Source organism: Sphingomonas trueperi (genome assembly GCF_040545965.1).
Lineage (GTDB): Bacteria > Pseudomonadota > Alphaproteobacteria > Sphingomonadales > Sphingomonadaceae > Sphingomonas > Sphingomonas trueperi_C.
The window spans coordinates 1-57671 of sequence record NZ_JBEPMV010000010.1 but is presented as its reverse complement, the minus strand read 5'-3'; the positions used below and the strand labels follow the sequence as shown (position 1 = coordinate 57671).

Annotated in this window: 42 protein-coding genes (1 of these 42 running past the window's edge); 29 read left to right on the top strand and 13 right to left on the bottom strand. The window is 67.4% G+C overall.

Annotated elements, in window-relative coordinates; genetic code table 11:
* Together ABIC35_RS20935 and ABIC35_RS20930 are read left to right on the top strand one after the other, a co-directional pair.
* A protein-coding gene (locus tag ABIC35_RS20935) for a DUF1800 domain-containing protein (protein ID WP_220667413.1) crosses the window boundary here: on the top strand, nucleotides 1–578 show its 3' end. It extends 1090 nt beyond the left edge of the window; 578 of the gene's 1668 nt are visible here — the last part of the coding sequence; its start codon lies beyond the left edge, outside the window; it ends in the stop codon at nucleotides 576–578.
* Nucleotides 579–589: 11 nt separating this feature from the next.
* Nucleotides 590–1960, top strand: coding sequence for a DUF1501 domain-containing protein (locus ABIC35_RS20930; RefSeq protein WP_121080236.1), 1371 nt, complete (start codon nucleotides 590–592; stop codon nucleotides 1958–1960).
* A 164-nt stretch (nucleotides 1961–2124) separates the two neighbouring features.
* On the opposite strand, the gene ABIC35_RS20925 is transcribed toward ABIC35_RS20930, so the two are convergent.
* Genes ABIC35_RS20925 through ABIC35_RS20915 form a run of 3 tightly spaced genes read right to left on the bottom strand, consistent with a single transcriptional unit; the run spans nucleotide 2125 to nucleotide 7261 of the window.
* Complete coding sequence (locus ABIC35_RS20925) at nucleotides 2125–3870, bottom strand: DUF885 domain-containing protein (RefSeq protein WP_121080234.1); 1746 nt, start codon at nucleotides 3868–3870, stop codon at nucleotides 2125–2127.
* On the bottom strand, nucleotides 3867–4892 hold the full coding sequence (locus ABIC35_RS20920; RefSeq protein ID WP_121080232.1) for an Ldh family oxidoreductase: 1026 nt from the start codon (nucleotides 4890–4892) through the stop codon (nucleotides 3867–3869). The genes ABIC35_RS20925 and ABIC35_RS20920 overlap by 4 nt, the downstream gene beginning before the upstream one ends.
* Nucleotides 4889–7261, bottom strand: coding sequence for a beta-L-arabinofuranosidase domain-containing protein (locus ABIC35_RS20915; protein ID WP_121080230.1), 2373 nt, complete (start codon nucleotides 7259–7261; stop codon nucleotides 4889–4891). Before ABIC35_RS20915 ends, ABIC35_RS20920 begins: the two co-directional genes overlap by 4 nt.
* Nucleotides 7262–7405: 144 nt before the next feature.
* On the opposite strand from ABIC35_RS20915, the gene ABIC35_RS20910 reads away from it, so the two are divergent.
* Both ABIC35_RS20910 and ABIC35_RS20905 read left to right on the top strand, forming a co-directional pair.
* Nucleotides 7406–9748, top strand: coding sequence for a S9 family peptidase (locus ABIC35_RS20910; RefSeq protein WP_121080228.1), 2343 nt, complete (start codon nucleotides 7406–7408; stop codon nucleotides 9746–9748).
* An 8-nt stretch (nucleotides 9749–9756) separates the two neighbouring features.
* Complete coding sequence (locus tag ABIC35_RS20905) at nucleotides 9757–12501, top strand: DUF5695 domain-containing protein (RefSeq protein WP_121080226.1); 2745 nt, start codon at nucleotides 9757–9759, stop codon at nucleotides 12499–12501.
* Between the two features lie 6 nt (nucleotides 12502–12507).
* On the opposite strand, the gene ABIC35_RS20900 is transcribed toward ABIC35_RS20905, so the two are convergent.
* The 3 genes from ABIC35_RS20900 to ABIC35_RS20890 all read right to left on the bottom strand — a co-directional run bounded on the left by ABIC35_RS20900 (nucleotide 12508) and on the right by ABIC35_RS20890 (nucleotide 16413).
* Complete coding sequence (locus ABIC35_RS20900; protein WP_121080224.1) at nucleotides 12508–13131, bottom strand: DUF1826 domain-containing protein; 624 nt, start codon at nucleotides 13129–13131, stop codon at nucleotides 12508–12510.
* Between the two features lie 94 nt (nucleotides 13132–13225).
* On the bottom strand, nucleotides 13226–14770 hold the full coding sequence (locus tag ABIC35_RS20895; RefSeq protein ID WP_121080223.1) for a glycoside hydrolase family 43 protein: 1545 nt from the start codon (nucleotides 14768–14770) through the stop codon (nucleotides 13226–13228).
* Nucleotides 14770–16413, bottom strand: a complete 1644-nt coding sequence (locus ABIC35_RS20890; RefSeq protein WP_121080221.1) for a glycoside hydrolase family 43 protein — start codon at nucleotides 16411–16413, stop codon at nucleotides 14770–14772. Before ABIC35_RS20890 ends, ABIC35_RS20895 begins: the two co-directional genes overlap by 1 nt.
* 173 nt (nucleotides 16414–16586) lie before the next feature.
* On the opposite strand from ABIC35_RS20890, the gene rpiA reads away from it, so the two are divergent.
* From rpiA to ABIC35_RS20860, 6 genes are read left to right on the top strand one after another with little or no spacing between them, the layout of a single operon-like run.
* The gene (gene rpiA, locus ABIC35_RS20885) at nucleotides 16587–17285 is read left to right on the top strand and encodes a ribose-5-phosphate isomerase RpiA (RefSeq protein WP_121080219.1); all 699 of its coding nucleotides are present in this window, start codon (nucleotides 16587–16589) and stop codon (nucleotides 17283–17285) included.
* A gap of 58 nt (nucleotides 17286–17343) precedes the next feature.
* Nucleotides 17344–19419, top strand: coding sequence for a transketolase (tkt, locus tag ABIC35_RS20880; protein ID WP_121080217.1), 2076 nt, complete (start codon nucleotides 17344–17346; stop codon nucleotides 19417–19419).
* Nucleotides 19416–22220, top strand: coding sequence for a bifunctional transaldolase/phosoglucose isomerase (locus tag ABIC35_RS20875; protein WP_121080215.1), 2805 nt, complete (start codon nucleotides 19416–19418; stop codon nucleotides 22218–22220). The genes tkt and ABIC35_RS20875 overlap by 4 nt, the downstream gene beginning before the upstream one ends.
* Nucleotides 22221–22243: 23 nt before the next feature.
* On the top strand, nucleotides 22244–23230 hold the full coding sequence (gene gnd, locus ABIC35_RS20870) for a phosphogluconate dehydrogenase (NAD(+)-dependent, decarboxylating) (protein ID WP_121080214.1): 987 nt from the start codon (nucleotides 22244–22246) through the stop codon (nucleotides 23228–23230).
* Complete coding sequence (zwf, locus tag ABIC35_RS20865; RefSeq protein WP_121080212.1) at nucleotides 23227–24660, top strand: glucose-6-phosphate dehydrogenase; 1434 nt, start codon at nucleotides 23227–23229, stop codon at nucleotides 24658–24660. The genes gnd and zwf overlap by 4 nt, the downstream gene beginning before the upstream one ends.
* Nucleotides 24657–25466: a Cof-type HAD-IIB family hydrolase gene (locus tag ABIC35_RS20860; RefSeq protein ID WP_121080211.1), complete on the top strand. Its 810-nt coding sequence runs from the start codon at nucleotides 24657–24659 to the stop codon at nucleotides 25464–25466. The genes zwf and ABIC35_RS20860 overlap by 4 nt, the downstream gene beginning before the upstream one ends.
* Here ABIC35_RS20860 and ABIC35_RS20855 read toward each other — a convergent pair.
* Nucleotides 25463–25894: a DUF1810 domain-containing protein gene (locus ABIC35_RS20855; RefSeq protein ID WP_121080209.1), complete on the bottom strand. Its 432-nt coding sequence runs from the start codon at nucleotides 25892–25894 to the stop codon at nucleotides 25463–25465. The genes ABIC35_RS20860 and ABIC35_RS20855 overlap by 4 nt on opposite strands.
* Nucleotides 25895–25904: 10 nt before the next feature.
* Nucleotides 25905–26543 (bottom strand): TetR family transcriptional regulator, encoded by a 639-nt coding sequence (locus ABIC35_RS20850; protein WP_121080207.1) that lies wholly within the window; start codon nucleotides 26541–26543, stop codon nucleotides 25905–25907.
* Between the two features lie 92 nt (nucleotides 26544–26635).
* On the opposite strand from ABIC35_RS20850, the gene ABIC35_RS20845 reads away from it, so the two are divergent.
* Genes ABIC35_RS20845 through ABIC35_RS20835 form a run of 3 tightly spaced genes read left to right on the top strand, consistent with a single transcriptional unit; the run spans nucleotide 26636 to nucleotide 28859 of the window.
* Nucleotides 26636–27304, top strand: a complete 669-nt coding sequence (locus ABIC35_RS20845) for an O-methyltransferase (RefSeq protein ID WP_121080205.1) — start codon at nucleotides 26636–26638, stop codon at nucleotides 27302–27304.
* A 50-nt stretch (nucleotides 27305–27354) separates the two neighbouring features.
* Nucleotides 27355–27909: a 3'-5' exonuclease gene (locus ABIC35_RS20840; protein WP_121080203.1), complete on the top strand. Its 555-nt coding sequence runs from the start codon at nucleotides 27355–27357 to the stop codon at nucleotides 27907–27909.
* Nucleotides 27906–28859, top strand: a complete 954-nt coding sequence (locus ABIC35_RS20835; protein WP_121080201.1) for an alpha/beta hydrolase — start codon at nucleotides 27906–27908, stop codon at nucleotides 28857–28859. The genes ABIC35_RS20840 and ABIC35_RS20835 overlap by 4 nt, the downstream gene beginning before the upstream one ends.
* A 44-nt stretch (nucleotides 28860–28903) precedes the next feature.
* Here ABIC35_RS20835 and ABIC35_RS20830 read toward each other — a convergent pair whose 3' ends face one another.
* The gene (locus ABIC35_RS20830) at nucleotides 28904–32170 is read right to left on the bottom strand and encodes a TonB-dependent receptor (protein WP_121080199.1); all 3267 of its coding nucleotides are present in this window, start codon (nucleotides 32168–32170) and stop codon (nucleotides 28904–28906) included.
* A gap of 328 nt (nucleotides 32171–32498) precedes the next feature.
* Here ABIC35_RS20830 and ABIC35_RS20825 point away from each other — a divergent pair, with 328 nt between their 5' ends.
* From ABIC35_RS20825 to ABIC35_RS20775, 11 genes are all read left to right on the top strand, one after another.
* Entirely contained in the window at nucleotides 32499–34013 is a 1515-nt protein-coding gene (locus tag ABIC35_RS20825; protein ID WP_121080197.1) for a tryptophan halogenase family protein, read from the top strand.
* Nucleotides 34010–35440 (top strand): tryptophan 7-halogenase, encoded by a 1431-nt coding sequence (locus ABIC35_RS20820; RefSeq protein ID WP_121080267.1) that lies wholly within the window; start codon nucleotides 34010–34012, stop codon nucleotides 35438–35440. The genes ABIC35_RS20825 and ABIC35_RS20820 overlap by 4 nt, the downstream gene beginning before the upstream one ends.
* Nucleotides 35427–37019, top strand: a complete 1593-nt coding sequence (locus ABIC35_RS20815; RefSeq protein ID WP_121080195.1) for a tryptophan halogenase family protein — start codon at nucleotides 35427–35429, stop codon at nucleotides 37017–37019. Before ABIC35_RS20820 ends, ABIC35_RS20815 begins: the two co-directional genes overlap by 14 nt.
* Nucleotides 37016–38548 carry a tryptophan halogenase family protein gene (locus ABIC35_RS20810; RefSeq protein ID WP_121080192.1) on the top strand — a complete coding sequence of 511 codons (1533 nt, stop codon included), beginning with the start codon at nucleotides 37016–37018 and terminating at the stop codon, nucleotides 38546–38548. The genes ABIC35_RS20815 and ABIC35_RS20810 overlap by 4 nt, the downstream gene beginning before the upstream one ends.
* Nucleotides 38545–39570: a cupin-like domain-containing protein gene (locus ABIC35_RS20805; RefSeq protein WP_354278587.1), complete on the top strand. Its 1026-nt coding sequence runs from the start codon at nucleotides 38545–38547 to the stop codon at nucleotides 39568–39570. The genes ABIC35_RS20810 and ABIC35_RS20805 overlap by 4 nt, the downstream gene beginning before the upstream one ends.
* Before the next feature lie 217 nt (nucleotides 39571–39787).
* Nucleotides 39788–40297 (top strand): MucR family transcriptional regulator, encoded by a 510-nt coding sequence (locus tag ABIC35_RS20800; protein ID WP_121080190.1) that lies wholly within the window; start codon nucleotides 39788–39790, stop codon nucleotides 40295–40297.
* A 201-nt stretch (nucleotides 40298–40498) separates the two neighbouring features.
* Nucleotides 40499–41041: an RNA polymerase sigma factor gene (locus ABIC35_RS20795; RefSeq protein WP_121080188.1), complete on the top strand. Its 543-nt coding sequence runs from the start codon at nucleotides 40499–40501 to the stop codon at nucleotides 41039–41041.
* Nucleotides 41031–42020, top strand: a complete 990-nt coding sequence (locus tag ABIC35_RS20790) for a FecR family protein (RefSeq protein WP_121080186.1) — start codon at nucleotides 41031–41033, stop codon at nucleotides 42018–42020. Before ABIC35_RS20795 ends, ABIC35_RS20790 begins: the two co-directional genes overlap by 11 nt.
* A 103-nt stretch (nucleotides 42021–42123) precedes the next feature.
* On the top strand, nucleotides 42124–44811 hold the full coding sequence (locus ABIC35_RS20785; RefSeq protein ID WP_121080184.1) for a TonB-dependent receptor domain-containing protein: 2688 nt from the start codon (nucleotides 42124–42126) through the stop codon (nucleotides 44809–44811).
* Nucleotides 44812–44884: 73 nt separating this feature from the next.
* The gene (treF, locus tag ABIC35_RS20780) at nucleotides 44885–46462 is read left to right on the top strand and encodes an alpha,alpha-trehalase TreF (protein ID WP_121080182.1); all 1578 of its coding nucleotides are present in this window, start codon (nucleotides 44885–44887) and stop codon (nucleotides 46460–46462) included.
* Nucleotides 46463–46651: 189 nt separating this feature from the next.
* On the top strand, nucleotides 46652–47017 hold the full coding sequence (locus ABIC35_RS20775) for a response regulator transcription factor (RefSeq protein ID WP_121080180.1): 366 nt from the start codon (nucleotides 46652–46654) through the stop codon (nucleotides 47015–47017).
* A 47-nt stretch (nucleotides 47018–47064) separates the two neighbouring features.
* Here the strand turns inward: ABIC35_RS20775 and ABIC35_RS20770 are convergent, their stop codons facing one another.
* A complete protein-coding gene (locus ABIC35_RS20770; RefSeq protein WP_354278586.1) occupies nucleotides 47065–47322 on the bottom strand; it encodes a TonB-dependent receptor in 258 nt (85 codons plus the stop codon).
* A 207-nt stretch (nucleotides 47323–47529) separates the two neighbouring features.
* On the opposite strand from ABIC35_RS20770, the gene ABIC35_RS20765 reads away from it, so the two are divergent.
* The 3 genes from ABIC35_RS20765 to ABIC35_RS20755 are packed head-to-tail and all read left to right on the top strand — an operon-like array spanning nucleotide 47530 to nucleotide 50095.
* Nucleotides 47530–48609 carry a catalase family peroxidase gene (locus ABIC35_RS20765; protein ID WP_354278585.1) on the top strand — a complete coding sequence of 360 codons (1080 nt, stop codon included), beginning with the start codon at nucleotides 47530–47532 and terminating at the stop codon, nucleotides 48607–48609.
* Nucleotides 48606–49208 carry a cytochrome b gene (locus tag ABIC35_RS20760; RefSeq protein ID WP_121080176.1) on the top strand — a complete coding sequence of 201 codons (603 nt, stop codon included), beginning with the start codon at nucleotides 48606–48608 and terminating at the stop codon, nucleotides 49206–49208. The genes ABIC35_RS20765 and ABIC35_RS20760 overlap by 4 nt, the downstream gene beginning before the upstream one ends.
* Entirely contained in the window at nucleotides 49205–50095 is an 891-nt protein-coding gene (locus ABIC35_RS20755) for a LysR substrate-binding domain-containing protein (RefSeq protein ID WP_121080174.1), read from the top strand. The genes ABIC35_RS20760 and ABIC35_RS20755 overlap by 4 nt, the downstream gene beginning before the upstream one ends.
* A gap of 106 nt (nucleotides 50096–50201) precedes the next feature.
* On the opposite strand, the gene ABIC35_RS20750 is transcribed toward ABIC35_RS20755, so the two are convergent.
* Complete coding sequence (locus tag ABIC35_RS20750; RefSeq protein ID WP_121080172.1) at nucleotides 50202–52622, bottom strand: ATP-binding protein; 2421 nt, start codon at nucleotides 52620–52622, stop codon at nucleotides 50202–50204.
* 396 nt (nucleotides 52623–53018) lie between these two features.
* Between ABIC35_RS20750 and ABIC35_RS20745 the strand changes: the two genes are divergently transcribed.
* Both ABIC35_RS20745 and ABIC35_RS20740 read left to right on the top strand, forming a co-directional pair.
* A complete protein-coding gene (locus ABIC35_RS20745; protein ID WP_121080170.1) occupies nucleotides 53019–55334 on the top strand; it encodes a putative bifunctional diguanylate cyclase/phosphodiesterase in 2316 nt (771 codons plus the stop codon).
* Nucleotides 55335–55651: 317 nt separating this feature from the next.
* Complete coding sequence (locus ABIC35_RS20740; protein WP_147426012.1) at nucleotides 55652–56437, top strand: hypothetical protein; 786 nt, start codon at nucleotides 55652–55654, stop codon at nucleotides 56435–56437.
* Nucleotides 56438–56723: 286 nt separating this feature from the next.
* Here ABIC35_RS20740 and ABIC35_RS20735 read toward each other — a convergent pair whose 3' ends face one another.
* Nucleotides 56724–57182: a hypothetical protein gene (locus tag ABIC35_RS20735; protein WP_121078054.1), complete on the bottom strand. Its 459-nt coding sequence runs from the start codon at nucleotides 57180–57182 to the stop codon at nucleotides 56724–56726.
* Between the two features lie 114 nt (nucleotides 57183–57296).
* On the bottom strand, nucleotides 57297–57671 hold a 375-nt coding region (locus tag ABIC35_RS20730; RefSeq protein WP_354278584.1), incomplete at its 5' end, for a hypothetical protein.

Genomic DNA, 57671 nt, shown 5'->3' with positions numbered 1-57671 from the left:
ATGCCGAGGCACGCGGGCCGCAGCTCTCCACGCCGGGCAAGCTCAAGGAGCCGGTGCTGGCGATGACCAGCCTGGCCCGCGCGATCGGCTTCACCACCGACGGCTATGTCTTCCAGGCCCGCGACGGCACGTTCGGCCAGCCGGTGATGCGCGCACCCTCGGTGTTCAACTTCTACCCGGACGACTTCCCGCTGCCCGGCAGCGCGACGCTGCGCAGCCCCGCCTCCAAGCTGCTGACCAGCGCCAACCAGCTGCGGCTGCACAATCTGGTCTATGACTGGACGGTGAGCGGCGACGCCGGCCGCAGCGAATATGCCGCGGTGGCGACGCTGGCCGGCACGTCGGGCACCGCGCCGGTCTGGGCCGATTGGGAAGCGATCGGCGACAATGTCGACGCGATGGTCGATCGCATTGATCTGCTGCTGTTCGCCAAGGGGCTGAGCAAGACCCAGCGCGACGCGCTCAAGGCGGCAGGCACGGCGATCACCAATGCCGATCCCAAGCTGCAGGCCCGCAAACGGGCACAGATGATGCTCTATGTCGCGGCCACCAGCCCGATGTTCCTGGTCGATCGCTGAGGACTTTCCCCATGACGCTTTCCCGTCGCGATTTCGTTCGCCTCACCGCCGGCACCGGCGCGCTCGCAGCGCTGGGCCAGTTCGGCCGTACCGCCGCCATCGCCGCACCCACCGGCAGCTACCGCGCCATGGTCGGCATCTTCCTGTTCGGCGGCAATGACGGCTGGAACATGGTGATCCCCACCGATGCCCGGCACAGCACCTATCTGGCCTCGCGCGGCAGCGTCGGCATCCAGCGGTCGGCGCTGACGCCGCTGACCAACAGTGCCTATGCGCTCCACCCCGCCATGGCGGCACTGCGGCCGATCTGGGACGAAGGATCGCTGGGGCTGGTGCTCAATGCCGGCACGCTGTTCGCGCCGCTGACCAAGGCGACCTACCAGTCGCGTACCGATCTGCGCCCAGCCAACCTGATGAGCCATGCCGACGAGCAGGATCACTGGCAAGGCCTGCGCGCTCGCGAGGCCAGTCGCGACGGCTTCCTCGGCCGCATCGCCGACAAGATGTCGGGGGGCTCGCTGCCGCCGGTGATGTCGGTGGCGGGCGCGACCGTCGCGGTGCTCGGCCGCCAGACTACCCCGCTGATCCTGCCGAGCACCGGCGGCCTCCCCGGCCGCAGCGGCTTCACCGCCGGCAGCAGCGCCAAGAACAGCGCAATCACCGCGCTCGGCAGCAACGGCGATGGCAGCGCGGTCCTCGACGGTGTCGCGCAGACGCTGACGCGCAACTACGATCAAGCGGCGACGGCGAATGGCATCCTCGTCGGCACTGCCGCCACGGACGCGTTTTTCGTCAACCCGACGACCGGCGCGGCGCTGACCAGCGATGTCGCCCGGCAGCTGATGGTGGTGGCGCGGATGATCGCCGCGCGCGGCACGCTGGGCCATACGCGGCAGAATTTCCTCGTCAGCCAGGGCGGGTTCGACACCCATGCCGGCCAGGTGCAGACCGGCAATACCGCGGTGGGTCTGCATGCCAGTCTGCTCGGCGACGTCGCCAATGCCATGGCCGGCTTCCACAAGGCAATGGGCTCGCTGGGGCTAGCGGGTAATGTCACCAGCTTCACGATGAGCGACTTCGGCCGGACCTATCTCGGCAACGGCCAGGGCGGCACCGACCATGCCTGGGGCAGCAACCACCTGGTGATGGGCGGCGACGTCGCTCCCGGCGCGGTGCTGGGCAGCTATCCCGATCCGGTGCTGGGCGGCGCGGACGACATCACCAAGGAGGGTCGCTTCGTGCCCGGCGTGGCGCAGGAAGAATATCTCGGCGCGATCGCCCGCTGGCACGGCGTCGCCGATGCAGACATGCCCTATGTCTTCCCCAACTGGTCGACCTGGAGCAGCGCCGGCCGCGGGCCGCTGGCGCTTTTCAAGCCCTGAGGCGAGGGGGACCCACACCGGCATCCAACATCCGTCATCCCGGCGAAAGCCGGGATCCATTCGCCTCTAGGTTTTAGCAAGAGCCTAAACGGCGACCCCAATGGATTCCGGCTTTCGCAGGGATGACGCTGGGGGAGCAACACCGTTTACGCGCGTCGCGGTCGTTACCGCTCCTCGTCGGGATAGGGGCCCTTGCCGCCTTCCTGGATGAACTGGTCGGTGCGCTGGTCGATCACGGTCAGCGGCACCGATCCGAGCTGCAGCATCGCATCATGCCAAGCGCGGATGTTGAACTTCGGCCCAAGCGCTTTTTCGGCGCGGGCGCGGGCATCGAGAAACGCCAGCTCGCCCATATAATAGCTCAGCGCCTGACCGGGCCAGGCAATGTAGCGATCGACCTCAGTCTCGATCTCGTGGTTGCTGAGCGCGGTGTTGTCGCGCAGGAAAGCCTGGGCCTGTTCGCGCGTCCAGCCCATCGAATGGATGCCGGTGTCGACGACCAGCCGCGCCGCCCGCCACATCTGGTAGCTCAGCATGCCGAACTGGTCGTAGGGCGTCTCGTACATCCCCATCTCGACGCCGAGCTTCTCCGAATAGAGCGCCCAGCCCTCGCCGTAGGCCGAGAGATAGGTGTCGCGGCGGAAGGGCGGCAGCGCCTTGTTCTCGTTGGCGAGCGGCATCTGGAAGGCATGGCCCGGCGCGCTTTCGTGCAGGGTCAGCGCGGTGAGCTGGTAGAAGGGCCGCGACTTCAGGTCATAGGTGTTGACCAGATAGACGCCCGGGCCGCCGCGGCCGCCGGTGTAGAAGGGCGCAAGATCGTCCGGCACGGGCACGATCGCGAAGCGCCGGCGCGGCAGATGGCCGAAATACTGCCCCGCCTTGCCGTCGAATTGCTTGGCCGCCCAGGCGGCGTGATAGAGCAGCTCGCGCGGTGTCTTGGCGTAGAATTGCGGATCGGTGCGCAGGAAGTTGAGGAAGGCCGGCAGCTCGCCCTCGAACTTGGCCTCGGCCTTTACCGTCATCATCTCGGCGCGGATCTTTGCCACCTCGCGAAGGCCGACGGCATGGACCTGCTCGGCGGTCATGTCGCGGGTCACATATTCGCGGATCTTCGAGCGGTAATAGGCCTGGCCGTCGGGCAGCGTGGTCGCGGCGAGCTCGGTGCGGGCGCCGGGGATGTATTCGGTGCGCAGGAACGTCAGCAGCTTCTGGTGCGCCGGCACCACCGCCTCGCGGATCGCTGCCTGGCCCTCGCGGCGCAGCTCCGCCTGCACCGCCGCGGGGATCGCTCCGGGGAACTTCTTGAACGGCGTGTAGAACAGATTCTCCTCGAGCGGCGCCTCGACCACCTGCGCCACGCCGATGTCGCGGCCGGTGAGCGTCACCTTGGGCGGCGTGAAGCCGCGCGCGAGACCGGCGCGCATATTGACGATGTTCTGGTCGAAATAGCGCGGCATGTCGCGCAGTGTCTTGATGTACGCGCGGTACTGGTCCTCGCGGACGAAGGCGTCGCGCGCCGATCCGGCGATGTCGCTCCAGAAGCTGCTGTCCGAATTGAGCGGCTTTTCATAATCGCGGAAGCGCTGGGCGGCGAGCAGCGCGTCGATCTGGCCCTTGTAGACCAGATAGTCGATCCGTCCCTTGGGGCTCAGCTTCGCCGGGTCGATCGCAGCGAGTGCCTGCGCGGTCGCGGTCCAGCGCGCCAGCCGCGCCGCCTGTGCGGCCGGGCCGACATCGGGCAGGCCGCCCTTGGCCGCGGGATTGTCCTCGCCGGGGCCTTCTTGCTCGACCCGCCACTTGTATTCGCTGTCGATCAGCGCCTTGAGCCGCGCATCGGCGCCGACCGGCTTGGGCGCGGGCACCGCGGCGGTGGCGAGCAGGGCGGCGGTGAGAAGAAGAATGGGCTTCATCGGGTAAGGCTCGCTTCCAGCGCTAGAATGTCGGCATAGAGCTTGTCGGGGATGCGCACCCCCTCGGCAAGGCTGCGGGTACGGGCGGCATAGCGGCGCGACGAGGGCAACCGCGCGCCCTGCGCCTCGATGCTGTCGAACATCGCCTCGGCGCGGGCGAGATGCTCGAGCACCGCATCGCCGAGGAACCCCGCCGGATCGATCGCGACGATCAGCTCGCCGCCGAGTGGCGAGGCCCCTGCCCCACCGTCTGCTGCGATCGATTCCGCGCTGGTCAGGTCGCCGATCAGCGGTCCGGCGGCCAGCTCGACCATCGCCGCGAGCGCCGAGCCCTTGTGCCCGCCAAAGGTGCGCATTGCCCCGTCTAGGATGGCCGCCGGATCGCTGGTCGGGCGGCCTTCGCCGTCGATGCCCCAGTCCTCGGGCACGGCCTTCCCGGCGCGGCGGTGCAGCTCGATCTCGCCGCGTGCGACCATGCTGGTGGCGAAGTCGAAGACGAAGGGCGGCGCCGGCGCCGGACGTGGCCAGCCAAAGGCGATCGGGTTGGTGCCGAACACCGGTCGCGTACCCCCGGCGGGCGCGACCCAGGCATGGCTGGGGGTGAAGGCCAGCGCGACCAGCCCCGCTTCGGCAAGCGCCTCGACCTCGGGCCAGAGCGCGGCGAAATGGACGACATTGTTGAGTGCCAGCGCGGCAATGCCGCAGGCGCGCGCCTTGGCGACCAGCGCGGGCTTGCCGACCGCGAACGCCAGCTGCGCGAACCCGCCCTTGCCGTCGACCCGCGCGAGCGCCCGTGCGGGCTCGGATAGCAGCGGCACCGCATCGCGCACCACCTTGCCCTTGGCGATGGTGTTGGCCGCGACGAGCAGCCGGTAGATGCCGTGCGACGCGCAACCGTCGCGCTCGCCCGCGACCATCGTCTCGGCGACCGCATCCGCATGATCCTCGGCGAGGCCCGCCGCGCGCAACACCCGGCGGGCGAGTGCGCGCACCTCGTCCAGCGTCAGCGCGACGCCGCTCACGGCTTGGCGGTGAGCAGCACGACGCCGAACACGGGGCCGGCGGTGTTGCGATCGTGCGGCACAAAGCGGACGCGCACGCTCTTCTTGCCCTTGGTGAGCGTCTCGGGGAGTTTGTAGGTCACGTCGAAGAACTTGCCCGGCGCGTCCGTCTCGCTGAGGTGTTGGGTCGCGATCTTCTGGCCATCGACGAGGATGTCGAAGTCGCGGTCGCGCTCGCCGCCCCAATAGGTCGCCTGGAGCAGCAGCGGGCCGTCCTTGACCTTCATCGTGAAGTCGAACCAGCTGCCGGTGCGCGCATCGCGGCCCTGCCGCCCGCGATAGGCGACCGGATAGGACGCGCCTTCGGTGCGCAGGTCATGGTCGCGCTCGGGCTGCATCTCGCCCAGGTGCATCACGTCGACCGAGCGGGCGGCGACATCCTTCAACCGCGCCTGTTCGGCGAGGAAGGCGGCCTCCTCCTGCCGCCACTGCGCTTCGCTGAAGCGCTTGAAATAGACCGCGCTGCGGCGTTCATATTGGCGGTAGAAGGGGACGAAGCGCAGGTCGCCGGGCCGCACCACGCCGTTCGTCTCGAAGATCGCCGGCTCGGCAGTCGGCGCGAAGCTGGCGAGCAGGTCCTGCCCGACCAGCGCGGGATCGGCCCCCGTCCACGGCGTCTCCGCCGCGCCCAGGTCGCCCGCCAGCACCATCGGCCCGCGCAGCACCGCGACGACGCTGTCGTCGCCGGGCGTCGCTTCAAGGCGCAGGTCCATCGGCAGGGTGATCGCCAGCGTGTCGCCCGCCTTCCAGCTGCGTGACACCAGCGCATAGCCGCGCTCGGACCGAGCACCGGCGGTCGCGCCGTTCACGGTCACGATCGCCTTGCCCGCCGCCCAACCCGGCACGCGCAGCGCCACAGTGAAACGGCCTGCCCGCGCCAGCCGCGCAAGCTTCAGCGTCGCGGTCCCCGCGAACGGATAGGCGGTATCGAGCACGAACTGCGCGCCCTTGGCCTTCCAGTCGATCGTCGCGGGAATGTAGAGATTGACCAGGAAGGCGCCCTCGCCCTCCCAGAACGCCGCTTCGCCATGCTTGGCGTGGCTCTCCATCCCCGAGCCGACGCAGCACCAGAATTCCTCCGCCTCCGGCCCGGCGAACTCGCGCCTGGTGCCGCTCATCAGCGGGGTCATGTAGGTGAAGCCGCCGGTCTTCGGGTCCTGCTGCGCCATCACATGGTTGAGGTGCGCGCGCTCGTAGAAATCGAAGAACGCCCCGTCGGGCTGCCAGCTGTAGAGATGGCTGGTCAGCTTGAGCATGTTGTAGGTGTTGCAATGCTCGCAGGTCTGCTCGGTGATGTGCTGGGCGATGCTGTCCGGTGCGGCGAAATACTCGCGATCGGCATTGCCGCCGATGACGTAGCTGTGGTGCTGGGTCACCCGCTCCCAGAAGAAGCGCGCGGCCTTGGCGTCGCCGGCATCGCCGGTCAGCTCGTGGATGCGCGCCAGCCCGATCAGCTTGGGTACCTGGGTATTGGCGTGGAAATTGGCGAGCTTGTCCTCGCCGGCCTTGAGCGGATCGAGCACGCGATCGTCGTAGAGCCGCTTCGCCACCACCATCCAGCGCGCGTCGCGGGTGCGGGCGTAGAGCTCGGCGAAGCTCTCGTTGAGCCCGCCATATTCGCAGCCGAGCATCTGCTGCATCTGCACATCGTTCAGCGCCGCGAACACCCGCTCGAAATAGCCGGCCAGCCCGAGCGTGACCTGCAGCGCTTGTGCATTGTTCCAGCCGGCATGGACGTCGAGCAACCCGGCGAACAGCTTGTGCACCGTATAGAGCGGCGACCAGGAGCCGTTGAGATCGAAACCGCCCGACTTGATCTCGCCGCGCATGATCTCCTGGAAGATCACTTCGCCGTCGCTGATCTTGCCGTCGCGCTTGCGCCCGAGCGCGCCGACATAGCCGGTGCCGCGCTTGGCCTGCGCCTCGGCCAGCTCGGCGACGATATAATCGGCGCGGCGGCGGAGCTCGCCGTCGCCGGTCTGCTGCCAGCTGAGCACCAGTGCGGAGAGATAATGGCCGAGCGTATGGCCGGCGATCGTGTCGCTTTCCCACCCGCCGTAGATCGCGCCCTTGGGCTTCAGCCCGGCATAGAGGCGGAAATTGTGGAGCAGGCGATCGGGATCGAGCCGGAGCAGATAAAGCTGGTTGACCTGGACCGCCGTGGCATAGTCCGATGGTGCGAGCTTGAGCGCGGTGAGCGGCAGCGGGGCCAGTTTGGGCGGGAACGCCGCGACGTCGGCAGCGCGCGCAAAAGAGGGGGCGGCCCCTGCGCCCGCCACGAGCAAAGCGCTTCCGGCGCTTGCCAGCATTTCCCGTCGCGTACGCCGCATCGCTCTTCCCCTCAGTAATCGTATACGATCTACGGAGGCTATGTCGGCGGGTCAAGCGCTTAGCTGTACGTCATAATATACCGTATAACATTCTTGACCCGATTGTCGTGGCATGGTCTACCCACGCGCAAGGGGGAATACCGAATGCTTCTACCAGCTCGGCTCGGCAGGACCAGCGCCTTGGCAGCATGGGTGCTGCTCGCGCCGTGTCTGGCAGCGGCGCAGACAGACGCACCGATCGAAGCCCGCTACGCCGCGGCCGATTGCTATCTGGGTGACGGGCTCGCCAAGCTGATCGTCGATCGCAGCCTGCGCGCGGGCTTCACCACCGACAGCGCCGGGATCGTCTATCGCCATGGTCCCGAGGGCGAGCGGATCGTCGCCTATTACGACCTCGCCACCGGCCAGTCGCGCCCGATCGCGCCGGAAGCGGCGATCGCGGCGGCGCTCACCAAGGCGCTCGACACGCCGATCAAGCCCGCCGCGCTGGCGATCGAGGACGCGAAGATCGAGGGCGGCACGCTGCTGTTCAGCGCGTTCGGCAAGCGCTGGACCTGGGCCGGCGACGGCGCGCTCGCCCCCGCCGCGAAGGGCGCGGCCGACGGCGAGGAGGCGCTGTCGCCCGACGGCCGCTTCCGCATCGTTTCGCGCAATTTCAACCTGTACGCCGTCGAGGTTGCGAGCGGCCGCGAAGTCGCGCTGACCGAAGACGGCACCCGCGACCAGCCCTATGGCCGCGGCATCCCGGTGCTCGCCGACATCCTCGCCCAGGGTACCGAGGATCCGACCATGCCGGTCTCGGTCCGCTGGTCGCCGGACAGCAAGCGCATCCTCACCTGGCGGCTCGATACGCGCGACGTGATCCGGCTTGGGATCGTCCAGGCGACCCCCCCGGGGACAATCTACCCGCGGACCTTCCGCTACATCTATCCGCTCGCCGGCGCCGAGAAGCTGCCCCAGGCGACGCGGCTGGTGATCAATGTCGAGCAGGCGGTGCGGCGTCGCAAGGCGCGGCTGGTGCCCCTCGCCATTCCGAGCGAGTCGCTGCTCTATCCCTATGATCCGGACATGGCCTGGGTGAACGGCCAGGTCCGCGCGCAATGGACCGAGCGCGGCTACAAGCAACTCGTCGTCTACAAGGCCGACCCGGAGACCGGCGTGGCGACGGTGGTCGCGCGCGAGGCGCTGGCGCCCAGCGTCTCGGTCGTCTCCAGCTCGCTCCAGCCCGCGCCCGAGCTGGGCGGCGAGCTCGTCATTTCCGAACGCAGCGGCTGGGCGCAGCTCTATCTGGTGCGTCCCGACGCGCCCGAGGGCGGCATCCCGCTCACCCGCGGCGACTGGGAGGTGATCGGCGTCGACCATGTCGATGCCGCGACGGGCACCATCCTGGTGAAAGGAGTCGGCCGCGAGCACGACCGCAATCCCTATTACACCGCGCTCTACCGGGTCGGCACCCACGGCGAACAGCCGCTGCTGCTCACCCCCGAGCCGGTGCAGCACGACGTGCAGGTCGCCCCCGACGGCAAGACCTTCCTCGATGTGCTGTCGACGCCGCTGCAGCCGAGCCGCACCGTGTTGCGCAGCGCAACCGACGGCCGCATCCTCGCCGAGCTCGGCCATGCCGATCCCGCGGCGCTGCTTGCCAGCGGCTATCGCATGCCCGAGCCGTTCCAGGGCGTCGCAGCGGACGGCAAGACGCCGATCTACGGCATGATCTATCGCCCCGCGCGCTTCGACCCGACACGCCGCTACCCGGTGATCGACAATGTCTATACGGGTCCTACGACCAGCCAGGTGCCGGTCAGCTGGACGGCGACGGTCGGCGCGGCCGGCTCCAGCGTCGCGCAGCTCGGCGCGATCGTGGTGATGATCGACGGGCGCGGCACCTCGCGGCGCGGGCGCGCCTTCCGCATGCACGCCTATCAGAATCTGGGCGAGGTCGGTCTCGACGATCATATCGCGCTGATCCGCCAGATGGCCGAGCGCTATCCCGAGTTCGACCTGTCGCGCGTCGGCGTGTTCGGCGGCTCGGCCGGGGGCTATGACGCCGCGCGCTTCGTGATCCGCCGCCCCGGCTTCTTCAGGGTCGGCGTCGCCTCCTCGGGCAACCACGACCTGCGGCTCGACAAGGCCTGGTGGCCCGAGACCACCATGGGCGCCGCCAGCCCCAATGACTGGGCGCGCAACTCGAACATGGTCGCCGCCCCCAATCTCGGCAGCCACCTGCTGCTGATCCACGGTGATATCGACGACAATGTGCCGGTGACCGAGAGCTTCCAGCTCGCCACCGCGCTGATCTGGGCGGGCCGCGATGTCGACATGGTGGTGCTGCCCAACACCACCCATGCGGTCTACCAGCCCTTCTTCTGGCGCAAGTTCCGCGACTATTTTGTCCGCAACCTGCTCGGTGAGGCGCCGCCCGCCGATATCGGCTTCGACACGCCCGCCTGGCGCGAACAGCTGCCGCTGCTGCGTCCCGAGAAATGAGGTTCCCGATGCGTGCCCCCCGCCTGTTCCTCGCCGCCGCCGCCCTCGCCGGGGTGAGCAGCCTGCCCTTCGCCGCCCCGCTGCTCGCGCAGGAGAAGGAAACGACGAAGCCCGTCTATCCGCCGATCCGCACAACGCCGGTGCGCGTGGGCGCCTTCCTGCTCGAACTGCGCAGCGACACCGGCACACTCGCCCGGCTGTCGCCGGCTGCGGAGCCGGCGTTCGACTTCGTGCCCGGCGGCCGCGAGGCGGAACGCCAGGGCGACGGCTTCAACCATATCGGCGACCTCAACCTTCGCCTGCGCACAGCGGGCGGGGCATGGCAGGACTTCGCCTCGTCGCGCGCCCGCAAGCCGATCCGGCCGCTCCCCCTCACCCCCGGCGTGTTCGCCGCGGCGGACATTACCGCGAGCATGGGAGACGGTATCCCGCTCCGTATCGAGCGGCGCTGGGTGGATGCCGCGGGCGTACCGGTGTTGCGCTTCCGCATCGTCAACACGTCCAGCGCGCCGGTCGAGATCGGCGGGCTCGGCATGCCGATGGTGTTCGACAACATCATCCGCGACCGCACGCTGGAGACCGCGCACGCCCAGGCAAGCTTCGTCGATCCCTATATCGGCCGCGATGCCGGCTATCTCCAGGTCACCAGGCTCAACGGCAAGGGCCCCGCGCTCTTGGTGCTGCCCGACGGCCGTACCCCGCTGGAGAATTACGCCCCGCTCAAGAACCCGAGCGAGCCGGGCGCGATCTTCACCGACAAGAGCCCGCGCAGCCAGGTTTCCGAAGGATTTTACGACTGGACGGTCGCCTCCAAGGGGTTCGTCGAGCAGGAATGGCGCAAGGCGGGCGAGCAGTGGAACCCGCCCACCAGCTTCACCCTCGCGCCGGGGGAAGCCCGCGACACGGGTGTGCGGCTGGTGCAGGCCCCATCGATCCGCGGCATCCAGTCCGCGCTCGTCGCGCTGGGCAGGCCGGTGGTGCTGGGCGTGCCCGGCTATGTCGTGCCCAGCGATCTCGAGGCGTCGCTCTTCCTGAAATATGGCCAGCCGGTCGCCAAGCTCGAGGTCTCCCCCGCCGGAGCAATGACGGTGACCGCGGCGGGCGTGGTGAATGGCTGGCGGCGCTATGCGGTGCGGGGCACCGGCTGGGGCCGGGCGCGCGTCACCATCACCTATGCCGATGGCAGCGTGCAGACGGTCCAGTATTTCGTCACCAAGCCGCTCGAGCAGACTATGGCCGATCTCGGCCGCTTCGCGACGACCCGGCAATGGTATGACGATGCCAAGGACCCGTTCGGCCGCGCGCCCGCGATCCTCAGCTACGACCATGAAGCGGGCAAGATCCTCACCCAGGAACCGCGCGTGTGGATCGCGGGCATGAGCGATGAGGGCGGTGCCGGCGGCTGGATCGCGGCGATCATGAAGCAGCTCGACAATCCCGACCCGGCCGAGGTCGAGAAGCTGGAGACGCTGGTCGACAAGACGATCTTCGGCAAGCTCCAGGTCGCGGCCGGCGAGCATATCGGCGCGGTCAAGAAGAGCCTGTTCTACTACGACCCCGCCGCCTTCCCCGGCTATTACGACTCGGCCGACAATTGGAAGACCTGGACCAGCTGGTCGAAGAAGGATGCCGACGATCTCGGCCGCTCGTTCAACTACCCGCATGTCGCGCTCGGCTATTGGACGCTCTACCGGCTGGCGCGCAACCATCCGGGGCTGGTCACCCATCACGAATGGCGCTGGTATCTTGACCATGCCCGGATGACGATCGTCGCGATGATGCGCGATGCGCCCTATTACACCCAGTTCGGCCAGATGGAGGGCGAGGTCTTCGTCGACATCCTGGAAGACCTCAAGCGCGAGGGGATCGCCGACGGCGCCGCGCAGATCGAGGCGCTGATGAAGTCTCGCGCCGATCACTGGGCGAGCCTCGCCTATCCGTTCGGCAGCGAAATGGCGTGGGACTCGACCGGGCAGCCCGAGGTGTATTCGTGGATGTGCTATTTCCACCATCCGAAACAGGCGGACGAGACGGTGGAGGTGATCCTCGGCTATGATCCGCTGATCCCGCACTGGGGCTATAACGGCAATGCCCGGCGCTATTGGGACTTCCTTTATGGCGGCAAATATCCGCGGATCGAGCGCCAGATCCACCATTATGGCTCGACCAACAACGCGCTGCCGCTGTTCGAAGCCTTCCGCGCCCACCCCGCCGACCTGCACCTGCTGCGCGTCGCTTACGGCGGGCTGATGGGCGGCATCACCAATATCGATCGCGACGGCTTCGGCTCGGCGGCGTTCCACAGTTGGCCGGACCGGATGGCCTGGGACCCGTATAGCGGCGACTATGGCTCGGGTTATTTCGCCCATGCCTATGGTGCGGCGACCTATCTGGTGAAGGACCCGGTGTTCGGCTGGCTCGGCTATGGCGGCAATGTCCGCGTCGCCGCCGATGCGGTGACGATCGCGCCCAAGGACGGCGCCCGCAGCCGACTGTTCGTCGCCCCCGCCGGCCTGTGGATCACGCTGGAGGCGGGCAAGATCGCCCAGGCCCGCTACCTGCCCGCGACCGGCGTGGTGACGCTCACCCTCGGCCCGCGCAGCGCGATGACGCCCGATGCCCTGGTCCGGGTGGAGAAGACCGTCGCCGGTCGCGGCTACCGCGTCGAAGGCGGCACGCCGGAGCGGGGCGCCACCGCGCTGCCGCTCGGCGCCGGGCCGACCGAGGTCCGGCTGGTGCCCCGCGCCGGCTGAGCCGCGTCAGGCGGGGTCGATCGCGAGCAGCAGCCGCGTCTCGCCGGTGCCCAGGATCGGCGGCGAGCGGTGGAGGATCGCCGGTGTGTCGGTCGCGAGGCGCCCCTTGAAGATGGCGACGTCGCCGGTCCGCAACTGGCGGATCGGCGTGTCCGCTACGTCCGGGCCATAGCGCCACTGGGTGCCCTGCCCCACCAGCGTGCAGAGCAGTCGCGCCGCGACATAGTCGGCGTGGAACTTGCGGCAGGCGTCGGTCTCGATCACCTCCAGCCGCACCGTCACGGCGTCCAGCTTCAACGCGCCTGCGAAGTGCCGCGCGAGCCCGACGATCTCGTCGCACAAGGCCGTGCCTCGCGCGCCATAGGGATAGCCTGCCGCTGCCAGCCCGTCGGCGATGGTCACCGGCAGCACCTCGACGCGACTGGTCAGTTCGCAATCGTCGATCGCGCTCCAGTCGAGACTGCCCAGCCAGTCGAGTGCCTCGGGGAAGCGTCGATGCCAGACGGCGAGGTGCACATAGGGTTGCGCGGCGGCTTCCAGCACGGCGGGCTCGCATCGTTCGATGGCGAGCGCCGGGGAAACCGCCCCCCGGTCCGGAACGTCCAACGCCAAGCTTGCCTGCGCCACCATCTTCTCGCCCTTGCATGATACACTGTATCATTCTCTTGCCGCGATCGAGGCGCGGCGCAAGCGGGGGTGCGACGAACAGAGGCGGTGGCGGCGATCAGAAGCGGGACAGGGTGAACCGGTCGACGTCCAGCGCCCCGCCCGCGGCCCCCGGGTTGAAGCAGGACAGCGCGAACTGCACGCCCTGGAAGGTGCCCGTCCGCCAGTCATAGACCAAAGGCACGGTGCCGCCGAGCGGGGTGAAGCTGCGGCCGTCCTCGCTGTACGAGAGCAGTGCGGTCGCCGCGGTGAAGTCCATCTCGGTGCGTAGCCACAGGCGCGGCGCCTTGGTCGGGATCGCGGCGACGCGGATCTCGGTCTTCGGCCCAGAGGTGGTGGACTCGGTCACCCGCATCGACAGCGCGCGGCTGCCGTCGGGCTGGCCGATCACGGCAATCGCCGCGCTATACTTGCCGAAGGTGCCGAAGCCGCAGACGTCGCCCGGCCGGATTCCAGCGGGATCGACGATCACCTCCCCGCGCGAGCGCGGCGCCTGCCCCTTCTGCACCAGCGTGTTACGCGCCCACCAGAGCTGGTCGGCCTGCACCGCGCGCAGCCGCAGCCAGCCGCGCCGCGCGGTGAGCGACCAATAGGGATCGAGCGGATTGTGGTTCCACTGCCATTGCCGGCCGAGCGTCGCGGCGGTGAATTCGTCCGACGTCGGCGGCTCCAGGAAGCGACCGCCCTGGATCGGCTTGCGCGCGCGATCGGGTACGCGGCCGGGCTGTTCGGGCGTGCCCCAGACCGGCCAGCCGTCCTGCCAGAACACCGGGCTGATATTGGTCACGCGGCCGATCGGGCCGGAATCGCGCATGACGAAGCCGACATCCGTGCCGTCCGCCAGATCGACCAGCGCGCCCTGGTGGCCGCCCGTGGTGTCGTCGATCTGCGGCCTGGTTTCCCACGGCCCGTCGAGCTTCCGCGCCCGCGAGACGGTGAGCGCCAGCTTGTTGGGGATGGAATTGAACAGATAATACCAGCCGTTCCGCTTGAGCAGCTTCGACCCTTCCGCGCCCTTGTTGTAGTAGATCACCCGGCTGGCGGTGATCTTCGACGCGGTTTTGTCGAGTGTGTGCAGCGTGATCGTGCCGTTGGTGCCGATCGAGGTGGCGAGATAGACCTGCCCGTCATCGTCGAAGAACAGCGCCGGATCGAAGGCGGCGCGGTCGAGCGTCGCATAGGTCCAGGGCCCGCGCGGATCCCGCGCGCGGTAGATGCGGGTGTTCTGGCGGATCGGGGTGACCGCCAGATAGTAGATCCCGGCATGGTAGCGCAGGCTCGGCGCATAGACGCCGGCGCGATAGCAGCCGCCGTCCTTCAGGTCGAACTCGGCCGCGCCGTTGAGCCGCGGGATGACGTGGCTGAGAATGTCCCAGTTCACCAGGTCGCGCGAGTGGAGGATGGTGAGGCCCGGCACGTTGGCGAAGGTTGTGCTGGCGAAATAGAAGTCCTTGCCGACGCGGATGATGTCCGGATCGGGATAGTCGGCGTTGAGCGGCGGGTTGCGATAGGTCCCGTCGCCCTGGTCCGAGCGCCAGACCTGGGCGGCAGCGGCAGCCGGCAGCAGCGCCGCGGCGACAGTCGCGAGGAGAATACGCCGCATCACTGCGCCATCGGCCCGATGATCGTGCCGACGAACCCGCTGGCTTCGTGGGTGCTGAGGAAGCGCGCGTCGAGGTCGCGCTTGAGCGTGCCCTTGGTCGCACCGCTGGCATAGTCGAACGCCATGGTGCCGCCGGTGATCCGCAGCGTCAGCGTCACCGGTGCGGCGCCGGGCAGCGGGGTCGAGGCGACCAGCTGCTCGTCGACCTTGGCGCGGGTGTAGAGCGCCAGCGTCCGCGTGCCGCCGATATTGGTGAGGCCGTAGAAGAGATAGTGGAGGTCGCTCTGCACCGCCGCCAGTCCTGCACGTTCGCCGGGCTTGGCGGGGGCATAGCGCACCGTGACGCTCACCGTGGCGTTGGCATGTTGCTGGCGGCGTCCGACGAAACCGGGCACCTGGTCGAGATCGCCGAGCGGCGCGGGCTTGGTGATCACCAGTTCGCCGCGCTCGACCTTGTAGAAGGGCGTCTTGGGGGTGCGGATGCCCACCCATTGCATCGACAGCGTGTTGCCGGCGAAGCGGTCGACATAGCTGAAGTCGCCGCTGGTCGGCAGCGCGGGCGCGGGTTGCGCGGGCAGATTGGGTGCCTTCACTACCATCGGCACCGGTTTGCCGTGGGGCAGGATCATCGGCCAGCCGTCCGTCCAGGTGACCGGCAGCAGGAACGTCTCGCGGCCGGTGTTGTAGAAGTCGTCGGCATAGGGGCGCACGCCGAGGAAGGTCGCCCACCAGTCGCCCTTCTGGGTCTGCACCAGCGTCGCATGGCCGGTGGAGGTGACCGGGTTCGGCCGGCCGGGATCGAGGTCGCGCTGGGTCAGGATCGGGTTGCCCGCAAACGGCACATAGGGCCCGAGCAGGTCCTTCGATCGGAACACCACCTGCGAATGGTTGACGCTGGTCCCGCCCTCGGCGGCAGTGAGATAATACCAGCCATCCTTCTTGAACACGTGCGGCCCCTCGATCCACACCGGCTTCTTGGTGATGTCCACCCCACCGTTGATCAGCTGGGTGCTAGAGCCGACCATCTTGCCCGCGCGCCAGTCATATTCCTGGATCCAGATCGCGCGGTGGCCTTCGTAGCGCGGGGTCTCGTCGGGCGCGCGGTTGTTGACGATATAGGCCCTGTCGCCCTCCCAGGTGATCGAGGGATCGATGCCCTCGAACGGCAGCCAGATCGGATCGGACCAGGGCCCGCGCGGGTCCCTGGCGGTGATCACGAAATTGCCTGCGCAGCTCACACAGGTGTTGACGATGTAGAAGGTGCCGGCGTGATATGAGATATCCGGCGCGAACACCGCCTGCGAGGTGCGCATGCCGGTGAAATCGAGCTGGCCGGGCCGGTCGATCGCATTGGCGATCTGGGTCCAGTGGACCAGATCCTTCGAGTGGAAGATCGGCAGCCCAGGATAATGGGCGAAGGACGAGAGGACGAGATAATAGTCCTCGCCGACGCGGGTGACGGAGGGGTCCGGGTAATAGCCCGAGAGGATAGGGTTGCGATATTCGCCGGGGCCGGGCTTGGCCGCTTCCATTGCATGGCCGGCATAGCGGAAGTCGCTGAACCGCGCGGGCGCCTGGGCGAACGCAGGGGCGGTGCTCGCGCCCAGCAGCACCGCGGCAGCGGCGATCGTCGAAATCTTCATAGCATCCCCTCGCATCCGCTTCGGCGGCATCGACTTTCCGACCGACGGGCAGCCCGCGCCGACCTTCGGTAGCGCTACCATATCGCGGCCGGCGCGGATGACCAGCCTCCACGTTGCGCCTAGACGCGTGTATAGCAGCCGGAACGCACGCAGCGCTGTACCGTTCGGCTGTCATGGTCTCCCTCGCCGAAGCCGAGCGCCTCAAGCGCGCCGCTGCCGCTGCCGCGGTGGAAGAAGTGCAGGAGGGCATGGTCGTCGGTCTAGGCACCGGCAGCACCGCGGCGCATGTCGTGCAGCTGCTGGCCCCGCGCGTGGCGGCCGGGCTCGACATCACTGCGGTTGCAACCTCGCGCGTCACCGAAGCAGCAGCCCGCGCCGCCGGCATTCGCCTGGTGGCCCCGGATGCGCTCACCGCGATCGATCTGTGCATCGACGGCGTCGACGAGATCGACCCCCGGCTCCGCGCGATCAAGGGCGGCGGCGGGGCGATGCTGCTCGAGAAGATCGTCGCCACGCTCGCCCGCCGCAACATCGCCATTGCCGATGGCTCGAAACGGGTCGCGCGGCTGGGCGCCCGCGCAGTGCCGATCGAGATTCTCCCGGCCGCGCGGGGGCTCGTCGCCGCGGAGATAATGCGCTTCGGCGGCACGGCAGAGCTGCGCCTGCGCGACGGAGGCCCGTGGGTGACGGACTGGGGTCACCACATCCTCGACGCGCGCTTCCCCGATCTCGCCGATCCAGCGGCGCTCACCCGCACTCTCTCCGCCATCCCCGGCACGCTCGGCCACGGCCTGTTCCTCACCGAGATCGACGCGCTCTACGTCGCCGCGAGCGACGGAGTGAGCCGCCAGGAGCGGCCGATAGATGAATAGGATTGCAGCCATTTGCGAACCCACCCGTTGCACCGCAACGAACGGAGTTGCCTGATCCATGTCCGACCTCGACCAGAAGATTCACGAAGACGGCTCGCCCGATCGCCTGGCGATCGACACCATCCGCACGCTCAGCATGGACGCGGTGCAGAAGGCCAATAGCGGCCACCCCGGCACGCCGATGGCGCTGGCGCCGGTAGTGCACACGCTGTGGAGCCAGTTCCTCCGCTACGACCCCACCGCGCCCGACTGGCCCAACCGCGACCGCTTCGTGCTGTCGGTCGGCCATGCCTCGATGCTGCTCTATTCGGTGCTGCACCTCGCCGGCGTGCGCGAGATCGATGCCGATGGCCAGCCGACCGGCAAACCCGCGGTGAGCCTCGACGACATCAAGCAGTTCCGCCAGCTCTCCTCCAAGACCCCCGGCCATCCCGAATATCGGATGACCACCGGCGTCGAGACCACCACGGGTCCGCTCGGCCAGGGCTGCGGCAATTCGGTGGGCATGGCGATCGCCGAGCGCGCGCTCGCCGCCCGCTACAATCGCGACGGCTTCGACCTGTTCGACCATGACGTCTATGTCCTGTGCGGCGACGGCGACATGATGGAAGGCGTGTCCGGCGAGGCCGCCTCGATCGCCGGACACCTCAAGCTCTCCAATCTCTGCTGGATCTACGACAGCAACCATATCTCGATCGAGGGCAGCACCGATCTCGCCTTCGACGAGGATGTTGGCCAGCGCTTCCAGGCCTATGGCTGGAACGTCCTCCATGTCGACGATGCCAACGACACCGCAGCGATTGCCGAGGCGATCGCCACCTTCCGCGCGACCAGCGATGCGCCGACCTTCATCATCGTCCATTCGGTGATCGGCTGGGGCTCGCCCCGCGCCGGCAGCGAGAAGGCGCATGGCGAGGCGCTGGGCGAGGACAATGTCCGCGCCACCAAAAAGGCCTATGGCTGGCCGGAGGACGCGCAGTTCCTGGTCCCCGACGGCGTCGCCGAGCGCTTCGGCGCGGCGGTCGCGGATCGCGGCAAGCCGGCGCGCGAAGCCTGGGAACAGCTGTTCGCCCGCTACCGCGAAGCCTTCCCGCAGGAGTCCGCCGAGATCGACGAGCTCCGCCGCGGCAAGCTCCACAGCGGCTGGCAGGATGCGCTCCCCAGCTTCGATGCCGACGCCAAGGGCCTCGCCTCGCGCGACAGCAGCGGCAAGGTGATCAACGCGGTTGCTCCGCATCTCCCCGCGCTGCTCGGCGGTGCCGCGGACCTCTCGCCCTCGACCAAGACCGACATCAAGGGCGCGGACTCGTTCGAGGCCAATAATTATGGCGGCAAGAACCTGCATTTCGGCGTGCGCGAACATGCGATGGGCTCGATCGCCAACGGCATGGCGCTGAGCTACCTGCGCCCCTACACCGCGACCTTCCTGGTGTTCGCCGATTACATGCGCGCGCCGATCCGGCTCGCCGCGATCATGGAGCTGCCGGTAGTGTTCGTGTTCACCCACGATTCCATCGGCGTCGGCGAGGACGGGCCGACCCACCAGCCGATCGAGCATCTCGCCACGCTGCGCGCGATTCCCGGCCTCGACACGATCCGCCCTGGCGATGCCAACGAAGTCGCGGTCGCCTGGAAGGTTGCGCTCGAGCACAGCCATGAGCCCACCGCGCTGATCCTGTCGCGCCAGGCGATCCCGACGCTCGACCGCAGCAAATATGCCTCGGCCGAGGGCGTCGCGCGCGGCGGCTATGTGCTTGCCGATGCCGAGGGCGGCGCGCCGGAGGTGATCCTGATCGGTACCGGTTCGGAACTGCCGATGGTCGTCGAGGCGCATGAGCGGCTGACGGCCGAGGGCGTGCGCTCGCGCGTCGTCTCGCTGCCGAGCTGGTATCTGTTCGAGAAGCAGGACCGCGCCTATCGCGAGTCCGTGCTGCCGCCGGAGGTGACCGCGCGCGTCGCGGTCGAGCAGGCCGGGTCGATGGGTTGGGACCGCTATGTCACCAGCCATGGCGCCACGATCACCATGTCGACCTTCGGCGCCTCCGCCCCGCTTGCCAAGCTGCAGGAGAAATACGGCTTCACCGTCGACAATGTGGTGAAGGTCGCGCGCGACGTGCTGGAGCAGAGCAAATGAGTGCGGACAGCAAGCTGAAGCAGCTGCACGCCGCCGGACAGGCCGCGTGGCTCGATTTCGTCGACCGCAGCTTCCTGCGCGACGGCGGCCTGCGCACGCTGATCGAGCAGGACGGCCTCACCGGCGTCACCTCCAACCCGTCGATCTTCGAAAAGGCGATGGGGCATGGCGAGGCCTATGACGAGGGCTTCACGCGCTTCCTCGGCACCGGCGACGCCAGCGTGGCCGATGTGTACGAGAGCCAGGCGATCGCCGACATCAAGGCGGCCGCCGCCGATCTGCGCCCGGTCTACGACCGGCTGGGCGGCCGCGACGGCTATGTCAGCCTCGAAGTCTCGCCCTATCTCGCCAACGGAACCGAGACGACGATCGAAGAGGCGCGGCGCCTCTGGAAGCATGTCGACGAGCCCAATTTGATGGTGAAGGTACCGGGCACCGAGGCCGGCGCCCCCGCGATCCGCCAGCTGATCGAGGACGGGATCAACATCAACGTCACGCTGCTCTTCTCGCAGGAGGGCTATCAGGCGGTCGCCGAGGCCTATCTCGCGGGCCTGGAAGCACGTGTCGCGCGCGGCGAGGCGATCGACCGGATCGCGAGCGTTGCCAGTTTCTTCGTCAGCCGGATCGATATACAGATCGACAAGAAGATCGACGCACGGGTAGCCGAGGGCGATCCCGAAAGCGAGGCGCTCAAGGCGCTGCGCGGCAAGGTCGCGATCGCCAATGCCAAGCGCGCCTATGCCTGGTATCTCGAGATGATCGCCAGCCCGCGCTGGCAGGCACTCGCCGCCAAGGGGGCGATGCCGCAGCGGCTGCTCTGGGCCTCGACCGGGGTGAAGGACCCGGCCTATCCGGACACGCTGTACATCGACACGCTCATCGGGCCCGACACGGTCAACACCATGCCGCCCAAGACGATGGACGCCTTTCGCGACCATGGCACCGTTGCCGAGACGCTGACCGACGGCCTGGAAGAAGCCCGCCACGTGCTGGCCGAGGCAGATCGACTGGGCCTCGGCCTCGACGAGATCACCCGAGCGCTGGTGCTCGACGGCGTGCAGCAGTTCGGCGACGCCGCCGATGCGCTGCTCGGTGCGGTGGCTGCCAAGCGCACCGAGCATCTCGGCAAGCGGCTGAACGGCTTCGCGGCGCAATTGCCCGAAGCGCTGGAAAAGGCCGTCGAGGATCGCCTGGCGACCGCCCGTGCCGACGCCTGGTCGCGCCGGCTCTGGGCGGGGGACGCGACGCTGTGGACCGGCGGCGACGAAGCCAAATGGCTCGGCTGGCTCCCCGCCGCGCGTGGCGAGCAGGTCGACATGGCGGCGCTCCAGCAGCTGGCGGAGCAGGCCAAGCATTTCGCGAACGTGGTGCTGCTCGGCATGGGCGGATCGAGCCTCGGGCCGGAGGTGCTCGCACAGATCCTCGGCAATGCCTCGGGCAGCCCCAGGCTGCACGTGCTCGACACCACCGATCCCGGCCAGATCGCCGCCGTGCAGGCGCAGATCGATCCGGCCGAGACGCTGTTCATCGTCTCCTCCAAGTCCGGCTCCACGCTGGAGCCCGAGCTGCTGCGCGCCTATTTCTTCGAGGCGAGCGGGCGGAAGGGCGACCACTTCGTCGCGGTAACCGATCCCGGCTCGAAGCTCGAAGCCACGGCAAAGACCGACGGCTTCCTCGCCGCCTTCCCCGGCGATCCCGCGATCGGCGGCCGCTATTCGGTGCTGTCGGTGTTCGGCATGGTCCCCGCTGCCGCGATGGGCCTCGACGTACCCGGCTTCTTCGAGGCCACGCAGCCGATGGTCTATTCGTGCGGCGCGGATGTGCCGCCGGCCGCCAACCCCGGTGTCCACCTCGGCGTGCTGCTGGGCGAGGCTGCCAAGGCCGGCCGCGACAAGCTGACCATCCTTGCCGAACCGCCGCTCGCCCCGCTCGGCGCCTGGCTCGAGCAGTTGCTGGCCGAGTCCACGGGGAAACAGGGCAAAGGCATCGTTCCCGTCGATCTCGAACCGCTCGGCGCACCCGAGGCGTACGGCAACGACCGCGTCTTCGTGCAGTTCGCACTGTCTGGCTCGGCCGTCGGGGCGGACTCCGCGAAGCTCGATGCCCTCGCCGCTGCGGGCCATCCGGTGGTGCGGATCACGCTCGATACGCCGCTGCTAATCGGGCAGGAATTCTTCCGCTGGGAAGTCGCGACCGCGGTCGCCGGCGCGGTGATCGGCATCGATCCGTTCGACCAACCCGATGTCGAGGACGCCAAGGTCGCCACGCGCAGGCTGGTCGATGCCTTTGAAGCCTCGGGTGCGCTCGACGCCGAGCAGCCGGTCGCCGAGAATGCCGATTTCGCGCTCTATGCGAGCAAGGGCCAGTCGCTCTCCGGCAGCCCCGCCAGCCTGCTCCGCGACCATTTCGCGGCGCTGGTCACCGGCGACTATGCCGGCTTTCTCGCCTATATCGAGCGGAACGATGCCGACACGGCGGCGCTGACCGCGATGCGGGTGGCGGTGCGCGATACCAAGCGGGTCGCGACGGTCGCCGGCTTCGGCCCGCGCTTCCTCCACTCGACCGGCCAGGCCTATAAGGGCGGCCCCGCCGGCGGCGTGTTTCTCACCATCACGCGCGAACCCGATCCGGACCTTGCCGTGCCCGGCCGCAAGGCAAGCTTTGGCACGGTCCAGATCGCGCAGGCGCGCGGAGATACTGACGTGCTTGCCGAACGCGGACGCCGCGTGCTGCGCGTGCATTTGAAACGCGGCGGCGACGGGCTAGAGGCGCTGACAACGGCCGTGCTTGCGGCCCTCTGAAGATAGCGAAAGGAATACAGCGGATGCGTCTTGCAATGATCGGCCTCGGCCGCATGGGTGCGGGGATCGGACGCCGGCTGATGGAGCACGGCCACGAGATCGTGGCGTTCGACCGCAGCACCGACGCGGTCGACGCGATGGCCAAGGACGGTGCGACCCCCGCCACCTCGCTCGAGGACGTCGTCGCCAAAATGGCCGCGCCGCGCATCTTCTGGGTGATGCTCCCCGCCGGCGAGCCAACCGAATCTACGGTGGAAGCGCTGATGGCGGCCGCCGAGCCCGGCGACATCATCATCGACGGCGGCAACAGCTTCTACAAGGACGATATCCGCCGCGCCAAGGTCGCGGCAGAGCGCCAGCTCCACTATGTCGATGTCGGCACCTCGGGCGGCGTGTGGGGCCTCAGCCGCGGCTTTTGCATGATGATCGGCGGCGAGAAGGACGTGGTCGATCTGCTCGATCCGATCTTCGACGCGCTGGCACCGGGCCTCGGCACCATCCCGCGCACCGCCGAGCGCGCCGACCGTGAAGGCTTCGATCCGCGCGCCGAGAAGGGCTATATCCATTGCGGCCCGGCGGGCGCGGGTCACTTCGTGAAGATGGTGCACAACGGCATCGAATACGGCCTGATGCAGGCCTATGCCGAAGGCTTCGACGTGCTAAAGAGCAAGTCGTCGGAAGCGCTGCCGGAAGACGAGCGCTTCGACCTCAACCTGACCGACATCGCCGAAGTGTGGCGCCGCGGCTCGGTGATCTCGTCCTGGCTGCTCGACCTTTCCGCCCAGGCGCTGGCCAAGGACGGGATGCTCGAAAACTATAGCGGTAAGGTCGCCGATTCCGGCGAAGGCCGCTGGACGATCGACGCGGCGATGGAAGAGGCCGTGCCGGTACATGTCCTCACCGCGGCACTGTTCGCGCGCTATCGCAGCCGCGTCGAGAATACCTTCGGCGACAAGCTGCTCTCGGCGATGCGCTTCGGCTTTGGCGGGCATGTCGAGATGCCGCAGTGAGCGAGGCGCCGCCGGCACCCGCCGCGACGCTGGTGATCTTCGGGGCGATGGGCGATCTCGCCGGTCGCCTGTTGATGCCCGCGCTGGTCCATCTGGAGCGCGACGGGCTGCTCGACGGCGACACCACGCTGCTCGGCATCAGCCACGGCGAAGGCGATGACGACGCGCTGCGCGAGAAGCTCGGCGCGTTCATCGAGGGCGACGAGGAGGCCTGGGGGCGCTGGCGGGAGCGGATCACCTATCTGCGCGGCGACTTCACGGACGACGCGCTGTACGCGACGCTGAAGGAGCGGCTCCACGGCAACGCGGTTTTCTATCTCGCCACCGCGCCCGGCTTCTTCGGGCCGATCGGCGAGAAGCTCGGCACCAGCGGGCTGCTCGACGAGGACGACGGCTTTCGCCGCCTCGTCGTCGAGAAGCCGTTCGGCACGGACCTGGAATCGGCGCAGGCGCTCAACGCCAAGCTGCTCGGCCATGCCGAGGAGACCCAGATCTACCGGATCGATCATTTCCTGGGCAAGGAAACGGTACAGAACATCACCGTCGCCCGCTTCGGCAACGCGCTGACCGAGGCGGTGTGGAACAACCGTTATGTCGACCATGTCGAGATCACCGCCGCCGAGACGGTGTCGGTCGGCACGCGCGGCAAATTCTATGACGAGACCGGCGCGCTACGCGACATGGTGCCCAACCATCTGTTCCAGCTGCTAGCCTTGGTCGCGATGGAGCCGCCCAACAGCTTCGACGCCGAGGCGCTGCGCACCGAAAAGTCCAAGGCGATCGCAGCCGTGCGGCCGATCCGACCCGAGGATGCCGTGCGCGGTCGCTATCTGGCCGGCACCGCCGGCGGCAAGGACGTTCCCGCCTATCGCGACACGCCCGACGTCGCCGCCCATAGCAATACCGAGACCTATGTCGCGCTGAAGGTGGCGGTGGAGACGTGGCGCTGGCACGGCGTCCCCTTCTATCTCCGCACGGGCAAGGCGCTGACCGCGCGCGATACCGAGATCGTCATCCACTTCCGCGCCGTGCCGCCGCTGATGTTTCGCGACACGCCGGCCGAGGCGCTGCCGCCGAACCGGCTGATCCTGCAGATCCAGCCGGGCGAGGCGCTGAAGCTGGAAATGTCGGTCAAGCGGCCCGGCCCGGTGATCGAGACGGTGCCGGCCTGTCTCAGCTTCGCCTATGCCGACGCCTTCGATCTCGGCCACCGCACCGGCTACGAAACCTTGCTCTACGACGTGCTGATCGGCGACCAGAGCCTGTTCCAGCGCGCCGACCAGATCGAGGGCGGCTGGCGCGCGGTGCAGCCGCTGCTTGACGCCTGGCAGAGCGGCGAACCCGAGGACTATCCCGCCGGCAGCGCCGGCCCCGCCTCCGCCGACGCGCTGCTGGCGCGCGACGGCCGCAACTGGCATGAGATCGAATGAACCTGCGCCTCTTCCTCTCCGACGTCGACGGCACGCTGGTGCGGCCCGACAAGACACTTGGCGAACCCGTGGTGGCGGCGGTGCAGCGGCTGGTCGCGGCGGGCGTGTCCGTCTCGATCATCAGCGCGCGGCCGCCGAGCGGGCTGCTGTGGATCGCCGAGCGGCTGGGGCTCACCACTCCGATCGGCGCGTTCAACGGCGGCACGATCGTGCGGCCCGACGGCACGGTGCTGTCGGAGACGCATCTCGATCCGGAGGTCGCCGCCCGCACCCTCGCGCTGGTCGACCGGCCGGACGTGATCCGCTGGGTCTTCGCCAAGGGGCAATGGTATGCCGATCGGCTCGACGACCATTATACCCCGCGCGAGTGCGTCACCTCCGCGCAGGATCCGGTCGTCTGCACCGATTTCGGCCCGCTGCTCGATGCGATCGACAAGATCGTCGCGGTATCGTCCGATCACGACATGCTCGCCGGGCTGGAAGCCGAAGTCGCAGCGGCGCTGGGCGACGGGGCCGAGGTCGCGAGGTCGCAGCCCTATTATCTCGATGTCACCGCCCCCATGGCGAACAAGGGCGACGGCATCGCCGCGCTGGCGGCGACGCTCGACGTGCCGCTCAGCGACGTCGCGGTGATCGGCGACCAGTATAACGATCTGCCGATGTTCCGGCGCGCCGGACTGTCGATCGCGATGGGCCAAGGACCGGAAGAGGTCCGCAAGGCGGCGATGCACGTGACGGGCGGCAACGATGCCGACGGTGTCGCCCAGGCGATCGAGACGATCCTGCTGCCGCTGCTGAAGGCCTAGCCGGGGTCCCGTTCGAGGATCTCCAGCGTCGCCGGGTCACGCGTGCCGCCGAACCAGCGGTCGAGCGCGGCGGCGAATAGCGGGCCCGCGCCGGCAGCTTCGAACAGGGTCAGCGACGAGCGGAGCTTGATCGCGTCGATCTCGCCGAACACGCCCTCGGCGGTGCCGCTGGTCAGGTCCTGCAACGCCGAGACGCTGTCGCGCAGCCGGGGGCCGAGCAGCGGATGCTCGAGATAGGCCCGTGCCTCGGCCAGCGAGGCGATCGCGTAGCGCTGCGCCATCGCGCTCCGGCCCAGCCCGGCGACCTGCGGGAAGATGTACCACATCCAGTGGCTGCGCTTGGCGCCGCGGCGGATCTCGGCGAGCGCCGTGTCGAAGCTCCCCTCCTGCGCGGCGACGAATCGGTCGAGGTCGTGCGGATCGCTCATTCCTGCCACCCTAACCGGTTTTGCCGGGAAGCGCGCTGAGATATGCGAGAAACATGTCGGCCATCGCATCGGACCAGGCGAGGATCTCCGCCTCGCTGCGAGGGCTGGCGGAGAAGCTGGCGCCGACCTGGCTCAGCGTCATCTTGATCAGGTCGCCGGCGCGGTGCCGTTCGGCTTCGGGCACGTCGGGCAAGGCTTCCTCGACGAACGCGCGGTAGATCCGCGCGGCCTCTCCCTTTGCGGCCACCGCCTCGGGCGCATCGCGATAGAGCGGGGCGGCGTCCGCCAGGGCGGTGCGGACCGCCGCCTCCTCGCATTCCGAGCGGACAAAGGCATGGACCAGTTGCCGCATCCGCACCGGCGGCGGCACGTCGTGCTGCTCGAGGATGTCGGAGAGGAGCGTGGTGGTGCGGCGCCATTCGTCCGCCTGCAGCCGGAACAGGATCGCCGCCTTGTTGGGGAAATATTGGTAGAGCGAGCCGACGCTCACCCCCGCCCGCTCGGCGACTCGCGCGGTGGTGAAACGCTGCGCACCCTCGACCATCAAAACCTGAACAGCGGCTTCGAGCACCGCTTCGATCAGCTGGGTCGCGCGCTGCTGTTTCGGGCGTTTCCGCGCGTGAATCGGCGGGGTTCGGGTGGCGGCCATGGGGGTCCTCGGCAATGCGAATAGGCGAAGCTGACGAATTAGTCGTATTTTGGCGGTGCCGGCAAGTTCCTGCCGGTCGCCGGAGCATCCCCATGACGAATACGCTTACCAGCGCCCCCGTGGCGCCCCTGATCGCGCGCCTGTTTGCCGAGGCCGAGGCGAACCCGCCCGCGCTCGCCCCCGCTTTTGCCGGCATCAGCGGCGAAGAGCAGCGCCGCCTGCTGCGCAGCAAGACCGACTATACCACGCTCTACGCCCGGCTCGGCAATTTCGCCCTGCCCGTCTCGCCCGCGGTGGGCACCCTGCTCTACATGCTGGGCCGCGCCACCGAGGCACGGAACATTGTCGAGTTCGGCACCTCGTTCGGCATTTCGACGCTCCACCTCGCAGCAGCCCTGCGCGACAATGGCGGCGGGCAGCTGATCGCGACCGAGTTCGAGCCTTCGAAGATCGCCCGCGCCAGGGCCAACCTCACCGAAGCCGGCCTGTCCGATCTGGTCGACTTCCGCGGAGGCGATGCGTTGCAGACGCTGGCGGCGGACCTGCCCGAGACGATCGACCTCGTGCTGCTCGACGGCGCCAAGGCGCTCTATGCCGACATCCTCGACCTGCTCGAACCGCGGCTGCGCCCCGGCGCGATCCTGATCGCCGACAATGTCGATCATTGCCCGGACTATCTGGAGCGAGTGGGCAATGTCGCGGGCGGCTATATGTCGATGCCGTTCAACGACGAGGTCGAGCTTTCCATCCGCCTGCGCTGAGCTGCGAAAAGGCCTTGCAGTCCAGGCCCTTCGCTGTCGTTATCGCAGACATGCTGGTGTTTATGGACTTCGAGGCCTCGTCACTGGGCAAGCGCAGCTACCCGATCGAGGTGGCGTGGGTGTTCGAGGACGGGCGGAGCGAGGCGCACCTCCTCCGCCCCGCCCCCGACTGGGACGACTGGGATCCCGCCGCCGAGGCGATCCACCACATTCCCCGCGCAACGCTGCTCGCCGAAGGGGAGCCGCACGACGCGGTGGCGCAGCGGATGGTCGAGGTGCTGACCGGCCATGATTTGCTGGCCAGCGCGCCGAGCTGGGACGGCAAGTGGCTGAGCACCCTGCTCCGCGCCGCCGGGCTGCCGCGCCACAGCCTGCGGCTGCGCGATACCGAGGCCGCGTGGCGCGAGGCGGCCCGCGCGGTGCTCGACGGCCACGTGCCGCCAGCGCTGCTCGACGCCACGATCGAGGACCTGCTCGTTCATGCCGACATGCAGGATCGCGCGCCGCCGGCGCACCGTGCACTCGCTGACGCGCACGAAGAACGCGATCGCTGGCTCGCCGTCCGGGCGGCGGCCACGGCGCACGTCGCAGGAGACCAAGGATGATCCGTTCGACTCTCCTACTGGCCTGTGCGCTGGCGGCGGTGGCCGCGCCCGCCTCGGTCCCGAAGCCGCCGCAGGAGGTCGCCGCGGCCCCGCTGCACGGACGCCTTGAGGGACCCTTCGAGCTCCAGTCCCGCGTTTATCCCGGTACGGTGCGGCGCTACTGGGTCTATGTCCCCGCCGGCTATGACCCGGCGCGGCCGCCCAACCTGCTGCTGTTCCAGGATGGCCAGCGTGCGACCAATCCCAACGGTTCGCTCAAGGTGCCCGCGGTGCTCGACGCGCTGATCGCACAGGGCGCCATTCCCCAGACGCTCGGCGTGTTCGTCACCCCCGGCAACCGATCGGCGCACTATCCCAACACGCTCGGCATGCAGAACCCCGACCACCGGGTCGAGGAATATGACGCGCTGTCGGACGCCTATGCCCGGATGACGCTCGACGAACTGCTCCCCGCGGTGGCCCGGCGCTGGCGCTTCTCGGCCGATCCGAAGCGGCGCGCGGTCGGCGGCACCTCCAGCGGGGCCATCGCCTCCTGGACCCTTGCCTGGCGCCACCCCGAGGCGTTCGGCAACGTGATCAGCTGCATCGGCAGCTACACCTCGATCGGCCTTACCCTCGGCGCGGACGGGCAGCCGCGCGCCTATGGCGGCGATATTTATCCGGGGCTGATCCGCAAGAGCCCGATCCGGCCGCTGCGCGTGTTCCTGCAGGATGGGCGCGAGGATCTCGACAACGAGCACGGCAACTGGTTCCTCGCCAACCAGCAGATGCTCAAGAGCCTCGAATGGGCCAACGCGCACGCCGATGCCGAGAAGCGGCCCGGCCCCCGTTACGACGTGCGCCATGCCTGGACCGCGGGCGGCCATTCAGACGCCGAGGGCGGCGCGTTGCTGCCCGAGATAATGCGCTGGATCTGGCGCGATCAGCCGGCGGACACGGCCCGTCGCTGAGCGCCGCGCAAGGGGCTCGGCGGTTGCCGAGCCCCTCTCGCCCCTTAGAAGCTGCCGCGCAGGATGAACGAGAAGCGACGGTCGTTCATGAAGTAGGAGCGCGGCGCCAGGTCCTTCGGATCGCCCGTATAGGCCTGGGTCGTCTTGGTGATCGTGTTGGTCAGGTTCACGCCCTGCACACCGATCTTGACGTCCTTGGTCACGTTGACGAACAGCGAAGCGTCGAGCGTCCCCACCGGCTCGTTGAAGATCGAATAATAAGGGAAGATCACGTCCGATGCGGTCAGCAGGAAGCGCGAGCGCCAGTTATAGGCCGCGCGCACCGAGATGCCGCCCAGTTCATAGAACACCGCCGCGTTGACGTTGTGCTTGGACAGCTGCTCGAGCGGCAGGTTGCCCGACGGCGTTACCGTGGAGACGTTCGAGGGCGAACCGCCGTTCAGGAAGCTGTTGGGCAGGCCCGAGCTGTCGATGAACGTGTAGTTGGCCGAGATGCCGAGCCCCTTCAGCGGGCCGGGCAGGAAGTCATAGGTCTGCTGATAGGCGAGCTCGAAGCCCTTGATCTTGCCGGTGCCCGCATAGTTGGCCGGGCCGCGGACGAACACGTCCTTGGTTACGCCGTTGCTGGTGAGCGAGCGGTTGGTCACCTGCTGGTAGAAGAAGCCGTCGATCGCCTTGTAGAAGCCGTTGAGGGTCAGCGAGCCGACACGCGCGAAATACCATTCGAGGCTGGCATCGAACTGCCAGGCGGTCGCCGGGCGCAGATAGGGGTTGCCCGCGGTCGCCGTCAGCTCGCCGCTGGTGCCCAGCCCGATGCTCAGGAAGTTTCGAATATTGGCGTTGTCCGGACGGGTCAGCACCTTCGATCCGGCCAGACGGATCAGCAGCGTGTCCGACAGGCCGAACTTCAGGTTTAGGCTGGGCAGGAAGTAGCTGTAGCTGGTCTTGGCGGCGTTGAAGGCATCGAACCCGGCACCGGCAAACTGCTGCAGTTGCACATAGCCCGACGGGCCGAGCGTACATACGCCGCCCTGCGGCTGCGGCAACGTGCCCGGCGGCGCATTTGGCGGCACCGTCAGCGCGCAGCGCGTGGCATAGGGTTCGAGGATGTTGAGCTCGGCCTGACTCGGCACGCCGATCCGGCCCTCCGAACGAATATTGCTGCGCACCCATCGCAGGCCGATATTGCCGGAGAAGCGGATATTGCCGAACAGCGTGTCCGATCCGAAGCTCGCCATGCCATAGGCGGCCGTATCCAGCTGGCTGACCGGCTGGATTTCCGACGGCAGATAGGGCGTGCCCGCAACGGCGCGCGTGCGCCCGGAGGCAGGCACCCAGGTCGGCGACGCGCCGAGACCGGTGGCGATCGCCTGCACCGCCTGGAAATCCTTCACCGCCTGGTCATAGCCACGGATCAGGTCGCCACCATAATAGAAGGCGCCCGGCGGGGCCGCGGTCTGACCGCGGAAGAAGTTCGGGAAATTATACCGGGTCATCATGCTCGCCGGCGTGTCCGAGAAATTGACCGGGCGAGATCCCGACCAGGTCTCGCTCAGCATGCCCCAGTTATAGGTGGAGTAACGGACGGTCTGGTCACGATCCTGGTAGCGCGCGCCAAACTTCACGCGGCGCAGGAACGAGTCCTCGTCGAACTTGTACTCCAGGTCCCCCTGGAACGCATATTGCGTGCCGGTGCTGTCCTCGAAATGGTCCATCGCCGCGCGCCAGAACTGGAAGCGGGGGTCGTTAAAATATTGCGCATCGGTGGCGCTGGCGAGCGCGGCGTTCGGCGTCGACCAGTTATAGCCGAGATATTGCGGCTTGTGCGGCGTCACCGACGGGATCTTGCCCGAAATGTCGAGTTCCTGGTCGGCGAAGCTCGAGCCGAACACCGAGAAGTCGAGCTGCTGGCGGTGCGACTTGGCGACCTGGCCATCGAGCGTCACCGTCAGGCGATCGGTCAGCTCGGTCTTGAGCCGCAGGCTCCAGTCCTGGTTCAGCGTCTCCTCGCGCGACTGGCGGCGTGCCAGCGACTGCTGAAGGCCGCCGATCGGCACATAAGGCGAGGTGCTCGGATCGCCGCGCCAGCCATTGCTGGTGTTGACGATATAGCCCGACTGGAACAGTCCGTTGGCGTCGTACTGGAAGTCCTGGAATTTGCCGACCGGGCACTCGGCACGCGAGGTTGCCGAGCCCGCGCTGCCATCGGCCGGAATGGTGTTCGGACCGTTCGAGTTCTGCAGGCAGCCCTTTGGATAGGTGGTGTATTCCGCAAGATCCGGCGCGGTTTCGAACGTGTATTCGCTCCACTCCTGGGTGGTGTGCGAGCGGACATATTCGGCGGTCAGGGTCGTGCGGTGATCGACCGACTCGAACTGCGCGGCAAGCGACATGCCGTCGCGCTTGCGATTGAATTCCTGGGTGCGGAACTGGCCGCCCGCCGGCGCAACACGCGAGCGGGCAAAGTCGGCGAAGCCGTCCGCGCCGGCGCCGCTCGCCGTGCCGCAGGGCGCGTTGGCTGCCGGCAGCGTGGTCGTGTCGGTGGAAGACGGCAGCGGGTTGCGGCAGACGAGCGTGCCGTTGGTATTCGCCGCGTTGACCAGCGTGTTGTCGCGCGTCTGGTAGTTGGCGACCTGAATGCCGTCCGAGCGGCTCTTGATCTGCGAGAAGGCGCCGCTGGCGAGCAGGCCGAACCGGCCGATGCCGGTATCCCAGGTGTTCGAGATCAGACCCGAGATCGTCGGCGTCCACTTCTTGCGCATGTCGCCATAGTTCGCCTCGGCGCTAAGGGCGGCATGCAGGCCGGTACGGTCGAACGGCTTGCGGGTGTTGAGGTTGACCGTGCCGGCCAGGCCGCCTTCGATCATGTCCGCGGTGGTGTTCTTCGCGACGATCACCGAGCCGAGCAGCTCGGACGGCACGTCGGCAAAGTTGAGCGCCTGGCCGCCGACGCCCGCTGCGAATGCGGTGCGGCCGTTGAATTCGGAACGGACAAAGGTGAGGCCGCGCACCGCGACGCCCGAGCCTTCGACCGAGAAGTGATCGGGGTCGTTCGATCCGGCGAAGCGGTTGATCGACACGCCCGGCACGCGCTGCAGCGCTTCGGTGACCGAACGGTCCGGGAGCGAGCCGATGTCCTGCGAGGTGATCGCGTCGACGACCGTGTCCGAGTTGCGCTTGATCGACTGGGCGGTGGCGAGGCTGGCGCGGATGCCGGTGACGACGATCTGATCCTGCTGTGCCTGGTCGACCTGCGTCGCGCCCGCCTGCTGGTCATCGGTCGCGGTCTGGGCATGGGCGGTGCCCATCATCCCCGCAACACACAGCGCGCCCACCGACGCACTCCGCAAGAAAGATCCGATTCTGTTGATATTGCGCAGACGCGCACGCGATGACGACCGCATGATCCCCTCCTCCGATTTTTTGGTGACTCGTTGGCCACGACAATGTTGTCAGTATGTACATCAGATCGCCGCGCGCTTGGCAATGCGACCGCTACCATTTTTGGAAATGTTTTCGCAAACACTGTAACCTGGATGCAACGCTCGGGCACCTGCCCTCTGGGTCAGGCGCGAAGGAACGTTTGACATAGCGGCGAAAATTGCCGGTAATCGCGCAAAAGCGGGAGGGGATGCAGCGATGACCGGGCAGCCGAGTCTACGCGTGGTGATCGTCGGGGGGGGAACGTCGGGCTGGATGACCGCGGCGGCGCTTGCCCGTTTGTTGCCAGAACGTTGCAGCCTGCACCTCATCGAGTCCGAGGCGATCGGCGTCATTGGGGTCGGCGAAGCGACGCTGCCGCACATCCGCGGGTTCGTCGAAAAGCTCGGCATCCGCGAGGCCGATTTCATGGCCTGGACGCGCGGTACGTTCAAATTGGGTATCGAATTTCGCGACTGGGGAAAAATCGGCGACAGCTATGTCCACCCCTTCGGCACGTTCGGCCGCGGCACGGGCGAGGTCGATTTCCACCATTATTGGACGCGGCTGCGATTGGCGGGCGTCGCGGTGCCGTCGCTCGAGCGGTTTTCCTATGGCTGCATGCTCGCCAGAGCCAACCGGTTCGACCTGCCCGCCTCGGATCCGGCAGTGATCGCCTCCACCTATGGCTATGCCTATCAGTTCGATGCGCTGCTGTTCGCCCCCTATCTGCGCGGCATCGCCGAAGGGCTGGGTGCGCGGCGCACCGAGGGAAAGGTGGTGGAGGTGCTGCGCGACGGCGCAAGCGGCAACATCACCGCCGTTCGGCTGGACGACGGCCAAGTGATCGAAGGCGACCTGTTCGTCGACTGTTCGGGCTTTCGCTCGCTGCTGCTCGGCGAGGCGCTGGCGGAGCCGTTCGAGGACTGGAACCACTGGCTTCCCGCCGATCGCGCAGTGGCGATGCCCTGCCGCACCGCCACTTCGGTCACGCCCTATACCAGCGCGATCGCGATGCCCGCGGGCTGGCGGTGGCGCATTCCGCTGCAACACCGCACCGGCAACGGCTATGTCTATGCCAGCGCCTTCACCTCGGACGAGGCGGCGGCGCAGGCGCTTACCGGGGCAGTGGAGGGCGCAGCGCTCGCCAATCCGCGCGTGCTGCGCTTCCGCGCGGGGCGGCGGCGGCGCAGCTGGGTGAAAAATTGCGTCGCAATCGGGCTGGCGAGCGGCTTTCTCGAACCGCTCGAATCGACCAGCATCTATCTGGTCCAGCAGGCGATCACCGCGCTGATCGAGCTGTTTCCCGAAGCGCCCGACGCGCCGATCGAGCGCGACGAGTTCAATCGGCTGATCGACCTGGAATATGATCGCATCCGCGATTTCCTGATCCTCCACTATCACGCGACCACGCGCACCGACACCGACTTCTGGACCTACGTCCGCACCATGACCGTGCCGGACAGCCTGGCCGAAAAGATCGAGCTGTTCCGCCACGCCGGCCGGGTGGTAAAGTATCGCGAGGGCGTCTTCCTCGATGCGAGCTGGATCGCCGTCTATGTCGGCCAGGGCATCCTGCCCGAAGGCTATGATCCTCGCGCCGACGCCGCCGATCCGACGGCGCTGCTGCAGGGCATGCGCGCGCTGGAAGCGGAGATCGCCGCGACCGTCGCGCAGGTGCCCGAGCATCTGCGCTATATCGATCGCTATTGCGCGATGGCGGCAGCGGCATGAGCATCGCCCAGGTTCTCGTCGTCGGCGGCGGCCTCACCGGCTGGTCGACCGCCGCGGCGCTCAAGCGCCGGGTGCCCGCGCTTGCCGTGTCGATCCTGCCGCTCGCGCCCCCGGGCGATGCGCTGGCGGATCGGATCGCCACCACCCTGCCTTCGATCCTCGGCTTCCATGCCGATCTCGGCATCGGGCTGGGCGACGGCGTCGTGCGCACCGGCAGCATCTATCGGCTCGGCACGCTGTATCGCGACTGGGTGGAGGGTCTGCCCGACTATGTTCACGCCCATGGACCGCATGGCGAGCCTGTCGACGGCGTCTCCTTCCACCATCTCTGGGCGCGCGCGGCACGGGGCGACGTCGTGGCGCCGTTCGATGCCTTTTCCGCTGCCGCGGCAATGGCGCGCGAGGGACGCTTCGTGCTGCCGGCCGAGGGCGGCATCCTGGGCGAGCATAGCTTCGGCCTCGCGCTCGACGTGCCCCGCTATCTTGGCATGCTCCAGGCGTTCGCCCGGCATGTCGGCGTCCGCACCCTCGACGGCGGGTTGGCGGAGGTCGAACGCGCGGCCGATGGCAGCATCGCGGGCGTGGTGCTGACCGATGGCCTCCGGGTGACCGCAGACCTGTACTGCGACTGCAGCGGCCCCGCCGCCCGCGTGCATGGGGTGACGGGAAGCGCGCGCGAAAGCTGGCAGCGCTGGCTTCCCTGCGACAGGTTGCTCCTGGAGGAACCGACACCGGCCGAGGACGCGGCACCGATGGAATGCGTGACCGCCACCGCACGGGGCTGGCGGTGGACGAGTGCCACCCAGCAGGGCGCCGTCTACAGCGCCGCACACAGCCATCACGAGGATGCGGCGATCCGCTTCGAGGCGGGCGCGACGCTCGAACCCTGGCGGCACAATGTCGTCGCGATCGGCGATGCGGCGGTGACGATCGAGCCGCTCGAATGGGGCAACCTCCATCTCGCGCACAGCGCGATCGACCGGCTGATATCGATGCTGCCCGCCGGTTCGCCGCACCCGCTGGAAGCCGCCGAATATAACCGCCAGGCGCTGGCGGAGGCGCGGCGGGTCCGCGATTTCGTGCTGCTGCACTATGTCACGGCGCGGCGTGCTGGCGCGTTCTGGCACGACGTCACCAGCACCGAGCCCCCGGACTCGCTCGCCCATACGCTACGCCTGTTCCGCGAACGCGGTCGCCTGCCCTTTTACGAGGAGGAGACCTTCGATCGCGACGGCTGGCTTGCGGTGCTGTTCGGCCAGGGCGTGCTGCCGCGCCGGATCGATCCGCTCGCCGATGCGGTGCCGCCGGCCCGCGCTGCCGACGCCATGGCCCGCCATCGGGATCGGATCGCCCAGGCGGTTCGCCCCCTCCCCACCCTGGCCGCCTATCGCGCCGCGCAATCGAGGCATTTGCATGAACGAGCATAGTATCCGCGACGTCGTCATCGTCGGCGGCGGCACCGCCGGCTGGATGGCCGCCGCGGCGTTCTCACGCTTTCTCAACAACGGCTATACCCGCATCACCCTGATCGAATCCGACGAGATTGGCACGGTCGGCGTCGGCGAGGCGACGATCCCGCCGATCCTGCGCTTCAACCAGATGGTCGGGCTGGACGAGAACGAATTCCTCGCCGCGACCGGCGGCACCTTCAAGCTAGGCATCGAGTTCGTCGACTGGGGCGGGCTGGGCGAGCGATATTTCCACCCCTTCGGCAATTACGCGCAGGATCTGCAGGGGGTGCATTTCCACCAGCTCTATCTGCGCGAGCGGGCGCGGCGGGCGGTACCGGACATCGCCGAATGGTCGATGAGCGCGGTGGCGGCGTCGATGGGCAAGTTCGGCCGCCCCTCTCCTACCGCACAGACCCCCGTGCGCGAGCTGTTCTACGCCTTCCACTTCGACGCCGGCCTCTATGCCCAGCTGCTCCGCCGGTTGTCGGAATCGCGCGGCATCACCCGCATCGAAGGCAAGATCACCGACGTGACGCTGCGACCCGACGACGGCTTCGTCCAGTCGGTGACGCTGGAGGACGGCCGCACCGTAGCCGGCGACCTGTTCATCGACTGCTCCGGCTTTCGCGGCCTGCTGATCGAGGAAGCCCTGCAGGCGGGCTATGAGGACTGGCAGCACTGGCTGCCCTGCGACCGCGCGGTCGCGGTGCCCTGCGCCAATGTCCGCGATCCCGACCCCTTTACCCGTTCCACCGCGCGCGCCGCTGGCTGGCAATGGCGGATTCCGCTCCAGCACCGGATGGGCAACGGCCATGTCTATTGCAGCGAGTTCATCGACGACGACACCGCCGAGCGGCAGCTGATGGCTTCGCTGGAGGGGCCGGCGCTCGCCGATCCGCGGCGGCTGCGCTTCACCACCGGGCGGCGGCGCGAAAGCTGGTCCCGCAACGTCGTCGCCCTGGGGCTGTCGAGCGGGTTCCTCGAACCGCTCGAGTCCACCAGCATCCACCTGATCCAGAGCGGCATTGCCCGGCTGATCGCGCTGTTCCCGGACAAGCGCTTCGATCCGATCGAGCGGCAGGAATATAACCGCCAGATGCGCGACCTGTACGAGGACATTCGCGACTTCATCATCCTCCACTACAAGGCGACGACACGCACCGACACGCCCTTCTGGAACCGCGTGCGCACGATGGACATCCCCGAAAGCCTCGCGAACCGGATTGCGCTGTTCCAGAGCAAAGGGCGGCTGTTCCGCGAAGGCACCGAGCTGTTCACCAACACCAGCTGGGTTGCGGTGTGCCTCGGCCAGCACATCGTGCCGCGCGAGCACGAACCGGCCGCCGATGCGCTCGACGAAAACCTCGTCGCGAAGGCGCTGGAGCAGATGCGACAGGGCTATTGGGAGACGGCGCAGAAGATGCCGACCCATGCCGCGTTCCTCGCGCGCATCGCTCCCCAGCCGGCATCCCAGCCGCCGCCCGCCGCCGAACCGCTGCCGGTCTTCTCCTTCGCGCAGGACGCGCCGTTCGCAGCACCCGGATCGCCGGTGTGAGAGACGACCAGATCCGGCGGATCGTGATCGTCGGCGGCGGCACCGCCGGCTGGATGGCCGCGGCCGCGCTCGGCAAGCTGCTCGGCGCCCTGCCGGGATTGCAGATCGAACTCGTCGAGTCCGATGCGATCGGCACCGTCGGCGTCGGCGAGGCGACCATCCCCCACATCAACCTGTTCAACCGGATGCTCGGCATCGACGAGGCCGCGTTCGTCCGCGAGACCAGCGCGACCTACAAGCTGGGCATCGAGTTCGTCGACTGGCAACGGATCGGCACGCGCTATGTCCATCCGTTCGGCGTCTACGGGATCGACATGCTGGGCGTTGAGTTCCACCATTTCTGGCTCAAGGCGCGTGCGCTCGGCCATACCACGCCGCTCGACACCTATTCGATCGGCATCGCCGCGGCCCGGCGCGGACGCTTTGCGCATCCCACGCCCGGCCAGCCCAATTCCCCGCTTGCCCGGCTCGGCTACGCCTTCCAGTTCGATGCCGGGCTCTATGCCGGCTTCCTGCGGCGGCTCGCCGAGGGGCTGGGGGTGCGCCGTAGCGAAGGCCGGATCGTCGAGGTCCGCCGCGACGGCGAAACCGGCCATGTCACCGCCGTCGGGCTCGAATCGGGGGCACAAATTGCGGGCGACCTGTTCGTCGATTGCTCGGGCTTTCGCGGGCTGCTGATCGAGCAGACGATGGGCGCGCGCTTCTGCGACTGGACCCATTGGCTCCCCTGCGATCGCGCCGTCGCGGTACCCTGCGCGCCAGGCGGGGACCGACTGCCGCTCACGCGGGCAACGGCGCGGGCCGCGGGCTGGCAGTGGCGGATCCCGCTCCAGCATCGCACCGGCAACGGCTATGTCTATGCTGGAGACCACCTGTCCGACGACGAAGCGACGGCGACGTTGCTCACGAACCTCGACGGGCCGGCGCTGTCCGAACCGCGCGCGCTACGCTTCCGCGCCGGGCACCGGGACCGCGCCTGGATCGGCAATGTCGTGGCGCTGGGGCTCGCCGGCGGCTTCCTGGAGCCGCTTGAATCGACCAGCATCCACCTCATCCAGTCGGGCATCGGGCGGCTGATGGCGCTGTTTCCGAGCCGTGGGTTCGATGCGCCCGAGATCGATCGCTTCAACCGCGAGACCGCGCAGGAATATGCCGATATTCGCGACTTCCTGATCCTCCACTACAAGGCGACCGAGCGCGACGACACCGCATTCTGGCGCCGCTGCCGCGACATGACGCCGCCGGACAGCCTGGCCGAGCGGATCGCGCTGTTCCGCCGCAACGGCCGCATCCTTCGCGAGCAGCACGAGCTGTTCCAGGACGCGAGCTGGCTTGCGGTGATGAACGGCCAGGGGATCGTGCCGGCGGGCTATCATCCGGTTGCCGATCTGCTATCCGATGCGGAGACGCTCGAACGCCTCAACCACATCGCGCAAGTGATTGACGAAACGGCCAACGCCATGCCGCTGCAGGACGATTATCTCCGCCGGATCGGCTGCGCGCTGCCGCCGCTGCGACAAGCATCGTGAGCGACCTGCCCGCGCCACGTCCGATCCGCGAACTGGGCACGATCGACCGCGAACGGTTCGATGCAGAGGTCCGGCGGGCGCGCGAACCGGTGGTGCTGCGCGAACTGGCCGCCGACTGGCCGGCGGTGCATGCCGGGCGCGCGGGTGGCGAGGGGATCGTCGCCTATTGCAAGCGCTTCAGCCATGACCGCCCGGTGAGCGCGATCGTCGGAGAACCGGCGATCGAGGGCCGGTTCTTCTACAACGACGACTTCACCGGCATGAACTTCGTCCGCGGCGTGTCACCGCTCGATCCGTTCCTCGACCGGCTGCTCCGCGAGCTGGAACGCCCTACCGGCTATGCGATGGCGATCCAGTCGATCCTCGCGCCCGAGCTGCTTCCCGGCTTCACCGCAGAGAACGCAATCAATCTTGTCGGCGAGGAGGTCGTGCCGCGGCTTTGGCTGGGCAACCAGCTGCGCGTCGCGGCGCATTACGACCTGATGGAGAATATCGGCGTGGTCGTCGCCGGGCGGCGGCGCTTTACGCTGTTTCCGCCCGAACAGGTCTCGAACCTCTATATGAGCCCGCTCGAATTCACCCCGGCGGGGACACCGACCAGCTTTGTCGACATCGCCGCACCCGATCTCGCCCGCTATCCCCGCTACGCCGAGGCGGCGCGCCACGCGCAGGCGGCGGTGCTGGAACCGGGCGACGCGATCTACATCCCGTTCCAATGGTGGCACGCAGTGGACTCGCTCGATCCGGTAAACCTGTTCGCCAATTACTGGTGGACGCACCCCCAGCGCGCCATCCTCAACCCGCACGACGCGCTGTATCACGCGCTCTTCTCGTTGCGGCTGCTTCCCGAGGACCAGCGGCTCGCATGGCGGGCAATGTTCGACCACCTGGTGTTCCAGCTCCACGGTGATCCAGCGGCGCATATTCCCGAGGCGGTACGCGGTGTTCTCGGCAAGCCCACACCCGAGCAAGTCGAACGCGCACGAGAAACGCTGCTTCGCGCATTGGGTGCCCAAGGCTAAACGCTATTGTCGGCTACCTGCCAAAACTTTCTCTTTATGCAGCAAACAGCTTTTTAGGCCGATCGTACCATATTGAGTAGCTTGCAGCTCAATGCGCAATAAGGTGCGATATGAACATTGTTCTGCGACTTCCAACATATTTTAGAAGACGAGTGAGATACACCACTATAAACAAGTGTACGGCCATAAGCCGTGTAACAATGAAGAGGGACGCAACATGCCTGATCAGATCCACCCCGATCCCGTTGAACTCGCGAGCGATCTCACTATCGCCTGGCTCTCGAATCAGAATAATCGGGCGACGCTGGAGGATGTCTCTACGTTTCTTCGGAAGATGCATGCCGATGTGATCGCGCTTTCAGGCGCCGCCGGGCAGGCCGACGATGCCAGCGAAGAAACTTCTGCCGGAGCGTTCACGCCGGCCGTCTCCGTTCGCAAATCGCTTGCGTCGAAAGATCATATCATCTCGATGATCGACGGTAAGCCGTACCGGACATTGCGCCGGCATCTGAGCACGCACGGCCTGACGCCCGAAGAATATCGCGAGCGCTACAATCTCAAGCCGGATTATCCGATGGTGGCGCCGACCTATTCGGAACAGCGCCGCGCCATGGCGCACAAGATCGGCCTCGGCGCCAAGGGGCGCGCGGCACGCACCGCCGGTGCCGATGCGCCCGCGCCCAAGCCCGCACGGAAGCCGCGCGCCAAGCCCCTCGCGACCGCCTGAACGGCTGACGCAATGCGTCCCCGGCAGCCCGGCTGCTGGGGATTCGGCGACTGCTTGCGCATGCGAAGAGGGCCGGAACGACGGGCCCCGCAAGGCAACGTCCACCGCGCCCCGAATAAGCCTCCGCGCCGCCACGATGCCTCGCCTCTTGTGTCCCCCGCCGCATCCGCGCAAAACCGGCGACCAAGGAGCACGTGAACGATGCGGCCGCGGCGGGTGAGAGGGGCAGAAGGCGAACGCGGCGCGTTGCTGGACCGGCTCGCGCGCCGCTACGCGCGGCCGCTGGCGCGCTTCTTTGAACGGCGCGTCGCCGTACGCGACGACGTGCCCGATCTTGTGCAGGACGTGTTCCTCAAGCTCAGCCGGATGCCCGATCCGGGCGCGATCGACCAGCCGGATCGCTTCCTCTTCGTCACCGCGGCCAACACGCTCCGCGATCGTGCCCGTCGTGAGGCGGCGCAAGGCGGAGCCGTCCACGAAAGTTGGGACGACGAAACCCATCCCGGTTCGGATTTCTCGGCCCATCGCGTCTTGGAGGGTAGGCAGGCAGTGCTTCGGCTCCGCGATGCCTTGCTCGAACTGCCCGAGCGCACGCGCGACATCTTCGTGCTGCGCGTGCTCGAAGGGCTGAAGATCGCCGATATCGCCCGGCTGGTCGGCATCTCGACCCGGGCGACGGAGAAACATGTGGCGCGTGCGATGGCGCATGTGACCACGGCATTGGAGGCGTGGCGTGAAGACTGACGGGACCGCCACGACAACGATCGCCGCCGAGGCGGCGCGCTGGCACGAGCGGCTGGCGCGCGACCCCGACGCCGCACCGCCCGAGGCGTTCGAGCGCTGGCGCATGGCGGATCCGGCCCATGCAGTCGCCTTCGCGCGGATCGAGGCCGCGCACGACTGCGCCCGTTCCCTCGCCGCACATCCCGAGCTGCTGGCGCTCCGGCAGGCGACGGCGACCCGCATCGCGGTGCATCGCGCACGCTCGGCGGCGCGCAAGCAGAAGGCGGGCGCGGCGCTCGCCGCACTAGCGCTGGTCGCGCTGCCGCTGGCCGGCTGGTACGCCGCCGAGCATCGCGGCCCCGCCAGCACCGACGTCGCGCAGACCAGGCTGTTCAGCACCGGCGTCGGCCAGCGCCTGTCGATGATGCTCGACGACGGCTCTCGGCTGACGCTCAACACGGCCACCTCGGTCCGCGTCGCCTATACGCCGAGCGAGCGCCACCTGATCCTGGAACGCGGCCAAGCCTGGTTCGAAGTCGCCAAGGGCCAGCCGCGACCGTTCCGTGTCACCGCCGGTGCGCATGACGTGATTGCGCACGGCACCGCCTTCGACGTGCGGCTGGACGTCGATCGCACCACCGTGCTGCTGGTCGAGGGCAAGGTCACCGTCGGCACCGTCGCGATGGTGCCCAACGACCTGCTGGTCGCTCGCGGCGACCGCATGACGCTGCGCCACGGCGGCGATGCGCGCCAACTCGAAGCGTGGCGCGAAGGGCTGGTGGTGTTCGCCGACACGCCGCTCGCCGAGGCCGTGGCCGAGCTCAACCGCTATGCCCCGCATGCGCTGGTGGTGAAGGATGCACGCGCCGGCACGCTCCGCATCAGCGGCGCCTTCCGCACCGGCGAAAGCGCGACCTTTGCCGAGGCGCTGGAGACCAGCTTCCCTGTCGCGGCGGTTACGCGGAGCGACGGCACAATCGAGCTTTCCAGCCGCCGCTGAAATTTTTCGCGGAGGCAGGTTCGGGTTTTTGGGTCGGCTGCGTCATGGCGGGTAGAAGCGCTGCACCAGACGGCGCCTCGTGAACCGATTTGGGAGGATCCTGATGCCCCGACCCCTTTCCACGCTCGTCCGCAGCCTGGCGCTCGCCGGCGTCGCCGCCTGCGCCCTCACGCCCGCGCTTGCCGCGCCCGTCGCCGAACCCACCGTCAGCCTGGCGATCGGCAGCCGCGATCTCGGTGCTGCGCTCACCGAATTCGCCCGCCAGAGCGGCCGCCAGATCCTGTTTGCACCCGACCTGGTCCGCGGCAAGCGCGCACCCGAGCTTCGCGGCCGCTACGGCGTCGACCGCGCACTGGCGATGCTGCTCGCCGGCAGCGGCCTGCGCTACCGCACCACCGCCAGCGGCACCTTCGTCGTCGAAGGCGGCGGTACCGAGGGAGCGGCGGCGGCACCCGCCGCGCGGGCCAGGCAAGCGCAGGTCGCCGCGGCGGATGCGCAGGAAGCGCCTGCCGCCAACGACCCCGAAATCGTCGTGACCGGCACCGCCGGCGCAGGCACGCGGCGCCAGGACGCGTCTTTCGCCGTCACCACGATCAACGACGCGGCGATCGAACGGCTGGCACCCGCGAGCACCGCCGAAGTGCTTCGCGTCGTGCCCGGCATCAGCGTGGAGAGTTCGGGCGGCAAGAACGGCGCCAATATCTTCGTGCGCGGCTATCCTTCGGGCGGCGACGCCGAATATGTGACGATCCAGTCCGAAGGCGTGCCGATCTTCTCGCCGCCGACGCTTTCCTTTCTCGAGAACTCGCAGCTGATCCGCATCGATTCCACGCTCAAGCGGGTGGAAGCGGTGCGCGGCGGCACCGGGGCGCTGTTTTCGTCCGGCCAGCCTGGCCTGACGATCAACTTCGTCCAGCGCGAGGGCGGGTCGACGCCCGACAATCTGCTCAAGCTCGGCGTCGCCAGCTATGGCGACGTGCGTGCCGACGGCTATCTCTCAGGCCCCCTCGGCGCGAGCACGACCTATATGGTCGGCGGCTATTATTCGGCGGGCAACGGCGTGCGCAACCCGCGCTTCACCGCCGAGAAGGGCGGGCAGATTACCGCCAATGTCCGGCATGATTTCGACAATGGCTCGGTGCTGGTGTTCGGCCGCTACCTCAACGATCGCGGCCAGTGGCTGCTGCCGATTCCGGTGGTGCAGAATGGCAAGAAGATCAGCCAATATGGCAGCTTCGATGCCGGCACCGGCACGCTGGCGGGCGGCGAGACCCGGCTGGGCGTGCTCAACGACGGCACCCGGGTCGATCTCGCCGACGGGCGCGGGGCCGATGTCGTCAATCTCGGCGGCAATTTCGAATATCGGCTGGGCGACGGATTCAAGCTGCGCGATCGGCTGAGCTGGCTGAAGGGCGATGCCAACACCACCGGCCTCGTCCCCGGCGGCACCCCGCCGCAGAGCGCCTCCGCCTATGCGGCGAGCAAGGGCGGCACGATCGGCAGCCTGAGCTTCGTCAATGGCGGGCAGGCGGTGCCCGGCACCACCCAGGTGGTCGAGGCAGGCCTGTGGCGGGTGCAGAAAAGCATCGAGAACTTCTCCAACGATTTCGCGCTCGAATGGAAGAAGGGCGGCAACACGTTCACGGCCGGGGTCTATTATGCCGCCTATTCGTCGCGCGACCTGTGGAACCTCGGCAACAGCCAGCTGCTCACCGCCGAGCCCAATGCCCGGCGCCTGAACCTGACGCTCGCCGATGGCCGCATCGTCACCCGCAACGGCTTCACCAGCGGCTCCACCTTCAACGTCAATGCCGATTATGACGGCAAGGACGCGGCGGTCTATGCGGTCGACGAGCTGCAGGTGAACGACCAGCTCCGTCTCGATGCCGGCCTGCGCTACCAGCACCATTCGGTCGACGGCACGCTGGAGAATAACGGCAGCGCCCCGGCGGGCGGGCTCGATCGCAACCCGAACACGCTCTACGACAATGGCGATGCGGTGCTGAACGGCACCTTCTCGACGATCCGCTATCGCGGCGAGAAATGGTCGTGGACGGCGGGCGCCAATTACGACTTCACCCGCTCGATCGGGCTGTTCCTGCGCTACAGCCGCGGCAACAGCTTCCCCTTCTTCGACAACCTCCGCGACGGCATCACCGTGGCGCCGCGGGTCGATACCTATGAGGGCGGGCTGAAGGTCTCGACCGATCTGGCGAGCGCCTATCTCACCGTGTTCCACAACGACTTCAACGGCCTCGCCACCACGGTGATCACCAGCGGCGCGCCGATCGCCTCAGTCGGGGGTGCGAAGGCCACCGGCGTCGAGCTGGAAGGCGAGCTGCGGCCGGTGCGCAACTTCACCATCGGCTTTTCGGGCACCTATCTCGACAGCAAGTATCGCGACTTCTTCACCGACAATGGCGCGACCAACCTCACCGGCAACCGCGTGCAGCGCCAGCCCAAATGGCAGTGGCGGGTTTCGCCGGCCTATTCGGTGGAGTTCGGGCCGGAGAGCAAGGCGACGCTGTTCACCTCGGTCACCTATATCGGCGACCGCTTCTCCGACGTGCAGAACGCCCAGTTGCTGCCCAACTATTACAAATGGGACGCGGGGCTGACCGTGGACGTCACCAAGCGGATCACGCTGCAGGCCTCGGTCGATAACATCACCAACACGATCGGGCTGACGGAGGGCAATCCGCGCACGATCGGATCGCAGGGCAGCGGGGTGATCCTCGCGCGGCCGATCCTCGGCCGGTCGGCGCTGTTCAGCGCGTCCTACCACTTCTGAACACCCCAGAGGAACCGGCCGGGCGCAGCGCTCGGCCGGTCTCGTGCGTTGTGCGCCCGATGAGGATGACCCGATGAGCCGCCGCCTGTTCCCGCTCGCCGCCCTGCTGTGCGTCGCCGCGACCGATCCCGAGCCGCAAAGCCCGGCGCAATTGTTCGGCCCGCTGTTCGATGCGGTGCAGATGGCGCAGGTGTTTCCCGACGGGAAGACCTTCGTCGACGCGGTGCCCAAGGAGGATCCGGCGGCGATCCTGGCGGCATACCGCAAGGCGAAGCCCAACACGCGCGAGGCGCTGAAAGCGTTCGTCGAGGCGCATTTCACGCTGCCCGCGCAAGGCAATGGCGCGCCGGCGCCGCAGGAGAAGCTCGGTCTGCGCGCACATGTCCAGGCGCTGTGGCCGGCGCTGTCGCGCCCGGCGCTCGCCCCTGAGCCGGGCAGCTCGGCGCTGTCGCTGCCAGCGCCCTATGTCGTGCCCGGCGGGCGTTTCCGCGAGATTTACTACTGGGACAGCTATTTCACCATGCTGGGCCTCAAGGTGGACGGCCAGCAGGCGATGGTCGAGCACATGCTCGACGATTTCGTGAGCCTGATCCAGCGCTACGGCCATATCCCCAACGGCACCCGCAGCTATTATCTTAGCCGCTCGCAGCCGCCCTTCTTCGCGCTGATGCTCGACCTGTCGGACGCCCGCGATCCGGGGGTGCTCCGCACGCGGCTGGCGGCGCTGCGCAGCGAATATGGCTATTGGATGCGCGGGGCTGGCTGCATCACCGCGGCCCAGCCCGCTTGCGAGCATGTCGTGCGGATGGCGGACGGCAGCCTGCTCAATCGCTACTGGGACGCCCGCGAAACGCCGCGCGACGAAAGCTACCGCGAGGACGTCAACACCGCCAAGGCCGCGGCGGGCCGCCCGCTCACCGCCGTGTATCGCGACCTGCGCGCGGGGGCGGAGAGCGGCTGGGACTATAGCTCGCGCTGGCTGGCCGACGGGAAGACGCTGGCGACCGTGCACACGACGGAGATCGTGCCGGTCGACCTCAACAGCCTGCTTTGGGCGATGGAGCGGGGAATCGCGCAGCGCTGCGCGACGCTCGCCGACGCGGGCTGCGCGGCCGACTTCACCCGCCGGGCTGCCCAGCGGGGCAAGGCGATCGACACCTATCTCTGGCTCGGCGTCGAACAACGCTACGCCGATTACGATTGGCGCCGACAGCAGGCGACCCCAGTGCTTTCGGCCGCGACCTTGTTTCCGCTCTTCGTCGGCGCGGCGAGCACCGAGCAGGCGAACGCCGTCGCCGCCACCGTGCGCGCCAGGCTGGTAGCCCCCGGCGGCCTGCGCACCACGGGCAACCGAACGGGCCAGCAATGGGATACGCCCAATGGCTGGGCACCGCTGCAATGGGTCGCGATCGACGGGCTCGCCGGCTATGGCCAGCGCGATCTGGCGAAGGATATTGCCGGGCGCTGGCTGACGACCGTCGACCGCGCCTATCGCGCGACGGGCAAGATGCTCGAGAAATATGACGTCGAGGAGCAGGTGCCCGGCGGCGGCGGCGAATATCCGCTGCAGGACGGCTTCGGCTGGACCAACGGCGTGACCAGCGCGCTGCTGAACCTCCAATACCAGCCGCGCGGCGATACGAGCCGTTGATCCCAAGCCGCCGCAGATCACGGCGACGCCCGGCAAGTGTCCGGTTTATCGCTGCGACCGCGGCGCTTTGAAGGGGGGCAGCGCCTGTCCCGAAGGGTCGTATATACGGTCGTATGCCTGTTAAGGCGTTCATAAAGAACCTAGTCTCGGGCCGCACTGACCCGCCGAACGTCAGATAAGGAAGCCTGAGTGTCAGAGCGCGTGATTGTTGCCGTCATCGACGACGACGAGGATATTCGTCAGGCGCTCGCTGCGATGTTCACCAGCAACGGCTACGGGGTGGAGTGCTTCGTCAGCGCGGAGGAATTCCTCGGGCGAATCCAAACACGCGCGATCTCCGTCATCGTCAGCGACCTGCAGATGGCCGGGCTGAGCGGGCTGGAACTGTCTCGGGAGCTACGCGCCCGGGGCGTGGACACACCGATGCTGCTGATCACCGCTTTCGCAAGCGATGCCGTGCGACTGCGGGCCAAGCGGCTGGGCGTACGCGTCGTGCTGGAGAAGCCCTTCGATCCGGCGACCCTGCTGCGCGGGGTGGCAGCGGCGGCAGGCTGACCCGCGCGATCGAAGCGGTGCGCCGCATCGCGACGCGCGACCCGAGGCTATAGCCGACGTGCCAGCCGAAGTCCGAAGCTGCGCGGCCGCCCGGGGAAGCGCACGATCACGTCCGGCGCTGCGGTGCTGATGAAGCTGGCATAGGCCTGGCCCGCGAGGTTGCGGACGAACAGTTCCGCCGTCCAGCCGCGCGCGAACGTCATGCCCGCCCGCGCATCGACCACGGCATAGGGCGCGATCCGCAGCACGGGGATGTCGCCCAGATCGGCGTTGGAGGGGGACTGGAAGCTGCTATTCACCGCCACATAGGCCTCGCCTCCGCGGCCCGCGGCCCGCGGCCCAGCGATATACCGCCTCGCCGACCAGATGCCATGTCGGTGACAGCGGGAAGCGCTCGCCCGCCAGGTCCTTCAGCCGCCCGAGCCCATCATAGTTGACGAAGGGCCCGTCGATCCGGGAATGGGTGTAGCTCGCGCCGCATGCCTGCGACTCCAGCTTGGATCGGAACCGCCATGTCCCTCTCAAATCGTGCCGCACTCGGCGCCTTCGCACTGATCGGTGCCATCGTCGTCGCGCTGCTTGCCGGCTTCGGCTGGGCAGCGGGCTGGCTCGGCGCCAGCCGCACCAGCGGCGGCGACATCACCGCCGCGCTGGAGGCCAACAACGGCGGCGCGGCGCGCGGCTATCGCCGCGCCCATGCCAAGGGCCTGTGCTTTACCGGCGACTTCGCCGCGAACGGCAGAGGCAGCACCCTGAGCACAGCCAGCGCGTTGCATGCCGGCACCTATCCGGTGCTCGGACGCTTCTCGCTGGGCGGCGGCAATCCGCTCGCGGGCGATGGTCGGAACGTCTTCCACTCGATGGCGCTGCTGCTGAAGACACCCGATGGCCAGGAATGGCGGATGGCGCTGGACCATACCCCAATCTTCCCGGTCGCCGACGTGCCCGCCTTCCTCGCCCTCCAGCGCGCGACCACCCCCGATCCCCAAACGGGCAAACCGGATCCGGCGGTGCTGCAGCCCTTCCTGGCCGCGCATCCGGAGGTGAAGGCATTCCAGGCCTATATGGCCAAGGCGGTGCTGCCGAACAGCTTCGCCAACGCGACCTATTACAGCATCAACGCCTTCCGCTTCACCGATGCCGCCGGCGCAACGCGCCTCGTACGCTGGCAGTTCGCGCCGGAAGCGCCGCTCGCCGGCCTGGACAAGCAGCACCTCGACCAACTTCCCCGCGATGCGCTGTTCCAGGAGATGCTGGCCCGGACCGCCAAGGCACCCTCGCACTGGCACCTGCAGCTGGTGGAGGCGAACCCGGGCGACGTGACCGATCGGGCGACTGTCGCGTGGCAGGGGCCGCACCGGACGATCGATGCCGGTACGCTGACCATCCGCGCCGTCCGGCCCGAAGAAACCGGGGCCTGCCGCGACCTCAACTTCGATCCGACGATCCTGCCCGCAGGGATCACGGTCTCGGACGATCCGCTGCTGGCTGCGCGTTCCAAAGCCTATTCCTCGTCGTTCACGCGGCGCGCCGACGAAGGGCCGCACCCCAGCGCCGTCGGCGAGGATCTCGCCAAGGAGAAGCAGCAATGAGCCGCGCATCCCCCGATTTCCACCCGGCCCTGCGCCTGCTGCACTGGCTGATGGCAGCGCTGGTACTGGCGATGCTGTTCATCGGCGTGTTCATGGTTTCCACCAGCGGCCCGGCCTATGTGACCCTGCTCGGCCTGCACCGTCCGATCGGCATCGCCATCCTCGCGCTGGTGCTGCTGCGCCTGCCGCTCCGCCTCGCCACCGGTGCGCCCGCTCTACCGGAGGATCTGGCGCCGGCGCAGAAGCAGATCGCCTGGGGATCGCATGTGCTGCTCTACGCCACGCTGTTCGCCCTGCCCCTGATCGGCTGGGGCATGCTCTCCGCCGGCGGATATCCGGTGCGCATCGGTGGCGGCATCGTGCTGCCGCCGATCCTGCCGCATGACCTCGCGCTCTATGCGGTACTGCGCGCGGCGCATACCGCGATTGCGCTGGCCTTCTTCGCGCTGATCCTGCTGCACCTCGCCGCAGCGCTGATGCACGGGCTGGTGCGGCGCGACGGCGTGCTGCGGAGCATGACCACCGGGCACCGCCGCCCCGCGGCCCCACCTACAGCTAACGATGACAAACTCGAGGAAAACGCTACGCTCCCGACATGACCCTCGAACAGCTTCGAATTTTTGTCGCGGTCGCTGAACGCGAGCACATGACCCGCGCGGCCGAGGCGGTCGGCGTTACCCAGTCGGCTGCGTCCGCCGCCATCGCCACGCTGGAGGCGCGGCACGCCATCAAGCTGTTCCACCGTGTCGGCCGCGGCATCGAGCTGACCGATGCCGGCCGCTTCTTCCTCGGCGAGGCGCGCGCCGTCCTTGCCCGGGCGGCCGAGGCGGAGTTGGCATTGGGCGACTATGCCGGACTGAAACGCGGGCATCTGCGGCTCGTCGCCAGCCAGACCATCGCCGCCTATTGGCTGCCGGCGCGGCTGGCCGCCTTCCACCGCCGTTATCCGGAGATCGAACTGTCGGTGGCGATCGCCAACACCGAAGGCGCGGCCCGCCAAGTCCGCGAAGGCGAGGCCGAGCTCGGCTTCGTCGAGGGCGCGGTCGACGATCCGGCGCTCGCGCACTGGAAGGTCGGCGAGGACCGCATGCTGCTGGTGAGCAGCACGCCCGCCGAGGCCATCACCAACGCCTGGCTGATCGACGCGCCGTGGGTGATGCGCGAGACCGGCTCCGGCACCCGCGCGACCTTCGAGGCTGCGATCCGGGATCGCGGCCTGGATCCGCGTAACCTCAACGTCGTGCTCACCCTGCCCTCCAACGAGTCCGTCCTCGCTGCGGTGCGGGCTGGAGTCGGCGCAGCGCTGTTGTCGCAACTCGTCGTTGCGCCGCTGCTGGAAGCGCGCGCGCTGTTCGCCTTGCCGCTTGCCTTGCCCCCGCGACTTTTCCACGGGCTGCGACAGAAGGAGCGCTACCGCAGTAAGGCGGCCGACGCGCTGCTCGAAGCCATCGAAAGCTTCGGCGCGCAGCCGGACTGGGTGATCTGATCGCTTCCGCACGCGATATGCAGGCGAGGAGGATCAAACCGCTTGCCCGCCGGGCCCGGGCAATTTGCGCGCCAGATCCGCCCGCCGAGCGGTTTGGTAAGGCGAGTCAAGTCCACCTTGATCGCATCGAGTTCAGCGAAGCCGGAGATGATCGGGGCGTCGGCCGATGCTGGAGTCGTTGGATGAGCTCTCCCATCGTGATCGGTTTCGCAACGAACTGATGCAAGTCCGCGGCCTCCATCGCTCGAGCATCAAAGGCACCGCTAGGGTCGAACAGAATGGTGGTGACCACCTCCTGTTTGCTTGCGGCAGCCAGCAGTGGGGCTAGATCCGCCGCTGATTCGGGTTCCGCGTTGACAAGCAACAGATCGGTGGAACGCGTCATCAGGTAAGAATGGGCCGCGTCCGTCGAGCCCACCGCATCTACCTCGAACCCAGCCTGTAGCAGAGAATGGAGCGAGACGCCCCGCACGAGCGGGTTAGCTTCAACGAGCAGTAACCGCGGCCCCGGAAGTGGCTGAGCCGCTTCGATATCCGCCCCCGAGGCTGCCGCGCCTTCCGGCAGGCGCAGTTGAAAGGTTGCGCCTGCGCCGGGCGCACTCTCGACCGTGAGGGTGCCTCCCATCGCGGTGGCGAAGGTGCGCGCGAGCGCTAGGCCCACGCCGATACCACCATAGGCGCGTTTGGTACCGCCATCGACCTGGTAGAACTTGCCGAAAACGAGCGCCTGCTGTTCCGCCGCGATGCCGATGCCGGTATCCGCGACGACAATCTCGGCTCCAGGCCTTCCATCCAATGGCCGAGCGGTAAGCGTGACACCGCCCTCATGGGTGAACTTAACCGCGTTGGAGAGAAGATTGTGGACGATCTGACTGACCCTTCGCGCGTCACCAGTCAGCGTCTCCGGGCAGTCGGTGCACTCCAGTGTGAACGCCAGTCCCCGCTGCGCCGCTTCGACTGACCACCGCTCGGCAATGGTTCCGATCATTGCCCGCAGGCCGAACAGTGCCTGTTCCAGCGCAATATCGCCGCTGTCGAGCGAAGCCATGTCGAGCACGTCGTCGACAAGCGCCTGCATCGAGCGGCCAGCGTCTCGCAGCACCCCAACACGGGCCCGAGCCTCTTCGCCCAGCGTCGTGTCGGCGAGCAGCACTTGGCTCATACCCAGAATGCCGTTGAGCGGGGTGCGAAACTCATGGCTAGTGGTAGCCAGGAACTCGCGCTTGGCGGCGAGCGCCTTACCGAGTTCAGCGTTGCTGGCGGCGAGGTCGCGATTGGCAACGCGCACTTCCCGACGGCTGCGGTGGATATTCGCCAGCGCGAAGGCGAGCAGTGCCGAGCCGCCCACCGCGACTAGCAGCAGGCCGCCGACTAGCAGCAGCTGGAAAAGGGCGCGATCGCGGGCAAAGCGGGCGCGCTGGTTGGCCTCGTTGGTGCGCAGTTTCTCGATGCGGAGCTGCTGGTTGGTCGCATCGAACCGGGCGGCGAGGAGCGCGGTATTGGTGTCCGTCGCGACCTTCGTCACTTCGTCGTCAATCCGCTTCAACGCCTTGAGATGCGCCAGCGCATCGGCGGTCCGGCCCGCACGGGTGTAGATGTCGACCGCAGCCTCGTGCACCTCGCGCCAGACAGGGGAGCTGGCATCGCTGATATGCGCGAACGCCGCGTCGATTTCCATCACCGCGTCGCTGACCAGGCCGCGCTTGAGCGCTATCTCCCCACGCAGTGCATGGAGGCTGCCGTCATACTCGGAGCTGTGGCCCAGCCTCGCGGCAAAGGCGCCGTCGCTGTGGCGTTGCGCGGTGGCGAGCTTGCCCTGCTTCAGCGCCGCTCGGGCGAGATTGTTGAGAATGGGCACCTTCAGCTGGGACTCGCCCGACGCGGCCGCGAGCGCAAGCGCCTGCTGATATTCGCGACTGGCGTCGGCAGGGCGCCCCATGTCGAGCAGCGCGTTTCCGCGATTGTTGAAGATTGACATGCGCAGGTTGCGGTCGCCGGATTCCACATCGAGCGCGGCCTTGAAATAGCGGAGCGCAGACTCGTTGTCGGAGGCGCGGTTGTAGAGGCTGGCAATCATTACAAGCGCGATCGCCTGCTTACGTGGCTCGTGCAGGCCGCGGAACAGATTGTGCGCCTGCTGAAAGGCATCAAGCGCCACGGCGGCGTGGTTGCGATTCTGTTGAATCCCGCCCCAGGTCATGAGCAGATCGGCAAGAAGACGGGTATTCGGCCAGCGCGCGCGCGCCTCCTCCAGGGTGCGCGCGATCACCGGTTCCGCCTCGGCATCGCGATCCAGCCGCGACAGTGCCTCGCCTTCGAGCCATCGAGCCTTGGCAGCGAGAGGACTCGGCTTGGGCCCCTTGTTCGCAGCGCCCTCGGCAGCACGGGCGGCGGCTAGTGCAGCCTGCGGGTCGGCGAACATGCGGTCGATGGCGCGGGCAACCTGCTGCTCGGCAAGTGGCGCCTGCGCGGAGACAGGCGCTGCGATCAGCAGCGTCGTACAGGTTATGATCGCGGCTGCTCGCATCGTACTCCCAGCGCGGAAGGCGCGCTCCCAGCATTATAGGATCGTTGCAGCACAGCGGATCAGTCTGCTAAACCACAGAGGCGAAACGAAAATGGCGAGGCCTGCACCCCGGCGATCTGTGCCTTGGCAGGAAACACCCATCAGACGGATCACTCGAATTGTTCGACATCGTGGAAGGCCGATGCGGGCAAAAGAGGCTGGGAATCGAGATCCAGAAGCCCACGCCCCTTCTTTCGGCGTTCAACGGGACGCATCGCCCCCCATCCTGCGTCAGAGCAGTTCACTGAAAAACAAGGTTTTGTTCCTAATCTGAGGAGCAAGCAATGAAGGCTGCAACGGTCCTGAACCAGGCAGTCTGAAGAACTTGCATCAAGTCTTTCTTGGTTGCGCAGTTGCATGTCCCACCGTCCTGGCTTTCCCCCTCTCAGCCCCGTTCTGCGGTTCGCCACCTTCGTGGCGGCACCAGCGCTCTGCCTTGCGGTAGCGCTGGTTCTGTTCGGAACCTGGAGCTTGTGGGCAACGGCCAATCAGGTCGACGAGTCGATCCGCGCACGGCAGGCGAACGATGTTCATCTGGCTTTGGGCGCGGTGCTCGACGATCTCGCGCAAAGCCAAGCCGGTGTAGCCATCTGGGACCCGGCTTATGCGGAGGTGCAGAAGCCGAAGCCCGATGCCGAATGGCTCGACAAGAATGTGGGTGTCTGGCTGAACTATGTGTTCAATCACGAGCTGGACATTATCATCGACGGTCAGGATCGGCCAGTCTACGCCATGCGAGGCGGTGCGCGGATTTCCCCTGCCATCTTCGGGCGCGTCCGACCGGAGCTGCTCCCGCTGATCCAGGCGGCGAGAGGCGCGCTCCGCCGGGCACCGAACACCCATGAGCGCCTGCCTGGCCAAAAATTGGCGCAGAACAGCACGGTGCGCACCTCGCCGGCCGCATTCCACGCGACCGATCTCGTGCAGATCTCCGGGCGCGTGGCTGCGGCCAGCGTGATGCGGATGATCCCCGATTCCAAGCTCGTGTTCGGCTCTCCCGGGCGGCAGCCCATGCTGGTCAGCATTCGCTTTCTGGACGGCAAGGTAATGGGGGACCTGGGCCGCATCCGCGGCATCCGTGATGCGCGGGTATTGTCGGGCCCCGCCTCGATGAAAGCCGGGATGTACAGCGTGCCCCTGCGCTCGTCGCAAGGCGAGCTGCTTGGTCATCTTGGCTGGCGGCCGGACATGCCCGGTCGCGACATTCTCCGGTCGATAGCCAGGCGCGGCGGCGCGGCGGCGGCTGCGCTGATTGCGTTGCTGGCGGCGCTCGTCTTCGTCGTAGGGCGATTGATGTTCAGGGACGCCCGTTCGATCGGCGCGCTTGAGGCCGCACGGGTCGAGCTTCAGGCGAAGGAGGCGCGCGCGCAGTATCTCGCCAATCACGACGTGCTCACTTCGCTGCCGAACCGGGCCGCGTTCAATCGTTTCGTCGATGGCGCCGCGGGCAACATGGCCCAGCAGGCGCTCGGCGTGCTGCTCATCGACTTGGACAAGTTCAAGCACGTCAACGACACGCTCGGCCATCTTGCCGGGGACCAACTGATCCAGAGCGTTGCCGGCCGCCTCTCGGCCCAGTTGCCCAAAGGCGGGCTGCTGGCGCGGCTGGGCGGCGATGAGTTCGCCATCTGCCTGGCCGAGGGCGTCGAGCAGGAAGCGCTCCACGCGCTTGCGGAGGCCTGCCTCGCGGAGCTGCGCAATCCGTTCCCGATCCTCGGATCGGAAGTGCAGATCGGCGGCAGCATTGGCATCGCCGTGGGCACCCCACACGGTGCCGATCGCACCGAGCTCCTGCGCAAAGCCGACATTGCGATGTACAGCGTCAAGGCCAGCGGTCGAGATGGCTGTCGTTTCTTCACTGCGGAGATGGACGAGAGTCTCGCCAATCGGCGCGAGCTGGAGGGCGATCTGCGAAAGGCGCTTAGCGCCCGGCAGCAGCTGTTCGTCGCCTATCAGCCGAAAATGGATGCGACCGGCACGACGGTGGTAGGGCTGGAGGCACTCGTCCGTTGGGATCACCCGACGAAGGGTCTGTTAACGCCCGATCTTTTCATTCCGATCGCCGAGGAAGCGGGTCTGATTCACGCGCTGGGAAGCTGGGTGCTCGCGGAAGCTTGCCGCGTCTCGGGGAAATGGCCCGAACTCACGATGGCGGTGAACGTGTCTCCTGTTCAATTCAAGGCGGAAGGCTTTGCCGCGACCGTTCGATCCATCGTCCAGCGATGCGACGTGCATCCGCGACAGATCGAGCTGGAGGTGACCGAGGGTATCCTTCTCGATGACAGCGAAGCGGTGCGCGCTGCCCTGCATGACCTGCGCAACGCGGGCTTTCGAATCGCTCTGGACGATTTCGGCACCGGTTATTCCAGCCTGAGCTATCTCAAGCAGTTCAAGGTGGACCGGATCAAGATCGACAAGAGCTTCATCAGGCGCGTCGGGCGCGATCAGGAGGCGATCGCGATCGTGCAGGCGGTCATCGCGCTTGGTCACGCGATGAACCTGTCGGTTACCGCCGAAGGCGTCGAGACCAGCGAGCAAGGCTCGTTGCTCCGAACGGCCGGCTGCAACGAGCTACAGGGCTATCTCTTCTCAAAAGCTCTCCGAGAGGAGGAGTTATCCGTAGGAATTCACGGCGTCCTGAACCCGCGAATCACTGGCCGATTGGCTAGCTGAGTTTCAGTGTTCGAGCTTGGCAATTGCTCTCAGTCGTCAGACCATGGGTCTGCGAGAAACCTACCAGTTTCTGTTGCTAGCCGCTTTGACCGGATGCTGTCGTTTGCGTCCGCTTTCAGGAAGGGCGGTCGGCCTCCTGAAGGTCCGGCTTTGGGCGCGCAGCAGCCTGGCGCGCCTACCCCTGCCCCGGGGCCGTTACCGCCCCCTTTGCAGACATTATCTAACCGCACGATCTTGCTAGAAAACCGCCATCCGGACATGTCTGTGTCGCCGTCAACCACACGACGCCAGTCCACCACGAGACAATCGGGAGCCTCATGCGAACCTTCGATTATGCAATGCGGCTACCTTGGCTCATCGGGCTGCTCATCATCCAAATTTGGGCCGCGCACGCGTTAGCATTTTTCCCGCACGAGTATGCGCATTCGATCGTCGCTTGGTTGCTTGACTGGAAAGCTAACCCTCTCGATCTCGACTATGCGCATCCCACTCCGATTGTTTTCCTGTTTCAGCTCGGCATCAATCAGAAGGTAGACGAAGCGCCAATTTTCGCCAGCGGGCATGGCGTCGATGCCGCACTCATCGCCGCCGCCGGCATGGTGATCGGCAACGCTATTGCCTCCCTTGGGCTGGCACGGTTGGGATGGCGGCTCGCCATCGCGAGAGGACAGCGCGGATGGGCAATGCTGGCCTACTGGGTTACCGCAGCAAGCATCGGGAATCTCCTTTCCTACGTACCGCTTCGCGTGTTCGTGACGGATGGGGACATGCTCTCCGTAGTGCGCGGGCTCGGCGTCTCGCCCTGGCTGATCCTGGTCGTGCTGGGCATTCCGACGCTGGTAGCGCTCATATGGTTCGTGGTTCGAGTTGCGCCCCTCAGCCTGAGGACGCTTTGGCCGGATGACGCGCCCGCTCGGGTAACGGCTGCGCTTTTCACCGGAGCATTCGTGTTTGGCTTCTACGGCTTGGGCGGGCTGCTAGAGGATGACGCGACTGCTCACCTCATGGGACAAATCTGCATCTTTGCGCTCGCTCCAATGGTCGCCATGCTCGAGATTGCGCTGGTGCTACCTAGCCCCCGATCGCCTGATCGGGCACGATGATCCACGAGTAGGACTTGCACCCTCGAACGGGCGGTCTGCTTTCCACCTACTTCTAGCCGCCAACCGCGAGGATTGAGGGCCCGCCGTTTGCGTCCGCTTTCAGGAAGGCCGATCGGCTCCCTGAATGTCCGACTTTGGGCGCGCTGCTGCCTGGTGCCCTGCCCTTCCGTCTGCGGCCGTTCGCACCAGAAGGCGACAGTCGGCGCCCGCATGGCTGCTCTTGCCGCCATCCGCCACTCTCGCGTTCATGAGTAGACCGATCAGCCCTGCGCCGCTGGGTGGTCGCCTACCTTTCGGCAGCTCCAACGGCAGCGGATGCTTGTTCGGTCATCTGCTTGCAGAGTGTGCGCTCAGACAACTTCTGTGCCCGAGCATTCTCGGCGAGCGATATCCTTTGGCCCTCGCGGACCTCCTCAGGATGCGCAGGATCAGCCGGGTTCATCAACCCAATAACCTGCGGTCCAACAATGGTGCCGCGCCGGCCAACCTCTTGCTGCGCAAGCGCGGCGGGCGTGGCAGTCATTCCGCTCAAGGTCGCAGCCACGATCCTCCGCGCGTTCACCACATCGCCTGTGTTCGCGAAGCCGTTGGCAGCGCAATATTCAATAAGGCCTAAGCGATTGTAAGTCGCGCCAAATGCCCTTTGAAGCTGTTCATCGGAAGGCAGGTCCTGTGCCTGCAGACTGCCAACGGACGCCGTGCCGAGCGCGGCTCCGACCATGAGCTGGAGATAAAACGTACGCATACAAACCTCCTTAGCCGGCGAGGGAACGTTCTTGAACAGGATCCCATGCAGATGAAGTGGGATCACACATGGCGTTCGGAGACGGCGTCCGTCTTGCAAGATGGCATATCGGATTCAGCAAGCGACGCCCCACATGCCCCGCATGCTGGTGGCAACGCCGCCGTGGTCCACCGTAAGAACCGCGCGACCGCCGCTGCTATCTGTCGCTGCATTCGATGTGGCGCGGCCGGTGGCCTGGATGTGCAGACGGTACCCCGAACAGGAAGCGCTGCCCTGCCCTGTCTCCAAGCCCTCGCCCTCTTTCTCGGTCAACCGACACGAGCGTAAGCCCTGCGGATCTCGGAGCATGAGCTCGCTGCCAACAAGCTGGAGATAGTCGTGGCCTGCCGCCGTAAACGTAAACGTGCAGCCTGTCTCTTGCGTCGACTGCTCGTCGGCGTCGCTCAGCGCCACAAGAGGCATCCGCTTCGCACTTGCCTGGGCGGCGAC

Bases quoted from the DNA above. Each gene is read 5' to 3' on its own strand.
- ABIC35_RS20930 (WP_121080236.1), top strand. From the start codon at position 590: ATGACGCTTTCCCGTCGCGATTTCGTTCGCCTCACCGCCGGCACCGGC.
- ABIC35_RS20925 (WP_121080234.1), bottom strand. From the start codon at position 3,870: ATGAAGCCCATTCTTCTTCTCACCGCCGCCCTGCTCGCCACCGCCGCG.
- ABIC35_RS20915 (WP_121080230.1), bottom strand. From the start codon at position 7,261: ATGCGGCGTACGCGACGGGAAATGCTGGCAAGCGCCGGAAGCGCTTTG.
- ABIC35_RS20910 (WP_121080228.1), top strand. From the start codon at position 7,406: ATGCTTCTACCAGCTCGGCTCGGCAGGACCAGCGCCTTGGCAGCATGG.
- ABIC35_RS20905 (WP_121080226.1), top strand. From the start codon at position 9,757: ATGCGTGCCCCCCGCCTGTTCCTCGCCGCCGCCGCCCTCGCCGGGGTG.
- ABIC35_RS20900 (WP_121080224.1), bottom strand. From the start codon at position 13,131: ATGGTGGCGCAGGCAAGCTTGGCGTTGGACGTTCCGGACCGGGGGGCG.
- ABIC35_RS20895 (WP_121080223.1), bottom strand. From the start codon at position 14,770: ATGCGGCGTATTCTCCTCGCGACTGTCGCCGCGGCGCTGCTGCCGGCT.
- ABIC35_RS20890 (WP_121080221.1), bottom strand. From the start codon at position 16,413: ATGAAGATTTCGACGATCGCCGCTGCCGCGGTGCTGCTGGGCGCGAGC.
- rpiA (WP_121080219.1), top strand. From the start codon at position 16,587: ATGGTCTCCCTCGCCGAAGCCGAGCGCCTCAAGCGCGCCGCTGCCGCT.
- tkt (WP_121080217.1), top strand. From the start codon at position 17,344: ATGTCCGACCTCGACCAGAAGATTCACGAAGACGGCTCGCCCGATCGC.
- ABIC35_RS20875 (WP_121080215.1), top strand. From the start codon at position 19,416: ATGAGTGCGGACAGCAAGCTGAAGCAGCTGCACGCCGCCGGACAGGCC.
- gnd (WP_121080214.1), top strand. From the start codon at position 22,244: ATGCGTCTTGCAATGATCGGCCTCGGCCGCATGGGTGCGGGGATCGGA.
- ABIC35_RS20860 (WP_121080211.1), top strand. From the start codon at position 24,657: ATGAACCTGCGCCTCTTCCTCTCCGACGTCGACGGCACGCTGGTGCGG.
- ABIC35_RS20855 (WP_121080209.1), bottom strand. From the start codon at position 25,894: ATGAGCGATCCGCACGACCTCGACCGATTCGTCGCCGCGCAGGAGGGG.
- ABIC35_RS20850 (WP_121080207.1), bottom strand. From the start codon at position 26,543: ATGGCCGCCACCCGAACCCCGCCGATTCACGCGCGGAAACGCCCGAAA.
- ABIC35_RS20845 (WP_121080205.1), top strand. From the start codon at position 26,636: ATGACGAATACGCTTACCAGCGCCCCCGTGGCGCCCCTGATCGCGCGC.
- ABIC35_RS20840 (WP_121080203.1), top strand. From the start codon at position 27,355: ATGCTGGTGTTTATGGACTTCGAGGCCTCGTCACTGGGCAAGCGCAGC.
- ABIC35_RS20835 (WP_121080201.1), top strand. From the start codon at position 27,906: ATGATCCGTTCGACTCTCCTACTGGCCTGTGCGCTGGCGGCGGTGGCC.
- ABIC35_RS20830 (WP_121080199.1), bottom strand. From the start codon at position 32,170: ATGATGGGCACCGCCCATGCCCAGACCGCGACCGATGACCAGCAGGCG.
- ABIC35_RS20825 (WP_121080197.1), top strand. From the start codon at position 32,499: ATGACCGGGCAGCCGAGTCTACGCGTGGTGATCGTCGGGGGGGGAACG.
- ABIC35_RS20820 (WP_121080267.1), top strand. From the start codon at position 34,010: ATGAGCATCGCCCAGGTTCTCGTCGTCGGCGGCGGCCTCACCGGCTGG.
- ABIC35_RS20815 (WP_121080195.1), top strand. From the start codon at position 35,427: ATGAACGAGCATAGTATCCGCGACGTCGTCATCGTCGGCGGCGGCACC.
- ABIC35_RS20800 (WP_121080190.1), top strand. From the start codon at position 39,788: ATGCCTGATCAGATCCACCCCGATCCCGTTGAACTCGCGAGCGATCTC.
- ABIC35_RS20795 (WP_121080188.1), top strand. From the start codon at position 40,499: ATGCGGCCGCGGCGGGTGAGAGGGGCAGAAGGCGAACGCGGCGCGTTG.
- ABIC35_RS20785 (WP_121080184.1), top strand. From the start codon at position 42,124: ATGCCCCGACCCCTTTCCACGCTCGTCCGCAGCCTGGCGCTCGCCGGC.
- treF (WP_121080182.1), top strand. From the start codon at position 44,885: ATGAGCCGCCGCCTGTTCCCGCTCGCCGCCCTGCTGTGCGTCGCCGCG.
- ABIC35_RS20765 (WP_354278585.1), top strand. From the start codon at position 47,530: ATGTCCCTCTCAAATCGTGCCGCACTCGGCGCCTTCGCACTGATCGGT.
- ABIC35_RS20760 (WP_121080176.1), top strand. From the start codon at position 48,606: ATGAGCCGCGCATCCCCCGATTTCCACCCGGCCCTGCGCCTGCTGCAC.
- ABIC35_RS20755 (WP_121080174.1), top strand. From the start codon at position 49,205: ATGACCCTCGAACAGCTTCGAATTTTTGTCGCGGTCGCTGAACGCGAG.
- ABIC35_RS20750 (WP_121080172.1), bottom strand. From the start codon at position 52,622: ATGCGAGCAGCCGCGATCATAACCTGTACGACGCTGCTGATCGCAGCG.
- ABIC35_RS20745 (WP_121080170.1), top strand. From the start codon at position 53,019: ATGTCCCACCGTCCTGGCTTTCCCCCTCTCAGCCCCGTTCTGCGGTTC.
- ABIC35_RS20740 (WP_147426012.1), top strand. From the start codon at position 55,652: ATGCGAACCTTCGATTATGCAATGCGGCTACCTTGGCTCATCGGGCTG.
- ABIC35_RS20735 (WP_121078054.1), bottom strand. From the start codon at position 57,182: ATGCGTACGTTTTATCTCCAGCTCATGGTCGGAGCCGCGCTCGGCACG.